49 protein-coding genes are annotated in these 56461 nt (G+C 68.1%); 12 read left to right on the top strand and 37 right to left on the bottom strand.

The genetic code is table 11. The features are described from left to right. Positions 1-281: 281 nt before the first annotated feature. From GLA29479_RS16925 to arsH, 5 genes are all read right to left on the bottom strand, one after another. Positions 282-2813, bottom strand: a complete 2532-nt coding sequence (locus GLA29479_RS16925; protein WP_057972292.1) for a serine/threonine-protein kinase — start codon at positions 2811-2813, stop codon at positions 282-284. Positions 2814-2870: 57 nt separating this feature from the next. Continuing rightward, positions 2871-3548 (bottom strand): ECF-type sigma factor, encoded by a 678-nt coding sequence (locus GLA29479_RS16920; protein WP_169795687.1) that lies wholly within the window; start codon positions 3546-3548, stop codon positions 2871-2873. Between the two features lie 133 nt (positions 3549-3681). Beyond that, positions 3682-4137: an arsenic resistance N-acetyltransferase ArsN2 gene (gene arsN2 / locus GLA29479_RS16915; RefSeq protein WP_057919455.1), complete on the bottom strand. Its 456-nt coding sequence runs from the start codon at positions 4135-4137 to the stop codon at positions 3682-3684. A 56-nt stretch (positions 4138-4193) separates the two neighbouring features. After that, positions 4194-4613, bottom strand: coding sequence for an arsenate reductase (glutaredoxin) (arsC, locus tag GLA29479_RS16910; RefSeq protein WP_057919456.1), 420 nt, complete (start codon positions 4611-4613; stop codon positions 4194-4196). Positions 4614-4616: 3 nt separating this feature from the next. Then, positions 4617-5471 (bottom strand): arsenical resistance protein ArsH, encoded by an 855-nt coding sequence (gene arsH, locus GLA29479_RS16905; RefSeq protein ID WP_082638765.1) that lies wholly within the window; start codon positions 5469-5471, stop codon positions 4617-4619. A 46-nt stretch (positions 5472-5517) separates the two neighbouring features. On the opposite strand from arsH, the gene GLA29479_RS16900 reads away from it, so the two are divergent. Together GLA29479_RS16900 and arsB are read left to right on the top strand one after the other, a co-directional pair. Beyond that, the gene (locus GLA29479_RS16900) at positions 5518-5877 is read left to right on the top strand and encodes an ArsR/SmtB family transcription factor (protein WP_057919457.1); all 360 of its coding nucleotides are present in this window, start codon (positions 5518-5520) and stop codon (positions 5875-5877) included. Between the two features lie 44 nt (positions 5878-5921). Beyond that, positions 5922-6947 (top strand): ACR3 family arsenite efflux transporter, encoded by a 1026-nt coding sequence (gene arsB, locus GLA29479_RS16895; RefSeq protein ID WP_057973242.1) that lies wholly within the window; start codon positions 5922-5924, stop codon positions 6945-6947. Between the two features lie 68 nt (positions 6948-7015). Here the strand turns inward: arsB and GLA29479_RS16890 are convergent, their stop codons facing one another. Next, positions 7016-7354 carry a hypothetical protein gene (locus GLA29479_RS16890; RefSeq protein WP_144436582.1) on the bottom strand — a complete coding sequence of 113 codons (339 nt, stop codon included), beginning with the start codon at positions 7352-7354 and terminating at the stop codon, positions 7016-7018. 290 nt (positions 7355-7644) lie between these two features. On the opposite strand from GLA29479_RS16890, the gene GLA29479_RS16885 reads away from it, so the two are divergent. After that, entirely contained in the window at positions 7645-8412 is a 768-nt protein-coding gene (locus GLA29479_RS16885; RefSeq protein WP_057972291.1) for a trans-aconitate 2-methyltransferase, read from the top strand. An 83-nt stretch (positions 8413-8495) separates the two neighbouring features. Here the strand turns inward: GLA29479_RS16885 and GLA29479_RS16880 are convergent, their stop codons facing one another. From GLA29479_RS16880 to GLA29479_RS16870, 3 genes are all read right to left on the bottom strand, one after another. Next, entirely contained in the window at positions 8496-11579 is a 3084-nt protein-coding gene (locus tag GLA29479_RS16880) for a TonB-dependent receptor (RefSeq protein WP_082638764.1), read from the bottom strand. 103 nt (positions 11580-11682) lie between these two features. Beyond that, positions 11683-12777: a FecR family protein gene (locus GLA29479_RS16875; RefSeq protein ID WP_057972290.1), complete on the bottom strand. Its 1095-nt coding sequence runs from the start codon at positions 12775-12777 to the stop codon at positions 11683-11685. Then, positions 12755-13339 (bottom strand): RNA polymerase sigma factor, encoded by a 585-nt coding sequence (locus GLA29479_RS16870; RefSeq protein WP_057919461.1) that lies wholly within the window; start codon positions 13337-13339, stop codon positions 12755-12757. The genes GLA29479_RS16875 and GLA29479_RS16870 overlap by 23 nt, the downstream gene beginning before the upstream one ends. 151 nt (positions 13340-13490) lie before the next feature. On the opposite strand from GLA29479_RS16870, the gene GLA29479_RS16865 reads away from it, so the two are divergent. Together GLA29479_RS16865 and GLA29479_RS16860 are read left to right on the top strand one after the other, a co-directional pair. Continuing rightward, positions 13491-14558 (top strand): cyanophycinase, encoded by a 1068-nt coding sequence (locus tag GLA29479_RS16865; protein WP_057972289.1) that lies wholly within the window; start codon positions 13491-13493, stop codon positions 14556-14558. Between the two features lie 46 nt (positions 14559-14604). Continuing rightward, a complete protein-coding gene (locus tag GLA29479_RS16860) occupies positions 14605-15660 on the top strand; it encodes an isoaspartyl peptidase/L-asparaginase family protein (protein WP_082638763.1) in 1056 nt (351 codons plus the stop codon). Positions 15661-15724: 64 nt separating this feature from the next. Here the strand turns inward: GLA29479_RS16860 and GLA29479_RS16855 are convergent, their stop codons facing one another. Continuing rightward, the gene (locus tag GLA29479_RS16855) at positions 15725-18361 is read right to left on the bottom strand and encodes a LysM peptidoglycan-binding domain-containing protein (protein ID WP_057972288.1); all 2637 of its coding nucleotides are present in this window, start codon (positions 18359-18361) and stop codon (positions 15725-15727) included. 208 nt (positions 18362-18569) lie between these two features. On the opposite strand from GLA29479_RS16855, the gene GLA29479_RS16850 reads away from it, so the two are divergent. Beyond that, positions 18570-19448 carry an AraC family transcriptional regulator gene (locus tag GLA29479_RS16850; protein WP_057973239.1) on the top strand — a complete coding sequence of 293 codons (879 nt, stop codon included), beginning with the start codon at positions 18570-18572 and terminating at the stop codon, positions 19446-19448. A 61-nt stretch (positions 19449-19509) separates the two neighbouring features. After that, entirely contained in the window at positions 19510-20325 is an 816-nt protein-coding gene (locus GLA29479_RS16845; RefSeq protein ID WP_057972287.1) for a methyltransferase domain-containing protein, read from the top strand. A gap of 23 nt (positions 20326-20348) precedes the next feature. Here the strand turns inward: GLA29479_RS16845 and GLA29479_RS16840 are convergent, their stop codons facing one another. From GLA29479_RS16840 to GLA29479_RS16830, 3 genes are all read right to left on the bottom strand, one after another. Continuing rightward, positions 20349-21188, bottom strand: a complete 840-nt coding sequence (locus GLA29479_RS16840) for a DNA alkylation repair protein (RefSeq protein ID WP_057972286.1) — start codon at positions 21186-21188, stop codon at positions 20349-20351. Positions 21189-21277: 89 nt separating this feature from the next. Then, entirely contained in the window at positions 21278-22255 is a 978-nt protein-coding gene (locus GLA29479_RS16835; RefSeq protein ID WP_057919465.1) for a TerC family protein, read from the bottom strand. Between the two features lie 482 nt (positions 22256-22737). After that, on the bottom strand, positions 22738-24201 hold the full coding sequence (locus GLA29479_RS16830; protein WP_082638762.1) for an alpha-L-fucosidase: 1464 nt from the start codon (positions 24199-24201) through the stop codon (positions 22738-22740). 300 nt (positions 24202-24501) lie between these two features. Here GLA29479_RS16830 and GLA29479_RS16825 point away from each other — a divergent pair, with 300 nt between their 5' ends. Beyond that, positions 24502-25977: an alpha-L-fucosidase gene (locus GLA29479_RS16825; protein WP_169795686.1), complete on the top strand. Its 1476-nt coding sequence runs from the start codon at positions 24502-24504 to the stop codon at positions 25975-25977. Positions 25978-26238: 261 nt separating this feature from the next. Further along, a complete protein-coding gene (locus tag GLA29479_RS16820; protein WP_144436581.1) occupies positions 26239-26694 on the top strand; it encodes a hypothetical protein in 456 nt (151 codons plus the stop codon). A 208-nt stretch (positions 26695-26902) separates the two neighbouring features. On the opposite strand, the gene GLA29479_RS16815 is transcribed toward GLA29479_RS16820, so the two are convergent. The 6 genes from GLA29479_RS16815 to GLA29479_RS16795 form a co-directional block, all read right to left on the bottom strand. Continuing rightward, the gene (locus tag GLA29479_RS16815; protein WP_057972284.1) at positions 26903-28633 is read right to left on the bottom strand and encodes a DNRLRE domain-containing protein; all 1731 of its coding nucleotides are present in this window, start codon (positions 28631-28633) and stop codon (positions 26903-26905) included. Positions 28634-29576: 943 nt separating this feature from the next. Next, positions 29577-29840 carry a hypothetical protein gene (locus tag GLA29479_RS24745; RefSeq protein ID WP_144436579.1) on the bottom strand — a complete coding sequence of 88 codons (264 nt, stop codon included), beginning with the start codon at positions 29838-29840 and terminating at the stop codon, positions 29577-29579. 48 nt (positions 29841-29888) lie between these two features. Next, entirely contained in the window at positions 29889-30665 is a 777-nt protein-coding gene (locus tag GLA29479_RS16810; protein WP_057972283.1) for an FKBP-type peptidyl-prolyl cis-trans isomerase, read from the bottom strand. Between the two features lie 38 nt (positions 30666-30703). Beyond that, positions 30704-32347: a multicopper oxidase family protein gene (locus GLA29479_RS16805; protein WP_057972282.1), complete on the bottom strand. Its 1644-nt coding sequence runs from the start codon at positions 32345-32347 to the stop codon at positions 30704-30706. A 250-nt stretch (positions 32348-32597) separates the two neighbouring features. Continuing rightward, positions 32598-35771: an efflux RND transporter permease subunit gene (locus GLA29479_RS16800; protein ID WP_057972281.1), complete on the bottom strand. Its 3174-nt coding sequence runs from the start codon at positions 35769-35771 to the stop codon at positions 32598-32600. Positions 35772-35897: 126 nt separating this feature from the next. Then, a complete protein-coding gene (locus tag GLA29479_RS16795; protein WP_057919474.1) occupies positions 35898-36932 on the bottom strand; it encodes a hypothetical protein in 1035 nt (344 codons plus the stop codon). A gap of 163 nt (positions 36933-37095) precedes the next feature. Between GLA29479_RS16795 and GLA29479_RS16790 the strand changes: the two genes are divergently transcribed. Then, positions 37096-37692, top strand: a complete 597-nt coding sequence (locus tag GLA29479_RS16790; protein ID WP_057919475.1) for a TetR/AcrR family transcriptional regulator — start codon at positions 37096-37098, stop codon at positions 37690-37692. A gap of 10 nt (positions 37693-37702) precedes the next feature. Here the strand turns inward: GLA29479_RS16790 and GLA29479_RS16785 are convergent, their stop codons facing one another. From GLA29479_RS16785 to GLA29479_RS16765, 5 genes are all read right to left on the bottom strand, one after another. Then, a complete protein-coding gene (locus GLA29479_RS16785; protein WP_057972280.1) occupies positions 37703-38086 on the bottom strand; it encodes a hypothetical protein in 384 nt (127 codons plus the stop codon). Positions 38087-38316: 230 nt separating this feature from the next. Beyond that, the gene (locus GLA29479_RS16780) at positions 38317-39576 is read right to left on the bottom strand and encodes an RNA polymerase sigma factor (protein WP_057920255.1); all 1260 of its coding nucleotides are present in this window, start codon (positions 39574-39576) and stop codon (positions 38317-38319) included. Positions 39577-39855: 279 nt separating this feature from the next. Continuing rightward, entirely contained in the window at positions 39856-40338 is a 483-nt protein-coding gene (locus tag GLA29479_RS16775; protein ID WP_211264995.1) for a VOC family protein, read from the bottom strand. Positions 40339-40437: 99 nt separating this feature from the next. Then, on the bottom strand, positions 40438-40857 hold the full coding sequence (locus GLA29479_RS16770) for a YciI family protein (protein WP_345775645.1): 420 nt from the start codon (positions 40855-40857) through the stop codon (positions 40438-40440). 679 nt (positions 40858-41536) lie between these two features. Then, positions 41537-41923: an ArsR/SmtB family transcription factor gene (locus GLA29479_RS16765; protein WP_057972279.1), complete on the bottom strand. Its 387-nt coding sequence runs from the start codon at positions 41921-41923 to the stop codon at positions 41537-41539. A 390-nt stretch (positions 41924-42313) separates the two neighbouring features. Here GLA29479_RS16765 and GLA29479_RS16760 point away from each other — a divergent pair, with 390 nt between their 5' ends. Beyond that, the gene (locus tag GLA29479_RS16760) at positions 42314-43423 is read left to right on the top strand and encodes a glycosyltransferase family 4 protein (RefSeq protein WP_144436578.1); all 1110 of its coding nucleotides are present in this window, start codon (positions 42314-42316) and stop codon (positions 43421-43423) included. Positions 43424-43457: 34 nt separating this feature from the next. Here GLA29479_RS16760 and GLA29479_RS16755 read toward each other — a convergent pair whose 3' ends face one another. Together GLA29479_RS16755 and GLA29479_RS16750 are read right to left on the bottom strand one after the other, a co-directional pair. Beyond that, the gene (locus GLA29479_RS16755) at positions 43458-43682 is read right to left on the bottom strand and encodes a hypothetical protein (RefSeq protein WP_031373937.1); all 225 of its coding nucleotides are present in this window, start codon (positions 43680-43682) and stop codon (positions 43458-43460) included. Between the two features lie 310 nt (positions 43683-43992). Beyond that, positions 43993-45120, bottom strand: a complete 1128-nt coding sequence (locus GLA29479_RS16750) for an acyltransferase family protein (protein WP_057919481.1) — start codon at positions 45118-45120, stop codon at positions 43993-43995. A 513-nt stretch (positions 45121-45633) separates the two neighbouring features. On the opposite strand from GLA29479_RS16750, the gene GLA29479_RS16745 reads away from it, so the two are divergent. Continuing rightward, entirely contained in the window at positions 45634-46935 is a 1302-nt protein-coding gene (locus GLA29479_RS16745; protein ID WP_057972277.1) for a hypothetical protein, read from the top strand. A gap of 1111 nt (positions 46936-48046) precedes the next feature. On the opposite strand, the gene GLA29479_RS16740 is transcribed toward GLA29479_RS16745, so the two are convergent. The 11 genes from GLA29479_RS16740 to GLA29479_RS25605 form a co-directional block, all read right to left on the bottom strand. Beyond that, a complete protein-coding gene (locus GLA29479_RS16740; protein ID WP_057919483.1) occupies positions 48047-48388 on the bottom strand; it encodes a hypothetical protein in 342 nt (113 codons plus the stop codon). A 200-nt stretch (positions 48389-48588) separates the two neighbouring features. Further along, a complete protein-coding gene (locus GLA29479_RS16735; RefSeq protein WP_057919484.1) occupies positions 48589-49068 on the bottom strand; it encodes a hypothetical protein in 480 nt (159 codons plus the stop codon). Between the two features lie 292 nt (positions 49069-49360). Beyond that, positions 49361-50200, bottom strand: coding sequence for a hypothetical protein (locus GLA29479_RS16730; protein ID WP_144436577.1), 840 nt, complete (start codon positions 50198-50200; stop codon positions 49361-49363). A gap of 112 nt (positions 50201-50312) precedes the next feature. Beyond that, positions 50313-51083, bottom strand: coding sequence for a hypothetical protein (locus GLA29479_RS16725; RefSeq protein WP_057972275.1), 771 nt, complete (start codon positions 51081-51083; stop codon positions 50313-50315). 11 nt (positions 51084-51094) lie between these two features. Further along, on the bottom strand, positions 51095-51586 hold the full coding sequence (locus GLA29479_RS16720; protein WP_031373482.1) for a hypothetical protein: 492 nt from the start codon (positions 51584-51586) through the stop codon (positions 51095-51097). Continuing rightward, entirely contained in the window at positions 51583-52935 is a 1353-nt protein-coding gene (locus GLA29479_RS16715; protein ID WP_082639035.1) for a FliI/YscN family ATPase, read from the bottom strand. Before GLA29479_RS16715 ends, GLA29479_RS16720 begins: the two co-directional genes overlap by 4 nt. A 64-nt stretch (positions 52936-52999) precedes the next feature. After that, positions 53000-53737 (bottom strand): FliH/SctL family protein, encoded by a 738-nt coding sequence (locus GLA29479_RS16710; protein WP_057919487.1) that lies wholly within the window; start codon positions 53735-53737, stop codon positions 53000-53002. Between the two features lie 34 nt (positions 53738-53771). Then, the gene (locus tag GLA29479_RS16705) at positions 53772-54419 is read right to left on the bottom strand and encodes a hypothetical protein (RefSeq protein ID WP_031373479.1); all 648 of its coding nucleotides are present in this window, start codon (positions 54417-54419) and stop codon (positions 53772-53774) included. Continuing rightward, positions 54416-55180: a type III secretion system inner membrane ring lipoprotein SctJ gene (gene sctJ / locus GLA29479_RS16700; protein ID WP_057972273.1), complete on the bottom strand. Its 765-nt coding sequence runs from the start codon at positions 55178-55180 to the stop codon at positions 54416-54418. The genes GLA29479_RS16705 and sctJ overlap by 4 nt, the downstream gene beginning before the upstream one ends. 54 nt (positions 55181-55234) lie before the next feature. Then, entirely contained in the window at positions 55235-55648 is a 414-nt protein-coding gene (locus tag GLA29479_RS16695) for a hypothetical protein (RefSeq protein WP_051885287.1), read from the bottom strand. Positions 55649-55843: 195 nt separating this feature from the next. Then, positions 55844-56206: a hypothetical protein gene (locus GLA29479_RS25605; RefSeq protein ID WP_051885286.1), complete on the bottom strand. Its 363-nt coding sequence runs from the start codon at positions 56204-56206 to the stop codon at positions 55844-55846. Between the last annotated feature and the right edge of the window lie 255 nt (positions 56207-56461).

The raw sequence follows: 56461 nt of genomic DNA, 5'->3' as shown, positions 1-56461 counted from the left end.
ATGCGTAGCCGTTGCGTCGTCGCAGTCCGTTACGACCCGATACCTGAGCGAGGGATGCCACGTCGGTGGCATACAGGGGTACGAGAGGAGGCTGCGGAACCTGACATGGCGGTTGCCGCCCCATCCATCGTCGCGTCGGAACGACGCCGTCCGGCCGCACCTGCGCCGAATGAGAATGGCGCAGTGGATAGACCCGGCAGGCCGATGCCTGCAGCGCGGTCAGCGACGCATGCGCACGAGGATGCCGAATCCATCGCTCGGCGCACCCGGGCGCCGCGCCCTTACACGCCGCAGCGCTGGCCCCAGTCTCGGCTGATGCGGGTACGCCATGGGCGCATGGCGCCGGCGGCGGCACGCGCCACTACGAAGGCCTCGCGGTTGCCGCTCGATGAATCGAGCCGGCATTGCGCATAGGCCAGTGCCAGAGCATGGAAATGCCCGCTGGCGCGCTCGTTGAGCGAACCCGAGCGCAACGCGCTGCCGTCGGCTTGGACGATCGGTCGCAGCGCCTTGACCGCACCGCGCAGCGCGGTATCTATTGCGCTTTTGTCGGCGGCGAGATGATCGGCCTGTGCAATCAGCGAGAGCGCCCCCAGCCCGGTGCGCGAATAACGCATTGGGCTGGAAGGCGGCAGCATCACATCGTCGATACGCGCGACCTCGGCCAGCAGCTTCTGCGCCGCCGCCGGCCGCCGCTCGATCACCTCGAGCAGGGCCTGCACGAACAAGGCGTGGGCGAGGAAGGAATCGGTCGCGCCGAAATGCGCACGCGATTCTTCGAGCGCGGCGGCCATCAGAGTTCGCGCTTCGCCCAACCGCGCCTGATCGATCAAGGCGACGGCGAGGACGCGGCGCAATATCAGGCCGTCCGCGTGGTCGCTGATGCCGCAGGGGCCGATCATGGCCAGCGCGCGGCGCAGACGCCGCTCGGCATCGGCCGGACGCCCCTCGTCGATATCGAGCATGGCCAGATTGCCGAGCCCGGCGTAGTGCGAGCGGCAGGCCAAGCGACGCTGCAGCGAATGCTCGGTCAGGCGCAGCACCTGCTCGTAGGCGTCGCGTATCGTCGCGGCGTCTTCGCGCTCGCCGGCCAGGTTGGCGCGCCACAGTTGCAGGCTGGTACGCAGGTCGGGATCGCGCGGCGCGATGCGCGCGGCCAGCGCAACGGCTTGATCCAGCTCGCGCTGCGCTTCTTCGGGCCGTTGCAGATGATGCAGATACCCGGCCCTGAGCAACCGGGTCTTGGCCAGGGTTTCCTGATCCGCCTGCGGATGCGCCTGCCACAACGCAATGGCTGCGCCGGCGGCGCGTTCGGCGTCCGCGTCGCGACCGAGGTAGCTGGCCGCGCGCCCGTTCGCCGCCAGCAACGAGGCACGCACCAGTGGGTCGCGCTTACGATCGGCCAGCAACTCCTCGAGACTGGCCGCCATCAAGGCCCGCGCCGACACTTCGCCGCTGGTGGTCTCGCGCGGCCGCGCCTGTTTGAACAGATCCACGAAGTACTCGGCGGTCGCTTCGGCCTGGCCGCGCTGCGCCTCGGCCTTGGTCTGCGCCGCGGTGGCCTCGTCGCGGGCGACGCGGGTGCGCTGCAGCTCATCGCCGAGCCGGGCGAAATGATAGAAAGCCATGCCGCTGGCCAGGACCAGCGCCGCCGCCGCGGTGGTCAAGGCCGGCCAGTGCCGCTGCGCCGCGCGCCGCCACCGATAGGCCCGGTCTTCGCCGCGCGCGTGCACCGGCCGTTTCTCCAGCCAGCGTTGCAGGTCGTCGGCCAGGGCCGCGGCGCTGCGATAGCGCTGCTGCGGCGCCTGCGCCGTCGCTTGAGCGACGATACAGTCGAGATCGCCGCGCAAGCGCGCCAGCAAGCGTTCCGGCGTGGTCGCCCGCTCGTGCGCGACTCGCTGCGCCGCCGAAGCATCGCGCTTGCGCAGCGCCTCGTACGCGGACGCGAGCCGCGGCGACGCCTGCCCGAGCGCCGGCAGATCGTCGGACAGCAGCACCCGCAGCAACATGCCCAGCTGATAGACATCGGTCGCGGTGGTGACCGCGCGGCCCTCGCGCTGCTCCGGCGCGGCCCAGGCCGGCGTCATCGCCAGGGCCTGGGTCTGCTCGGCGTCGGCATCGTCGAGCCATTTGGCGATGCCGAAGTCGAGCAGCTTGGCTTGCCCGGCCTCGTCGACCAGCACGTTCGCCGGCTTGAGATCGCGATGCACGATCAAGGCGCGGTGGGCGAAGTCGATCGCCGCGCAAACCTGCTGCACGAGTTCGACCCGCTGCTCGATCGTTGCCGCGCGCGCCGCGCACCAGCGGGTGATCGGTTCGCCGCGAACGAGCTCCATCGCGAACCACGGCTGGCCTGTCTCAGTGACGCCGCCGTCGTACAACTGGGCGATGCCCGTGTGCTGCAGCCGCGCCAGCGCCTGGCGTTCGCGCAGGAAGCGCTCGGTCAACGGGCTCGCTCCCAGCGGCGCAAAACCGCTCCAGATACGTTTCAGCGCGACCTCGCGCTCGTACGCGCCGTCGCAGCGCGCGGCGCGGAACACCTCGCCCATGCCGCCACGGCCGATCCGTTCGAGCAACCGGTAGGGCCCGATCCGCAATCCGGTCGCGTCGCCTTGCGGCAGTGACGTTCCTGGATCTACGCCTGCTTCCGACTCCTCGACCTGCGCCAACAGCGCTCGCACCCGCGCCTGCAGCGCCTCGTCGCCCGCACAGGCCTGCCCGAGCAAGCGCTCGCGTTCGGCGGAAGAGGCGTCGAGCACCCCACGGAACAACTGCAGGGCGCGGCGTTCTAACGATGATTCGTCGAGAGTCATGCTGAAACTCTGGCTTGGGTCGCTGAAGACAACGCGAAGCGTCGCCTCAAGCTGCCATCACTCTGACAGACGGTCGCGCAGCCAGGCGCGGGCCGCGGCCCAATCGCGATAGACCGTGCGCTCCTCGACCTCGAGCAAACGCGCGACTTCGGCCACGCTGAGCCCGGTGAAGTAGCGCAGTTCGACCACCTTGGCCATGCGTGCGTCGAGTTTGGCTAATTCGTCCAGCGCCACGTCGAGTTCCGGCAGCAAGGTGCGCTCCGGGATCGGCAGATCGAGCGCGCAGGCGAAATCGTCGCGCTTCCAGGCACCGCCGTGCTTGTCGCACGCCGCGCGCCGGGCGCGGTCGACCAGCAACTGCCGCATGATCCGCGCCGCGGTATGGAACAGATGCGCGCGACTGCCCAGGCACTGCGGCCGATCGCTGCCGAGCAGGCGCAAGAACACATCGTTGACCAGCGCCGTCGGCTGCAAAGTGTCGTGGCCGCGATGGCCATACAGCTCGCGCCGCGCGATCGCACGCAGATCGGCGTAGACCAAGGGCAGCAAAGCATCGAGCGCCTTGGCATCGCCCCCGCCCCAGCGCTGCAACAGCGCCGTTACCTCGGCGCCGGCCTCTTCCGATCCGAGCGCCGATCCGTCATCGGTCGATGCCGACTGCAACACCGCCGCTTCGGCCGAAGGCCGGCCGACCGCCGCAGTCCGCGGCGCTTCCAACAGCTCCAAACCCGCCATATCCGAGGTCCATCTCCAGTACTGCCCCATTCGATTAACGCAGTCCGCGGCCAGATGCGGACGCCGGCGCGATGGCGTACTCGGATATCGCTCTCAAACGGTCCTGCCGGCCGCACGCTACCGACGCACTGCGTCAACCAAGCCGCGCCGGCTCGAGCACCAAGCTCATGCACACCGCCGAGGCCGGGCACAGCGAGCGGAACTCCGCGCTGCGCTGGATGCCGGCCGGGGCGGCGGCCCGGTCGATGACGGTGTAGCCGCGGCGGGCGAAGAAAGTTTCGGCGGTCTGGGTCAGCAGCACCAATTGGCGCAGGCCGCGTGCGCGCGCATCGGCTTCCAGCGACGAAGCGAGGGCATCGCCGATGCCGCGGTGGCGGGCCCGTGGCTCGACCGCAAGGGAGCGCAGCAGGCCGGCCTCATCGAATACCTCGATGCCGACCACGCCGAGCATCGCCTGGTTTTCGTCGACTGCGACGCGGAACTCGATCGCGGCGCTGGCCAGATCGTCGATCGGCAGGCCGCTGTCGGCCAACAAGGTGCGCACGGCGGCGGTTTCGTCGGCGGCGAGCGGGCGTATGGCGGGCGTCATCGGGGTTTCCGGGTGGGCGGAGGTTCGTTGGTATCTTGACCGATCAGCCTGCGAGGCTACGACACCCGGCGCCCGTCGGCATCGATCACGACTTCGCCGTCTTCCTTGCTGAAAGGCCGGGTGATCGGCGGCAACAGGTCGAGCACGAGTTCGGACGGACGGCACAGGCGCACGCCGAGCGGGCTGACCACGAAGGGACGGTTGATCAGGATCGGCTCGCGCAGCATCGCTTCGATCAGGGCATCGTCCGTCAGTGCGGGGTCGTCGAGGCCGCGCTCGACATAGGGCGGTACGTTCTGGCGCATGGCCTCGCGGACGCTGAGGCCGGCGGCGGCGATCAACTCGACCAGGGCCGCGCGCGAGGGCGGGTCCTGCAGGTACTCGATCACGGTCGGCTCGATCCCGGCGTGGCGGATCAGGGCCAGGGTATTGCGCGAGGTGCCGCAGGCAGGGTTGTGGTAGATCGTGACGTCCATGGCTCAGCTCTGGTTGGAGGCGCAGGCAGGGCCGCAGCACGCCGACGGCATGCGCGCAGCAGCGCTGGGGCGGGTTGCGGTGTTCGTATCGGCTTCGGCCTCATTCGCCGCATCGTTCGCAGCGTCATCGGCAGCTGCGGTCGCGGGCAGTGCCACCGCGCCGGATGCGACCGCCAGCGCCTGCGCGGCGAGGTCGCCCTTGCGCTCGCTGTAGCGGCTGCTGAGGTAGTCGCTGCGGTCGCGCACCAGCAGGGTGAATTTGAACAGTTCCTCCATCACGTCGACGATGCGATCGTAATACGGCGAGGGTTTCATGCGCCCGTGCTCGTCGAACTCCTGCCAGGCCTTCGGCACCGACGACTGGTTCGGGATGGTGATCATGCGCATCCAGCGGCCGAGCACGCGCAGCGCGTTGACCACGTTGAACGATTGCGAGCCGCCGCAGACCTGCATGACCGCGAGGGTGCGGCCCTGGGTCGGGCGCACGCTGCCCTCCTCCAGCGGCAGCCAGTCGATCTGGTTCTTGAACACCGCGGTCGGGCTGCCGTGGCGCTCCGGACTGACCCAGACCTGGCCCTCGGACCATTGCGACCACTCGCGTAACTGCCGCACTTTGGGATGGTCCGCGCTCACGCTGTCGAGGATCGGCAGATCGTGCGGGTCGAACACCCGGGTCTCGGCGCCGAAGTGGCGCAGGATGCGCTCGGCTTCGAGCGCGGCCTTGCGGCTGAACGACTGCGGGCGCAGCGAGCCGTACAGGATCAGGATCCGCGGCGGGTGGGTCGTGCCGCTTAGGGCGAGCTTGTCGAGGTCGGGCAGGTCCAGGGCGGCGCTGACGAGGTTGGGTAATTGGGTCATGGCGGGTCGGCTTGAGGTCGGGTTTCGTTTCTACTATTCTGGAATTATGGAAATCAATCAAGCCACCACCGCCCTGGCCGCCCTGGGCCAGTCCACCCGTCTGTCGATCTTCCGCCTGCTGGTCGAGGCCGGTCCGGCGGGACGCATGGCCGGCGAGATCGCCGAGGCCCTGGCGCTGCCGGGCGCGACCCTGTCCTTCCACCTCAAGGAACTCAGCGCCGCCGGCCTGGTGCAGGGCGAGTCACAGGGCCGCTACATCTGCTACCGCGCCGACTTCGGCGCCATGAACGGCCTGATCGAGTTCCTGACCCGCAACTGCTGCGGCGGCCAGCCGCAACAGTGCGCACCGGCCGCGTGCGACCCGCAGGCCGGCAGCTGCGCAAGCCCGAAGCAGGCGCAGGCATGAGCGCGGCCGCGCAAGCCGCCGCGCCGGCGCCGCTGGCCAAGCGCATGGGCGCGTTCGAGCGCCACCTGACTTGGTGGGTGCTGGCCTGCATCGTCGCCGGCACCGCGCTCGGCTACGCCCTGCCGGGGCTGTTCGCGAGCCTCGGCGAAGCCGAGGTCGCCCAGGTCAACCTGCCGGCGGCAGCGCTGATCTGGCTGATGATCGTTCCGATGTTGCTGAAGATCGACTTCGCCGCGATGGCGCAGGTACGCCGGCAGTGGCGCGGCATCGGCGTGACCTTGTTCGTAAACTGGGCGGTCAAACCGTTCTCGATGGCGATGCTGGCCTGGATCTTCATCCGCCATGCCTTCGCCGACCGCCTGCCGGTCGAACAACTCGACTCCTACGTCGCCGGCCTGATCCTACTCGCCGCCGCACCGTGCACGGCGATGGTGTTCGTGTGGAGCCACCTGTGCGACGGCGATCCGGAGTTCACCCTGAGCCAGGTCGCGCTCAACGACCTGATCATGGTGGTCGCGTTCGCGCCGATCGTCGGCCTGCTGCTGGGGCTGTCGTCGATCGTGGTGCCGTGGTCGACTCTGCTGTTGTCGGTCGGTCTGTACATCGTCGCGCCGGTGGCGATGGCGATGCTGCTGCGCAAGGCGGTGCTGCGCCGCGGCGGCGAGGCCGCCTTGCAGAAACTGCTGCATCGCCTCGGCCCGCTGTCGTTGGCCGCCCTGTTGCTGATGCTGGTGCTGTTGTTCGGTTTCCAGGGCCGGCAGATCGTGGCCCAGCCGGCGATCATCGCGATGCTCGCGGTGCCGATCCTGATCCAGGTCTATTTCACTTCGGGCCTGTCGTATCTGCTCAATCGCAAATTGGGCGTAGCGCACAGCGTCGCCGGCCCGTCGGCGCTGATCGGCGCGAGCAACTTCTTCGAGCTGGCGGTGGCCGCCGCGGTCGGCCTGTTCGGCGTGCACTCCGGCGCCGCGCTGGCCACGGTGGTCGGGGTGCTGGTGGAAGTGCCGGTGATGCTGTCGGTGGTGCGGATCGTCAATGCCAGCAAGGGCTGGTACCAAGCACGCGCCTGAGCGCGAAAAGCCGGCGAGTAAGGAATCGGCGCGCCCGGGCCCATGGCCGCGGGCGCGCATCGCCGGGTTCAGGCGGCGCGACGCCGGGCGAGCTCGGACTCGAACGCGGCGCGGGCCGCGCCGGAAATCATCCGCGCACGCGTCCACGCCGCTTCCGCCGCACAGGCGGCCTGCGACCAGGACAGCGTCGATCCGGAACAGATCTGCTGATAACGCGCTTCCAGCTCGGGCACCACGTCGTCGAAGACCAGGCCCGGATTCTCGATCTGCGCGGTGATGCCGAGATAGATCGCCGGTGCGTAATCCTCGAACCGGGTGCCATCGCGATAGAACGCCGCATGACGATAGTTCAACGCCCAGTAACTCAAGGGCAAAGTCGTAGCGTCGGCGGAAGATTTCGTACTCATGGTGCAAGGCTCCGGTCAGGTCGAAGCCCCCTGTGCGCGGCACCATAATCGATGCGGCGACGAAGTTTATGACCGTTCGTTCATAGACTTGCCGAAGGCCTTAGTCGCTCACGCTCCAGTTGTGATCGCCTACACGATTCAACATCGCGTTAACGCCGGTGATGGAATGCTGAGCGTGAACTACGACGCCGAGCTCCGCAGCGCGCCTGCCCGATCGCAGCGCCGCGCATGCACGAAGACGGACCACCGAAGACTGACATCCGACCGACCATCGGTTCGCGGAGCTCGCCATGTGGGACCCCGATAAGTACCTCGACTTCGCCGATCTGCGCGGTCGGCCGTTCTTCGACCTGATCGAACGCGTGCACGCCGAGCGTCCGCGCCGCGTGGTCGACCTGGGCTGCGGCCCCGGCAATCTGACCCGTGCGCTCGCCGCGCGCTGGCCCGCGGCCAAGCTCGAAGCCAGCGACAACTCAGCCGAGATGGTGCAAGCGGCGCGGGCCGCCGGCGTCGCCGCCGAATTGCGCGACGTGCGCGACTGGGTGCCGCGGCCCGACACCGACGTGGTGGTCTCGAACGCGGTGCTGCAATGGGTGCCCGAGCATCGTGAGTTGCTGCGTCGTTGGGCGCGCCAGCTGCCGGGCGGCGCGTGGATCGCGATCCAGGTGCCGGGCAACTTCGATGCGCCCTCGCACGTGCTGGTGCGCGAGCTGGCGGCCAGCGCCTCGTGGGCGCCGCTGCTGGGCCCGGTCGAACTGCGCGAAGGAAGCGCGGTCGATGCGCCGCGCGCCTACGCCGAATTGCTGGCGACGCAGGGCTGCGAGGTCGATCCCTGGGAAACCACCTACGTGCAGCGTCTGTCCGGCCCGGATGCAGTGCTGGAATGGATCAGCGGCACGGCCTTGCGCCCGATCAAGGCCGCGCTCGATGGCGCCGGTTGGCAACGCTTCTGCGCCGAGCTCGCGCCGCAGCTCGACCGCGCCTATCCGCCGCGCAGCGACGGCACCACCTGGTTCGAGTTCCGCCGCATCTTCGTCGTCGCGCGCACGGCGCGCTGACGCGCGGGCAGGCGCCTGACGATGGAAACCGGGCAATCTAAAATCGCCCCGCGGCCATCCTTGCCGCGGGACGCGGGGTTGGCCTATAGAGCTCGGCCGCCAAATTTGTGGGTGTATTGCAGAAAGACCTGGCGGCCGACGGCATCGAACCAGGACACGTCGTAATACGGGTAGCTGCTGTAGGTCGCATCCTTCGGCGGCAACTTGTCGAACAGATTGGTCACCGCCAGCGACAGCTGGGCGTGGTCGCTGAAGCGGTAGCGCAGCGAAGCGTTGTAGCGATAGGTCGCGCCGATCCAGGCGCCGGCGTCGCCGCCGGGCTCATAGATCTCGTTATAGGAATCCCCGCTCGGCAATCGGCCCAGGCGTTCGCCGTGCAGCGTCGCCGACCAGCGCTCCTTTTCCCAACTCACGCTGGCGCTGGCCTTGGTGCGCGGGATGTCGAAACCGCTGTTGACCGCGAACTGGTCTTCGACGCGGTCGCCGGCGTACTGCTGGCTTTCGTGCTCGCGCACCCAGGTGTAGCTGGCGCCGAGGCGAAAGCTGCCCAGGCCGGTGTCGAGGCGGTAATGGGCGCTGAAATCGACGCCGCTGGTGCGTTCGCTGGCGATGTTGATCGGGTTGACGTAGACGCCGTAGAGCTTGCCTTCGCCGGAGCGCCGGATCCGCGCCAAGGCATCGGCGCAGGTCGGCGAGCCGGCATCGACCGCGCTGCCGTCGGCGCGCGTGCCCAGGCGGCAGCCGGCTTCGTCGCGCAGCACGTCGTCGATGCGCAGGTCCTGAACCTGGTCGCGCAGATCGATGTCGAAGTAGTCGGCGGAGAAGTCCAGGTTCGAGCGCGGCGACCAGACCACGCCCGCGGTCCACGAGGTGCTGGTTTCCGGTTCCAGCTTGCGGTTGCCGCTGCGGGTGACGACCAGGCCTTCGTCGCCGTACGAGCAATCGTTGAGATCGCTGTCGGGCTCTTCGCTGCGGCAACGGTAATAGTCGATCCCGCTCGATTCCTGGTTGCCTTCGCCGGCGAACACGTAATGCAGGTCCGGCGCGCGGAACGCGGTGCCGTAGGAACCGCGCAACAACAAGGAATCGACCGGCCGCCATTCCAGACCGGCGCTGTAGGTGAACTTATCGATGTCGTGGCCGCCGTAGCGGTATTGGTCGTAGCGGCCGGCGACGCTGAGGTTCAAGCGCTCGTGCAAAGGCAAGCGCAATTCGCCGGCCGCGGCCCAGCGGTCGCGACTGCCGTGGCCGTCGGAATCGCGCCAGCTGTAGTAGTGATAGCCGGTGGCGAGCGGGTCGGGGCGCAGGTCGTAGCTCTGGTTGCCGAGTTCGAGCGTGCCGGCGAAACCGACCTCGCCGGCCGGCAGGGCGAACAAGTCTGTATTGGTCAGGGTCAGCGACAGCGCGTCGGTGCGCGACTTCGGCCGGTAGGTCGAACGCGCGCCGATGGCGTCGTACTCCTGCCGGCTCAAGGGTCGGTACAGGCGCTCGGGGTCGGCGTCGAAGATCGCGAAACCGTCGTCGTCGACGCCGAGTTGCGGACCGAGGAACAGATCATTGGCCCGGGACGCGACGATCTGCGGCCAACTGATCGTCGATTGATACTGCGAGTGGCTCAGTGCGGCTTCCCAGTCCCAGGCCTCGCCGAAGCGGCCCTTGAACCCGGTGGCGAGGCTGAAAGTGCGCTGCCGGTTGCGGATCATGCCGCGGTCGAGGCCGCCCATTTCCTCGGGCGAAAACTGACGCTGCCAATACTCGACCTGGTCGGTGGCCCGGTTGTAGAAGTAACCGGCCTCGTTGCCGTCCGGGGCCTGGTAGCTCCATTCGGTGACGTCGCGGTACATCGACAGTTCGTGATAGCCCAGCTGCACATCGGCGAACCATTCGCTGTCGTCGCCGAAGGCGTAACTCAACGAGGCGTAGGCATTGAGGCCTTTGCGTTCGTTGATCATGGTGCCGTAGCCGATCGACTCGTCGCTGCCGCAGTAATAGCCGTCCTCGCCGTCCGGCCCCCAGCCGGGACGCGCGGCGCGATACGTGGTACCGCCGTTGAGCGAAGCCAGCGGGCCGCAGGCGGCGCCGGGGTCGAGGTATTCGTCGTACCAGTTGGTGCGCAGGAAGGCGCGGCGCGCGGCGCGCGTGCTTGCGGTCGGCGCGTCCCGGGTCGAGTCCTGGATCGAGCGCTCGTAGGCCCACAGCGGGTTCTGCACCTGCAGCTCGAAGCCGTAGACCGCATTGAAGCGATCGTTGCCATAGCCGCTGGAGACGCCGAGGTTGAACGACTCGCCGCCGCCGCGCGTGGTGTCGCCGAGGCGAAAGTCGACCGTGGTGCCGTCGGCGCGCTTTTTAAGGATGAAATTGACCACGCCGGAGATCGCGTCCGAGCCGTAGATCGCCGAGGCGCTGCCGGTCAGGATCTCGATCCGGTCGACCATGCCGAGCGGAATATTGGAGATGTCGGTGAAGTTGCTGCGGCCCTTGAACGGCATCGGGAAGTCGGCGATGCGCCGGCCGTTGACCAGCACCAGGGTGTGGTTCGGGCCGAGCCCGCGCAGGTCGACCTGCTGCGCGCCCGGCGAGAAGTCGGCGGCGCTGGCCGACTGCTGGCTCTGGGTCTCGCCGCCGTTCTGGGTCATCGCCCGCAGTACGTCGGGCACGGTGGTGAAGCCGTTGGCCTTGATCTCCTGCGCGGTCATCACCGTGATCGGCGCCGGGCCTTCGATCTGGCTGCGCGGAATGCGCGAACCGGTGACCTGCACGCCTTCCAGCTCGGTCATCGTCGCCGGCGACGCCTCGACGATGTCGGCGCCGCTCCCCATCGGCGCCAACGACTTCGCCTTGCGCGGCTTGGGCGGCGTCGGGTCCTTGACGATCACCATCGCCCCCGACGCATCACGCCGCGCCACGTAGCCGCTACCGAGCAGCAGGCGGTCGAGCGCGGCTTCGGCCGACATCTCGCCCCGCACCCCGCGTGTACGCAGCCCCTTCAAGCGGTCGGCGCGGTAAACGAACTGCACTCCCGACTGCCTCGCCAACACATCCAGCGCCGACACCAGCTCCCCAGCCGGGATGTCGATCGCCTCATGCTTCGCCGCGACTTGCGCCTGGGCGGACAACACGGCCGAACAGGCCAGACTCAACAACCACACACGCGCACTTCGCGACATCGGGTTCCCCTCCCCATCGGCGCCTTGCAGCGCCCATCGGGATATCAGGACGAACGAAGCCGGCAAATCCCGCACGCGCTGCGGTATGCCGGCGCGGAGCCGGCTAGCGGCTGTGCAGGACGATGCGGTCCGGGTGGTGCTCGACACGGACCGGCGTGACCTGTTCGAGCAGGCGCACGAACACTTCGGTGTTGGACCAGCGGAAGTTACCGCCGACCCGCAGCTCGCCCGCGGCGGCATCGCCGATGACGATCTTGCGGGCGTTATAGCGGTTGAACTCGGCCGCGGCCGCGCTCAACGGCGTATCGCGGAACACCAGGTAACCGCGGCGCCAATCGACCTGGCGCTCGGCGTCCTCGACCGAACCGATGCGCACCAGCACGCCGCTGCGGCTGGCGAAGGCGGTGCTGCCGGCGGGCAATACGCTGGTGGGCTGGCGACGGCCGCCGACCGGCTCGGATTCGAGCCGCACCGTGCCTTCGGTGACGACCACGCGCAGGTCGGCGCCCTCGCGGCGCACCGAGAAGCGGGTGCCGACCGCGATCACCCGGCGGCCGCCGGCCACCACCGCGAACGGCCGCCGCGCATCCTTGGCCACATCAAAGAAGGCCTCGCCCTGCTGCAGCTCGACATGGCGCTCGCTGCGCGACAAGGCCACCTCGATGCGGCTGTCGCTGCTCAGCGTCGCCTGCGAGCCGTCGGCCAGGGCGACGTCGCTGAGATCGCCCATTGCGGTGCGGTACGACGCCTGTTCGACCACGGCATGACGCTGCCAGCCCCAGAACGAGGCGACCCCCACCAGCGCGAGCACGGCGACGGCGGCATAACGCAGCCCGCGTCCGCCACGCCCTGCCGACCGGCGCGGCGCGAACACCAGCGCGGCGGCATCGTGACCGGTCGCGGCCTGTGTCGACGACGGCTCCGCCGTCGCCTCGGCGCGCGGCGCCTGCAGATCGAAGCTCGAATGCCTCCATTGCCCGCGCGCCGGCACGCCGTCCGAGGCGGAACCGGCGCCGAGCGCCTTGAGCCGGTCGCTCTGCGCCCAGGCCGCGTCCAGGCGCAGGAACGCGACCCGGTGCGCGGTCGAGGCCTCGAGCCAGGCGTCCAGCTCGGCCTGTTCCAGCGCCGACCAATCGCCACGCTCGCGTCGCGCTAACCACTGCGCCGCGTCGCGCTCAATCTGTCTGCTGCTTGCCATGTTCCGTTTCCTTGTCGGCCTGCGGCTTGCGCGGCAAGTCCGTGCGCGAGGGTTCGCCGCCGTAGAAATACTCGGCGATCAGGCGCACCCCCTTGGCCATTTGTTTCTCCACGGTCTTCTCGCTGATGCCCAGGCGTTCGGCCACTTCCTTCTGCGACAACTCGTCGACTCGGCGCAGCCACACCACCTCGCGGCAACGATCGGGCAGACGGTCGAAGGCTTCGGCGAGACGTTTGAGGATCTGCCGTGCGCCGAGCCGGCGCTCCGGACAGACCTCGTCTATCAAGACGTTCAAAGCCTCGAAATCACCCACCGGCTCGATCGACACCACCTTGCCGCGGCGCAGGCGGTCGGTCATCAGGTGGCGCGCGGTCGCGAACAGGAACGACTTGGGCTGGGTCGGCAAGGCCTTGCCGGCGGCTTCGTAGACGCGGACGTAGACCTCCTGGCGCAGATCGTGAAGGTCGTCGCGATGCGGCCAATAACGCCGCAGCACATGCACCAGCGCCTCTTCGTGCACGAGGATCTCGCGGGCGAACCAGGCGTCGAGGGCGGCGTTCATGCGCCGACCTTAGCCGATTCCGTCGTCCATTCCGTAGCGGCCGCGGCAGCCGATCGGCGGATTGCGCGCGCCGGCGCGGATTTGCCAACGGACATGGGGGAAAGCGGGCGCTGGTTCGTCTTGGCCCTTCATTCCCAGCCGGAGTGGAACGATGCGCCTGTGGTCCCGCTGGTCCATGTCGGGTCGAACGCTGTGCCGAGGCGTGCTCGGCGCTGTCCTGGCCGTTTTTTGCTGCACCAGCGCCTTCGCCGCGGACACCAGCGACTCGCGCCGCGACGGCTATCGCTACTACGCGATCGGCGACCTCGCCGCGCCGCGGCCGGCGCCGACCCGCGCCGGGGCGATGCTGGTCGGCGGCGGCGATTGGCCCTACCCGGCGTTCCGCTGGATGATCGAACGCGCCGGCCACGGCCGCATCGTGATCCTGCGCGCCTCCGGCAGTACCGAGGCGCAGGACGAGTTCTTCAACGACATCGGCGGCATTACCGCGGCGCAGACCCTGGTGTTCGAGGATCGCCGCGCCGCCAGCGACCCGCAGGTGCTCGACATCGTGCGCCAGGCCGACGGCATCTTCCTCGCCGGCGGCGATCAGTCCAACTACGTGCGTTATTGGCAAGGCACGCCGCTCAATCGCGCGCTGGATGCGCACGTGCGCGCCGGCAAACCGATCGGCGGCACCAGCGCGGGGCTGGCGATCCTCGGTGCGCACGCCTACGGCGCCATGGACGGCGGCAGCCTGAGCTCGAAGGACGCCTTGAACGACCCGAGTGGGCCGCAGCTGACCCTGGTCGACGACTTCCTGCATCTGCCCTATCTCGAACGCGTGCTCACCGACAGCCATTTCGGCAAGCGCGACCGGCTCGGCCGCCTGATCGCGATGCTGGCGCGGCTGGCGCAGGAACAAGGCCGCGGCGATCTGGTCGGCATCGGCGTCGACGAGTACACCGCGCTGTGCATCGACGGCGACGGCATCGGCCGTGTCTTCAGCGGTAACGGCGGCCACGCCTGGCTGGTGGGTCCGCAGGCGGCGGCCACGGTCTATGCCGCGGGCAAGCCGCTGAGCCTGCGGGCGGTGCCGGTGCGCGGCGTCGGCAGCGACAGCCTGTTGCATCTGGCCGATTTCCGCATCGAGCGCCCGGCCTTCTCCGCGCTTTATGATGTCGAGGCGGGGCACCTGATCCGACGCGATGCGAACCCAGCGCCGGCCGCAGCGCCCTGATCGCGCCCGCCCTCGCCCCCTCGCCGCACGCCGTACGGAGCCGAACATGCAAACTGCCCTGCGTCATCATTGTTTCGCCTGGCTGCTGCTCGGCTCGGCGACGCTCGCCCACGCCGCCGAGGCACCGGCGAACAAAACCAAAGCGGCCAAACCGGTGCTGGTGATCCACGGCGGCGCCGGCGTCGAACGCGCCGGCATGACCCCGGCCGACGAAGCCGCGGCGCGCGCCGCGCTCGAACAGGCCTTGCGCGCCGGCCATGCGCAGCTGAAGGCCGGCAAGCCGGCGCTGGACGCGGTCACCGCCGCGATCACCGTGCTCGAGGACGCGCCGATGTTCAACGCCGGGCGCGGCGCGGTGTTCAATCACGACGGCCAAAACGAACTCGACTCGGCCGTGATGGACGGCGCCAGCCTGCGCGCCGGCGCGATCGCCGGCGTGCACCGGGTCAAGAACCCGATCCTGCTGGCGCGCACGGTCATGGAGAAATCCAAGCACGTGATGATGGTCGGCGACGGCGCCGAAGCCTTCGCCCGCGAACAGGGCGTGACCTTGGTCGATCCGTCCTATTTCCGCACCGAGAAGCGCTGGCAGCAGTTGCAGAAGGCGCTCAAGGAAGAGGCCTCGGGCAAGGCCCACGCCGATGTCGAAACCGCCAAGCACTTCGGCACAGTGGGCGCGGTCGCGCTCGATGCCGACGGCCACCTCGCCGCGGGCACCTCGACCGGCGGCATGACCAACAAACGCTATGGCCGCGTCGGCGACTCGCCGATCATCGGCGCCGGCACCTATGCGAATGCGCGCTGCGCGGTGTCCGGCACCGGCTGGGGCGAGTACTACATCCGCGCGGTCGCCGCCTACGACATCTGCGCGCGCGTGCAGTACGCCGGGCAGAGCATCGGCGAGGCCGCCAAGGCGGTGATCAACGAGGCGATCCCGAAGGCCGGCGGCGACGGCGGCGCGATCGCGCTCGGCGCCGACGGCCGTTTCGCCCTGCCCTTCAACACCGAAGGCATGTACCGCGGCTGGATCGGCGCCGACGGCGTGCCGCACGTGGCGATCTACCAGGACGAGGCCCTGGCGGAACCCGCACAGACGCCCTGATCGCAGCGGTACGGCTCGACCGATCGCGACGGCCGCAGCGGCCGTCGCGATCCGCTCATCGGCGTCAGCGCGCGGCGATGCGCAAGCGGTTGACCATGACCTGCAGCTGATCCGGCGGCATGTCGTTGATCGCCTTGATGGTCTCTTCCGGCGTCATCGGTTTGCCGGTGCCCAGGCCGTCGCGCTTGCCGTACTCCATCATCAGCGGCACCACCGGGATCGACTGGTAGTGCTCGTCCTCGCCGAGATCGCCCATGATCCGCGCCGCATCGGCGTCGAAACCGGCGTTCTGCAGGAACTCCTGCGAACCCTTGATCTTGGCGTCCTTGTCGCGGCCGTCGGCCAGAGCCGACTGGCCGAACACCGACACGCCGATCATCACCGCGCCGACGATGGCGCCGACCGGACCGCTCGACAAGGTCATGACCACCGTGCCGGTCGCACCCAATCCGTACAACGCCGCTTCGGCCTCCTTGTAGGGGCGGTCGGACAGCAGGGCGTCGGCCATCTTGGCGATGTCGCCGGTCGCCGACAGCAGGCCCAGCGCTCGGTTCCAGTTCTCGAAGCGCACGCCGGCGCGGGCGTGGCTGTCGACCAACGCCGAATCGGCGTCGATCGGGATGCTGCCCGGACGGTGCATCAGATCGCGTACGTCCTTGGCCAAGCCCGCCGCATCGGCGAAGGCGCCGACCGCATTGGCCCAGCCCGGGTCGCTGATCAGGTCGCTGCTCGACTTGGCGAAGGCCAGGCCGGCCGCGGCCACGCCGAGCGAACGGAAGGTCACGCCGGCGGGCTGGTTGGCGTTGAAGCCGTCGATACCGCTCAACGCCTGGTTGAACTGCTTGAGCTGGGCCTCCATCGCCGCGGTGTCGCCGGCCGGTACCGAGGTCAGGCCTTCGAGCGCGCGGATCGCTTCGCGGTATTGCTCGGAGTCCTTGCCGAGCAGGCTGGCGTAACGCGTGCTCAGCGATTCGAGCTGGGTCTTGGCGTTGGCGATGCTGGTCGGGTCGGACGAATCGAGGTCGGAGAAGACCTTCAGCGCCGCCTGCTGGATGCCGTCGTTGGCCAGGCGCTTGAGGTATTCGGCGCCCTCCTTCGAGACCTTGGTCACGTCGAACAGCTTGGTCGCCGCATCGGCTTCGGCGCCGATCAGGAAGTCGCGATCGCGCGCGGCAGCCAGACCGAAGGCCTGCAGCACCGAGTCGTTGTTGGCCACCGCCTGCATTTCCTTGCCGAGGTCCGGATACGTCGCCTTGAGGTCCTCGGGCAATGCGTTCAAGCCGCCCAGGGTGTCCTTGAGCACGTTCGCGTTCGCGGTCAGGCGGTCTTCGAGGCCGTGGAATTTCTCCAGCCAGCCCGGATCGGTCTTGCCCTTGCCGGCCAGGTATTTGTCGACCGCCTGCGAGATCGCCTCCGGCGGCAGGCCTTCGGAGTACTTCAACAGGCGACCGAGCTCGCCCATCATCGACTGGTATTCCTTCAGGTCGGCGTCGATCTTGCCCTGCAGCAACTCGGCGCCGTGACTGATGCCGCGCAGGAACACGCCGGCCTGTTCGTTCAAGCCCTGACTCTTGAGCTGCTGGGCCATCTCCAGGGCGAGCGCCGGGCTGGCGCCGTCGCGGATCGAGTTGGAGATGTTTTCCGAGAACGGCACCCACTGCCCGCGCAGCGCCTCGGGCTTGGCCAGGTACATGCTGGCGATGTCGGCGCGCATGCGTTTGCCGGCTTCGGTATCGCCGAGCGCGCCGACCACGCGCGCCATGTCGGCGTAGGAGCTGCCGCCGAACTTCTCGCCGGCGTACATCGGCTTGACCTCGACGATGCGCATCACCGTGTCGAGGTTCTGCGTCACCACCGCATTGGCGAGCTCGGGCGGCAGGCCGTCGACCAGTTCGGCCAAGCGCTTGGCCGCCTCGTTGGCCGGCACGCGCTGTTCGCGCGGGTCGTCGCTGCTGAAATTCGCGTACGGCGCCGCTACGTAGGGCTCGACCTTGTCGTTGAGCAAGCGGCCCAGCTCGGGGCTGGTCGACAAGCGCGCCTGCGCTTCCGGCGACATCGAGGCCCACTGCGACTTCAGGATCGACATCACCGACTTGGCGTCGCCACCGCCGGAGACCATCAGCGCGAATTCGACTTCGTGGTCGATGCTGATGTCCTTGACCGTGGCCTTGATGCTCGCCTGCGCCGCCGGATCGTCGGCGTGACGCGCGGCGATGCTGTCGCCGTAGGAGGCGATCGCCTTGGTGTCGTAGATCGCGCCGGTCGGGCGCGCGTCGAACTCGACCTGGAAACGCGCCTTCATCTCGGCTTGGATCGCAGCCTTCAACTCGGCCTGGGTCTGCGGCGTGGACTGCTGGCTGTCAGCCTTGAGCGCGGCGTCGACGCGCTGCGCTTCCGGCGATAGCGCCGGTTTGTCGGCCTGGGCCGGCGCGGCGGCATGGAGCACCGGATCGGCCTCGCCGTCGTGCGCGGGCGGCAACTGCAACGGCGTGTCCGGGTACAGCGCCTCCCAATTCAACACCTGCGGGTTGGCGTCCTTGAGGCTTTGTTCGTAGACCTCCTGCGGCACCGTGCCGCGGTGCTGCGCGGCGATTTCGGGCAAGGTCTCGTGGCGCTGGACCACGTGCACCGGCGCGGCCGGCTGGGTCGCGAGCTGCTGCACGGCGCGCGAAACGGAATCGAGGAAATTGATGAAGCTCATGGCGTGGTCCGCTCAGGTTCGGGCGAAAGTCGTTTGGCGGGGACCGTAGCACCGGCGGGGCGGCGGCGAACGCTAGGGCGGTCCCTAGGCCGTGTCATGGCGGCGCTGCCCCCCAAGCCGGCGTCGGCATGGAATGGCGGCTTTACCGCTGGCATCGGCGCGGCGCGGAGCCGGCAGCGCGGTGCGATGGGATGCGATGATTTGGGCCATGCCCGCCGCCCCCGACCATCGCTGCCGCGTCACCGCCTCGCCCTGGGCCGGCTTGTACGGCACCCAGATCGACAGCGCGCGCGAGTTCGGCCGCCATTGGCATGCGACCTACGGCCTCGGCCTGCTCGAACGCGGCGCGCAGAGCTCGGCGAGCGGACGCGGCCAAGTCGATGCCCGCGCCGGCGACCTGATCACGACCAACCCCGGCGAGGTGCACGACGGCCGCCCGCTCGGCGGCGCGCGGCGCTGGCGCATGCTCTACCTCGACCCCCAGCTGATGCATTCGATGAGCGTGCCCTGCGTTGCGCCGTCGCTGGCGTCGGCGGGTTCGCTGGAACTGGTCCGCCCGGTCATCCGCGACGCCCGATTGCAGGGCTTGCTGATGCGCTTGTTCGCCGGTCTCGACCGCTGGAACCAGGGCCAGGCCCACGACGACGACGGCCTGGCCTGCGAAGAAGCCCTGGTGCGGGTCTGCGCACAACTGCTCGAACGTCACAGCACCCAGGCGCCGGCGCTGGCGGTGTCGGCCGACCTCGCCCAGGTGCGCGAACGGCTCGCCGACGACCCGCAGCAGGCGCCGAGCCTGGACGAACTGGCGGCCCCGTTCGGGCTGACCAAGTACCAACTCCTGCGCCGCTTCCAGCGCGCCTATGGCCTGCCGCCGCATGCCTGGCTGGTCCAACAACGGGTCGAACGCGCCCGCGACCTGATCCGGCGCGGCCGCAGCCTGACCGATGCCGCGGCCGACAGCGGCTTCGCCGATCAAAGCCATATGACGCGTGCGTTCGCGCGCCAGTTCGGTTTCACCCCGGGCGCCTGGCAGCGGGCGGCATCGGCTCGCCGGCCGCGCAACGACGGCGCCGCACCGCCGCAATAAGCTTCAAGACGCGCGGTCGAGGCCGCACGAGACTGCCGTCTCCATCCTCGATACCGCCGCCATGACTTCCAACTACGTCCACGGTTATCACCCGCGCGAACACGCACGCCTGCAGGATCAGGCCGGCACCCTCGCCGACCTGCTGCACGCCGATACCGTTTATCCACCCGGCAGCCGCGTGCTCGAAGTCGGCTGCGGCGTCGGCGCCCAGACCCTGACCCTGGCCCGGCGCAGCCCGAGAACGCGGTTCACCTCGATCGACCGTTCCGCCGAGTCGGTCGACGAAGCGCGCCGACGCGCCGACGCGGCTGGCCTCGACAACGTCGAGTTTCTGCAGGCCGATCTGTTCGAGCTGCCGTTCGCGGACGGCAGTTTCGATCACGTATTCGTCTGCTTCGTCCTCGAACACCTGGCGCGCCCGCTCGCGGCCCTGGCCTTGCTAGACCGCGTGCTCAAGCCCGGCGGCACGATTACCGTGATCGAAGGCGACCACGGCACGATCTGTTTCCACCCCGACAGCGCCGCCGCGCGCGCGACGATCGATTGCCAGGTCGAACTGCAACGCCGTGCCGGCGGCAACGCCCTGATCGGCCGCAGCCTGTATCCGCTGCTGGTCGCGGTCGGCTTCGACCGGGTCGCGGTGTCGCCGCGCATGGTCTATGCCGATGCGGGCCGTCCCGCCCTCGTCGATGGGTTCACCGACAAGACTTTCTGCGCGATGGTCGAAGGCGTGCGCGATGCCGCGATCGCGGCCGGGCTGAGCACGCCGGCCGCGTTCGACGCCGGCCTCGCCGACCTGCGCCGCACCACCCGCGCCGACGGCACCTTCTGCTACAGCTTCTTCAAGGGCGTGGCGGAGAAATGGCGGCGCAGTTGAGCCGTCGCGGCCTGGCGCCGCGTCTACTTGTTGTCGCGCGGCGCCTTCGTCGCGGCCTTCCGTACCGGCGCACGGGCGGCCTTGGCCGCGACGCGGGCGATCACCGCCGCGCTGTTGAGTTCGCGCAACGCGTCCTTGCCGACCCAGCGCGGCGCGGCGTCTTCGGAAGCGGCCAAGCGTTTCGCCACCGCAAGCGCGGCGGCGTGCAGCACGGCATTGCGTTTGCCGATCGAGCGCAAGGCCCAATTGACGGCTTTCTTGACGAAGTTGCGTTCGTCGCCGGCACCGGCTTCGATCAGTTCCAGGCCGTGCAGGAAGGCGGCATCGGGCGCGGCCTTGTCGTGCACGGTCTTGCTGGCCAGCAGCGCGAACGCCGCGCGTTTGAGGAATTCGTCGCGACGCCCGGCCCATTGGTCGATCTTGCGCCAGGCATGCGGGCTGCGATCGAACAAGGCGAAACAGACGGTGTCGCACACCGCCCAGTTGTCGAACTGGCGGCCCCAGCGGTCCATCTGCGCGGCGCTGACTTCGGCCGGGTCGTCGAGGTAGGACGCGAGCAGGCGCGCTTCGTACCAGCCGCTGCCCCACAAGGCCTCGGCGAGTTCGCGGTCGCGGCCGAGGCGCTTGGCGATGGCCTGGATCGACGCCATCGGCACGCCGAAGGCGCGCTCGGTGGGGATCGCATAGCGCGCCAAACCATCGCGATGGCTGATGCTGGAGGCGGCGCGCAGTTGCGCCAACGCATCGGCCAGGCGTTCGGCGAGCGGCGGTGGCGGCGCTGTCGCAGCCGAAGCCGCCCGCTTGCTCGCGGACGGCGTGCGGGTCGCCTTGGCGACAACCTCGGTGGCGGCAGTGCGGGCCATGTCTTACCCCTCACGAAGACGGCGACGCCAATGTAGCCATCGGCGCCGCCGTCCGCCATGACCCGATGCTTGCGATCGGGCCCGCCGCATCAGACCTCGGTCGAGTCGCTCGAGTCGGTCTTGGCCGGCGCCGGCCGCAGCAGGCTCAGGGCGATCGCGGCGCCGATGATCGCGGCGACACCAAGCAGCGAGACCAGGATCGGCACCTTGTACACGTCGATCAGCAGCATCTTGGTGCCGATGAATACCAGCACCAGGGCCAAACCGTAGGGCAACAGGTGGAAGCGGTCGGCCATGCCCTGCAGCAGGAAGAACATCGCGCGCAGGCCGAGCACGGCGAACACGTTCGAGGTCAGCACGATGAAGGGGTCTTCGGTGATCGCGAAGATCGCCGGGATCGAGTCGACGGCGAAAATCACGTCGGTGACGCCGATCAACACGATCACCACGAACAGCGGCGTATACCAACGCTGGCCGTCGCGCTGGATCGAGATCGCCGCGCCGTGGTAGCCGTCGGTGAGGCGCAAATGGCTGCGCATCCACTTCAGCAAAGGGTTGCTGTCGAGGTCGGGCGCCTTACCGGCGGCGAGCAACATCTTGATCCCGGTCACCACCAGGAACACGCCGAACACGTACAAGATCCAGTGGAACTTCGCCAACAACAGCGCGCCGGCGAAGATCAGGATCGCGCGCAACGCGATCGCGCCGAGCACGCCGATCACCAGCACCCGCTGGCGCTGCTCCTCGGGCATGGCGAAATAGGAGAACAGCATCAGGAACACGAAGATGTTGTCGACCGCGAGCGATTTCTCGACCAGATAGCCGGTCAGAAACTCCAGGCCGATGCGGTTGCCGATCTCGGCGCCGGACTGCTGGGTCACCCACCACCACAGGCCGGCGTTGAACGCCAGCGCCAGGCCGATCCAGCCGACGCTCCACCAGGCGGCCTCCTTGAAGGTCACCTTGTGCGGCCCGCCGTGGCGCATCAGCACCAGATCGACGAGCAAGGCGACGACGACGAAGGCGACGAACGCGCCCCAGAGCATCGGACTTCCGATGGTTTGCATGTGGTTCTCCCGGAGATGAAAAGCTGACGGCGGACTGCGCGACCGCAGCCGCGAGGCGTCATTCATCCGGAAGGAATCGGGGAGGATGGGCGCTTCGCCGCTGGCGGCGAAGGTCTTGCCCGCGTACGGCCGGATCGATCGATCCAAGGTCCGGACGCCTGTCGCACCGGGGCGGTAAGCCCGTAATGACGATACGACAGCGGGAGCTACTCCCCTTCTGGGGCGCACCTTAGCACGGGTGCGGCTGAATTTCAGTTCAGTTTTCGGGACGGCATCCTTCCTGCGCCCGCTTTCAGGGTAGGAGCGGCGCGAGCCGCGACCAGCCGAAGCAGCCGAATGCCACGCAAGCACCCGAAGCCGCATAGACGCGGATGGCTTCGGCTATCCAGGCCTCGGCCATCACGCTTGCGTACATCGCTTCGGTTGGTCGCGGCTCGCGCCGCTCCTACCCTTGAAGCGAGGCCCCGCGTTCACACCGGCATTCAAGCCGGGCTGCGATACACGGCCACGCTCGCCAGGCGCGGCGTGTCGTAAGCGTGTTCGATGCTCACCCGCAGGCGGCGGGTGCGCACCGGGTCGAACCGCTCCAGGCGCTTGTAGCCGATCGTCGTGCCCCAGGCGAACGGCCGCCACGCGCCGTCGCGCCAGTGTTCGACGCGGTGGTTGGCGATGTGCTGGCCGTGAGCGATCGCTTCCTGCAGGCACAGCAGATCGAATTCGATCTCGCGTTCGAGTTCGAATTCGATCCAGCCGCTGCGCGCATCGCCGGCTGGCGCCCAATACGAATCCGCCTCGCCGTCGAGCGCGCGTGCGGGCGCATGGCCGTCGGCGCTGGCGCTCGCGCGCAACCGCGCCCCGGCGAGCAGATTGCCGCCGGCGAACAAGGCTTGTCGGCGCTGTCCGAACGCGGCCAGGTTGGCGACGTCGGTGGCGTGGAAACGGCCTTCGCGGGTCGGCGGCACGTTGAGCAGCAGCTTGCTGTTGCGACCCACCGAACTGAAGTACAGGTCGATCAGCTGCTGCGCGTTACGCACCTTCGCGTCTTCGGCCGCATGCCAAAACCAACCCGGGCGGATCGAAACATCGGTTTCGCCCGGGCGCCACACCGAACCGTAAGGATCGCCCTGCTGCAGGGCTTCACCGACCCAGGGGCGGTCGAAACCGGCATAGGGCACGCGCGCCGGGTCGACCGAGGCCCAGCACGTGCTGCCAGCGACGCCGCGTTCGTTGCCGATCCAACGCACGTCGGGGCCGGCATCGGAAAACACGATCGCATCGGGCTGCAACTCGCGCACGGTGCGGTGGATGCGCGGCCAGTCGTAGGCCTGGCGCTTGCCGTTCGGGCCTTCGCCGTTGGCGCCGTCGAACCAGACCTCGACCACCGGGCCGTAGCCGCTCAGCAACTCAGTCAGCTGCGCGATATAAAAATCGTCGTAGGCCCGGCCGCTGCCATAGCGCGGCTCGTGGCGGTCCCACGGCGACAGATAGAACCCCACGCCGAGGCCTTCGGCGCGGCAGGCATCGACGAACTCGCGCACCAGGTCGCCGCGGCCGTCGCGCCACGGGCTGCTGCGCACGCTGTGCGCGGTGGTCGCGGTCGGCCACAGGCAGAAACCGTCGTGATGCTTGGCGGTCAGGATCAGGCTGCGAAAACCGCCGGCCTTGGCCGCACGCGCCCACTGCCCGGCATCAAGCTGCGTCGGCGCGAACACCTGCGGGTCTTCGTCGCCCTCGCCCCATTCGCGGTCGGTGAAGGTGTTGACGGTGAAATGCACGAACAGCGCCAACTCTTCGCGTTGCCAGGCCAATTGCTGCGGCGTCGGCCGCGGCCGCACCCCGGCCGCGGGCTTCGCATCGTGCGCTTCGAGTTCGGCCAGGGCGGCCGGCGCGGCGCTCAAGGTCACGGCGCCGGCACTACCGGCGATCAGGAAACGACGTCGATCCATGGAACTCCTCGCGTTGCGGCCGCGACCGATGCGGTCCGCGGCGGTGTTCGATGACCCGAGTCTAGTCGCAGTCGCGCGTCGCTCACAGGCATCGGCCGATGAATCCGCGTGCGTATTCGAATCCACGCGCATGCTTATGCGATGCCTGGACAGGCATTGGAATTTTTTGGAGATTCGCGTCTGCGTCAAAAGCTCTATCGCTTTCGCGATGGCGACGGCGGATCGACGACGCATAACGGTTGACCGCATCGCCATCGGTCTGCTTCGATGCCTGCGGTTCGTTACCGTCGGAGCAAGAGCATGTCGTTTACGCGTCGCCGTCGTTCGATTCACCGCATGCTCCATCGGGCGGCGCTCTCGGCTGCCTTGCTCGGCGCCTTGTCGGCGACCTGCGGCATCGCCGCGGCGGCGAGGCCGGCTGCCGACGCTCCCGCACCCGCGGTGGCGGCGCCGAGCGAAAGCCAGGCCGCGTTCGACGCGCGCATGCGCTGGTGGCGCGAGGCACGCTTCGGCATGTTCGTGCACTGGGGCCTGTACTCGGGCGCAGCCGGGCGCTGGAACGGCGAGCCGATCAAGGGCTCGGCCGAATGGATCCAGCGCAATGCGCATGTGCCGACCGACGAGTACGCACGGCAGATGCTGCCGCTGTTCAAGCCGAAGCCCGGCTTCGCCCGCGAATGGGCGAGACTGGCCAAGGACGCCGGCGCGAAGTATCTGGTGTTCACCAGCAAACACCACGAAGGCTTCGCCCTGCACGACAGCGCGGTCACGCGTTTCGATGCGAAAGACGCGGTCGACCGCGACCTGGTCCGCGAGATCGTCGACGCCGCGCGCGCCGAAGGCCTCAAGGTGGGCTTGTATCACTCGGTGATCGACTGGCATCACCCGGCCTATCCGTATCGCGATTTCGCCCGCCTCGAACACCCGCTGCCGCACCCCTTGGAAAAGACCACCGACCGCGACGACCCGGGTTACGCACAGCGCGCGAACCTCAAGGCCTATCAGGATTTCCTGCAGGCGCAGGTGCGCGAGCTGGTCGAGCAGTACGGCCCGATCGACGTGCTGTGGTGGGACTATTCCAATCCCGGCGCGGAAGGCGAGACCTGGCGCGCCGCTGAGTTGATGACGATGGTGCGCGCCGCGCAACCCGGCATCGTCATGAACAACCGCTTGTACCGCTCGCTCGGCTACGACGATCCGCAAGGCAGTCTGCGTTGGTTCGATCGCGCGCACGGCGACTTCACCACCCCCGAACAGGCGATCCCGGCGCAGGGCATGGCCGGCGTCGACTGGGAAGCCTGCATGACCATGAACGGCACCTGGGGCTATAGCGCGCTCGACGACCAGTGGAAATCGACGCGCGAGTTGGTGCGCAACCTCGTCGACACCGCCAGCAAGGGCGGCAACTTCCTGCTCAACATCGGGCCGGAGGCCGACGGCAGCGTGCCCACGGCCAGCGCGACCCGACTCGAACAGATCGGCGCCTGGCTGCGCCGCAACGGCGAATCGGTCTACGCCACCCAGGCCAGCCCGCTCGATGCGGTCGCCTGGGGTCGCATCACCGCGAAACCGGACCGCATGTACCTGCACGTGTTCGAACGGCCGGCCGACGGACGCTTGCGCCTGGATATCGACGGCGCGCGCCGGGCGCGCCTGCTCGATGGCGGCTCGGCGCTGACGACGCGTCGCGAGGGCCGGCAGTTGATCGTCGAGCTGCCCAAGCAGCTGCCCGACGCGATCGACACCGTGATCGAGCTGCTCCCGACGGAATCCTGAGGCCGCCGATTGCGACGGAGTTGTGCCGTTTTGTGCGCGTGGCACGGCGTACGTGACGCTGTGGGCCAGCGCGGGTGCCGCTGTTGGCGCGCATCTGTCGCGGTGGGTCAGATTGTTGATGCCTGCACATCCGCAATCACAGATTCAACGAGACGCGCATCAATAAATCATCTTGATATTCAGATCTTTACGCGTTTTTCCCATCACACGGCGTTGACGTAACCCTCTCGTAAATAGCAAGGACGTCAGGGGGCGTCATCAATGAAAAATATCGAAGTTTTCAGCATTGCCACTGCGCGCATCTGTGCAGCGGCGCTAGAACAGCATCCCGTCGTAGCCCGCTTCAACGCCGAGGAATCGGCGCGACATATCCCAGGCCTGGACCCGGCCAATCGCGAAGACATGGCGGCCGCGATACTGGCTTGCGGCGCCACGTTCGAATGGTTGCTCGACGAAGGCTATCTGCGCAGCAGCGCCTGCGTGAAAGAGTCCTTGAACGGTGTGGCCTTCGTCCACATGGCCCTGCGCTATCGCCTGACCGAGAAAGGTTTCGCGGTGCTCGGCGCGCAGGCGCACTCCACCGACGAGAGCAAGACCATCGGCGAACGTCTGATCGCCGCGGTCAAACTCGGCGGCGCGGATCGGATCAAGGAATCGGTCAAGCTCATGATCGGCGCCGGCGTCGGCTCTCGTACGTTGTTGCCGGCAATGAGCTGATCCGCAGCATCCATCGATAGGTATTCGATCTGCCGCAACGCGAATCGCCGGCGCAGTCGCCGGTAACGGCGGCGCCCGCAGGCTCGCTGCGGGCGCCGCGGGCCGGATGGCAGCGAAGACACTGCGATGTCCATCGAAGCGGCCGACGATACCTTCGTCGGCCGCGGATGCGCTGCGCCGGCAGAGCGGCTGCTTCAGCGCAGCGGGCTCAGGGCGTGGTGTAGCTCAGCAACAATTGCGGAGCGTTCGAACCTTCGCGCGATGACCAGTCGACACCGTCGGTGACGCCGGAGGCCGGCACCAGGATCACGCCGTGGTTGGCGACCGTGCCCGCGGCCCAGTTCTTCACCAACTGCAGACCCGTGGCATTGAGGCTGACGTACTGCGCGCCGGTCGCGCTCGGGGTGACCGAGCCGAGCTTGCTGCCGAGCGTGGCGCCGCTGTAGGTGGCGTTGCTTTCGCTCCAGCTCGTCGTCACCTGGTACAAGTCGTAGACGCCGGTCGAACGGTCGCTGACCTGCAGCTTCACCTGCGCCGCAGTGAGGTTCAGGCCCGCCGCGCTACTGACATTCCAGCCCATCAGGCCGCGCAATTGCTGGCCGCCGTCGCTGCCGTCGGCGAACAGCACCGAGCTGTTGTCGCGGCTGCCGCCGGATTTGACGGTGACGTCGCGCACCGCATTGAGGGTCAGCGACTGCGACGGGCTGCCGCCCTTGTTGCAGGTGCCGGTGAAATGATCGGTATAGCTGCTGCCCGCGCGCGGCACGAAATCGCCGGTGTAGCCGGTCGCGGTCAGGGTCAGCTTGAGCACGCCATGGGTGTTGTCGTTGCTGGCTTCCAGCGAGGCATGGCTGCCGTCGACGTCGTAGAAGGCGCGACCGCCGGTGCCGATGAGAATCTGGCGGATGCCGTCGCTGGCCGCGCCCTGGCTGGGGTTCATTTTGCCGTAGCGCTGGTAGTTGTGATCGTGGCCGACCAGCACGAGGTCGGCCTTGGCCGCATACAGCGCATCCCAGAACGGCTTGACCTGGCTGTAGCCGCTATAGCTGCCGCGGCTCACCAGCGGGTGATGGAAATACGCCGCGGTGCAGGGCTTGGTGTTGGCGGCGAGATCGTTCTTGAGCCAGGTGATCTGGGTCGAGGAGACGGTGCCGCCGGTCATGGTGTTCAAGGCGATGAAATGCCAGTCGCCGACGTCCCAGCTGTAATAGCCCTTGCTGCGATTGCCGGCCGGGCCGTCGGCGTTGCCGACGCCGTTGAAGTAATCGAAGTAGCCGCTGGCACCGCTGGTGTAGTACTCGTGGTTGCCCGGCGACGGGCTGGTCAGCGCCTTGAAGCGGCCCCAGGTCGGCGCGTAGCGGTTGTTGAACTCGCTCAGGGTGCCGCTGTCGTAAGCGTTGTCGCCGGCAGTGAAGACCGCGGTCGGGTTGATCGAGACGATCAAGTCGGAGGTGCCCTTGCAGGCCGTACCGCTGGTATCGCAGATGTCGCCGGCGCCGGCCACGACCACGCTCGCCAGTTCCAGCGCCGTCGTGCTGTATTCATAGCGGTCGAGTTGGAAGGCGCTGTCGGGCTGGCTGAAATAGGGCTTGATGTCGACGCAGTCGCCGCGCAGGGCGCGGGTGTGGAAGCTGCGATCGTTCCAGTGCCGGCCTTCGAATACCAGGCGGTCGCCGCCGTTGCTGGTCAGCACCAGCGAGTCGTAGCCGCTCAGGTTGAGCTGCTTGAACCCCAGGCGCATCCACTTGGCGCCGCTTTCGCAAACGCGGTCGAGCGCAGCGGCCTTGGCCAGCGGCGTGGCCTTGGGCGCCGGCACCGGCTTGCTGAGGGTGTCGTCCTCGGACAACTGCAGCGTGCGCTGGCTGGCCGATGCGGGCGCGAAAACGGCGGCGATCAACAACGAGGCGATCGCGCCCTGGGCGGGCAGGCCCTTGAGCATGGGGTTCACTGGCTGTCTCCGTAACGGTGATGGCGGGCGGGTGCGGGTCCGGGCGGACCACGAACGCTGCGGAGTGTGGCCGCTAAACGACTACACGATTGCGACGGATTCCGCGCCGGTTGCGATGGCGCATGCGGCTGCCGTCACAAATCATTGCTTGGCCGACGGGCGGTCGCCGAAATCGGTGAAAACAATGTGCTTTCTGTCGATATTCGATCCGTGCCGCTGGCACGGGGCCTCGACCGCAGCGAGCTCTGCAACTACTCGGTAGGAGCGCGCGAATCCTTCCTCTGTAGGAGCGACGTGAGTCGCGACCACGGGACGCATAGAAGAAACAACGCCGAAGTCATCCATCGAAGCGGCGCACCTTCGCGGGGGTAGGAGCGGCGCAAGCCGCGACCAAGGGAGGCGCAGAAGAAACAACGCCGAAGCCATCCGTCGAAGCGGCGTGCCGTCGCAAGGAAAAAGCAGCACACGACAGGTATTTCCTCCGCTCACGAGTCGCGATGTCGGTCGTGCCGTTGCCGTTGCCGTTGCCGTTGCCGTTGCCGTTGCCGTTGCCGTTGCCGTTGCCGTTGCCGTTGCCGAGATGTTGATCTGCTTTGCCGTTTTACCGGTCAAGTGGAGACCCGTAGGGCGGCGCACAGGACGTGCGCCGTTTTTCGATAAGACAGGGACGTCTTATCGAAAAATCCCGGCGACAGCATCGCACTCGTGGCCTGTGCCCTTGCAAGGAGAGCCCTTTTCTTTGGTTACCTTTCTTTTGGGCTTAGCAAAAGAAAGTAACCCGGCCGCGTCAGCGGACGGAAGCTCTGCTCTTGCTTGAGGCTTCTCAAAGATCTAGATCAAACGCCAAGAGCTTCCGCCACTAAAGCGGCGGGTTACTTTCTTTTGTCATAAGCAACAAAAGAAAGGTAACCAAAGAAAAATGCTTTTCTTTGAATCACAGGCCCGCACGAGCGGTGCATACGCAGGGCTTTTTCATACGGGACATCCCTGTCCCGATGAAAAGCGGCGCGCATCCCTGCGCGCCGCCCTCCGGGCCTTCCATTGCCTTCGCTAGTGCGGGACGGCGCACAGCAATAGCAACAGCAACAGCCTTTGCCTTTGTCTTTGCCTTTGCCTTTGCCTTTGCCTTTGCCGTGACGAGCTTGGCGCAGCGACGAGCTCGCGAGAACACCTGGAGAGGCAAACGGAATTTCAGCATGCGACAGCCGCGCGTCACGATCAGAGAACGAGTCCAGCCACTCTCGCCTCACTCGCCCTGCGTCGGCGCCCCTTGCCCTGCGATCTCCAACAATTCGATCTCGAACGCCAAGGTCGCATTGGGTTCGATCTGCCCAGGCAGCCCCTGCTCGCCGTAAGCGAGCTTGGCCGGAATCCAGAAGCGGTAATGGCTGCCCGGCGTCATCAGCTGCACGGCTTCGGTCCAGCCCGGCATGACCTGGGCAAGGACGAATTCGGCCGGATGATCAGTGTCGTAGGTACTCTCGAACTTGCTGCCGTCGAGCAAGCGGCCGACGTAGTTGACGCGTACGGTGTCGCTGGCCTTCGGGTGCGCGCCCTTGCCGGCCCGCAGCATCTGGTACTGCAGGCCCGAGGCGGTGCTGGCCACGCCATCGACTTTCGCGTTCTTCTTCAGGAAGGCCTCGCCGGCTTCGAGGTTGCGCGCCGCGAGCTGCTTCAGCTCGCCGTCGCGCTTGTTGCGCAGATGCTCGCTGAAGCCTTCGCGGATCTTCTTGCTCTGCGCCTCGTCGAACAACAACGGTGCGCCGGTCTGGGCGTCGCGGATCGCGCGCAGCACGATGCGCTGATCGAGTTCGCCGCGGATCGGTTCGATGCTGCGGGCGAAATCGCGGCCGACGATGTAACTGATACGGGCCTTTTCGCTCTCGAGCTCGGCCGCGGTCAACGCCGTGCCGGCACCCTCGCTGGCGGCATCGCCCTTGCTCGGGCCGCTCGCGGGCGGCGTGCACGCGGCCAGCCCCAGGACAGCGGCGAGCAGGGTCGGACGCAGGAAATCGTGGCGCATGGGAACTCCGTAATGCAGGGCATCGATCGGGATGGTAATCAGTCGGTCACCGCGAAGGTCAGCATCATGCCCATGTCCTCGTGTTCGAGGTTGTGGCAATGAAGCATGTAGCGATGCGTGCCAGTAAGCGGCTGGGCGAAGTCGATGGCCAGGCGCACGATCTCGCCGGGCCAGACCACGACGGTGTCGTTCCAGCCCAAGTCCTGCGCGGTCAGTCCGCCGGGCGCGACCTGGCGCCCGCGGATATCCGGCGGGCTGATGCTGCGCGAGAGCACGCGGAACTGGAAACCGTGCAGATGGATCGGATGCGGCATGCTGGTCATGCTGTTGCGGATTTCCCAGACCTCGCGGCTGCCGCGGCGCACCGAGAACGCCGGCTCGTGGCCGCTGTCGTGGAAATTCCAGTCGTTGATGAACCAGCGCCCGGCCTCATCCATGCGCAAGCGCAGAGCGCGCACCGGCCAGTCGGCGGTATCGGGCAACGGGTCGATCTTCGACAAGGCACTCAAGTCGGGCAGTCGCGCCGGCGGCCTGCGCTCGATCGCGCAATCGATCAGACGCAGTTCCATCAGATCCAACGCGGCACCCATCGGCGTGGCGCCGGGATGATCGGCCATCGGATCGGGCAGGAAGGCGCCGGATTCGTCCTCGTTCTCCATGGCCACGTAATCGAGGCTGCGCAGCATCACCCGCTGGCCGGGCGTGAGCGCGCCGAAGTCGACCAGCACGTCGATGCGCTGCGCCGGCGCGAGAAACACGTCGTCGACCGGCCAAGCCTGACCGAGCAGGCCGCCGTCGGTGCCGATCAACTGCATCGGCAACACCTGGTCGCCCTGCACGAAGGCCACCCGCAGCATGCGCGCATTGGCGACATTGGCCAGACGGAAGCGATACCAGGCCGGAATCACGTCGAGGTAGGGCTCGGGCGTCCAGTTGATCAGCACACGGTTGCCGATCCAATCGTCGGCGCCGTCCTTGTAGAAGATCGCGTTGTCGGCGCCGACCTGTTTGTCGGCGATCATCAACGGCAGATCGCGCTCGCCCCAACGCATGCCCAAACGCTGCCGCAACGTGCGCTCTTCTTCGTCCTCGACCAACAACAAGCCGGCCAACCCACGCTGCAATTGCGCCCCGGTGCGGCCGTGCGGATGAGCGTGATACCAGTACAGGCCGGCGCGGTTATCGACGCGGTAGCGATAGCTGCGGCGGGCGCCGGGCGCGACCGGATGCAGGCCGCTGCCGTCGTTGGCCTCGTCGATGCTGAGCCCGTGCCAATGAATCGTGGTCGCCTCGGCGAGGCGATTATCGAGTTCCACTTCGACCGTATCGCCGCGGCGCGCGTGCAGCAGCGGATTGCCGACCTCGCGCGCACCGACCCGGCCGGTATAGGCCCACAGCGAAGTCGCCGGGCCTGGGAACAAGCCCATGTTGAGAGTCTGCGCCAACAAGCGCAGCGGCTGCTTCAGATCGACTTCGGCGAGCAGGCCGTCGGCGCCGGGCAAACGCAGCGGCTGCACAAAGCGCGCCTGCGGCGCCAACTCCGACAGTTTCGGTGCCGGCCCCGAACCCAGGCTGTGCCCGTGGCCGCCGCTCCAGCGCCACAGCGCCAACGGCCCGGCGACCGTCGCCGCACCGCCCACGGTGAGCCCGACCAGGAAGCGGCGGCGTTGCGGGTCGGTCATCGGTACGGCATCCCGGAAGCGTCTGGCGACCCGCCATCATCCATAGCCCATGTTGCAGATGTTGCAGCCGCGCGTCGCTTCTGTGACGACGATCAATTCGGTGACCATTCCGGCCGAGGCCGGGGATCAAGCCGCGCCCCGCAAACGCCGCGATCCGCCATGCCCAGCCCCATGGCCGTGAGGTCGCGAAACCCAAGCACCGCGGTCGCGGCTCGCGCCGCTCCTACCCTGGAGCAGGCGCGTTGCAGCCTCATCGGCTGGCCGCCACATGCGCCGCAACCGCAGGGCCAGGCGCCGCTGCGCCCCGTGCAACCCATTTGCGCAACGCCACATAGAACACCGGGGTCAGGAACAGGCCGAACAAGGTCACTCCCAGCATGCCGGCGAACACGGTGATGCCGGTGGCGGCGCGCACTTCGCTGCCGGCACCCTGGCCGATCAGAAGCGGCACGGTGCCGGCGATGAAGGCGATCGAGGTCATGACGATCGGGCGCAGACGCAGGCGGCAGGCTTCCAGCGCCGCCTCGACGATGCCGCGGCCCTGCAGTTCCAACTCGCGGGCGAATTCGACGATCAGGATCGCGTTCTTGCACGCCAGCCCCATCAGCACGACCAGGCCGACCTGCACGAACACGTTGTTGTCGCCGCCGCTCAGCCATACGCCGAACAGCGCCGACAGCAGGGTCATCGGCACGATCAGGATCACCGCCAGCGGCAGAGTCCAACTTTCGTACAAGGCCGCGAGCGCGAGGAAGGCCAGCAACACCGCCAGCGGGAACACGATCAACGCGGCGTTGCCCTGGGTCGCCTGCTGATAGCTCAGATCGGTCCACTCGATGGCCATGCCGTTCGGCAAGTGCTTGTCGGCAAGTTCGCGCAGGGACTGCATCGCTTCGCTCGACGACAGCAGGCGCGGATCGGATTCGCCGACCAGATCGGCGGCTGGGTAACCGTTGTAGCGGATCACCGGGTCGGGGCCGTAGGTTTCGCCCAGGCTGACCATCGAGCCCAGCGGCACCATGGCGCCGTCGACGTTGCGCACGCGCAGGTTGGCGATGTCCTCGATGCTGTCGCGGTGCGCGCCGTCTGCCTGGGCGATGACCTGGTAGGTGCGGCCGAAGCGATTGAAGTCGTTGACGTAGGCCGAGCCCAGATAGGTCTGCAAGGTTTCGAACAACTCGTCGAGCGGCACGCCCTGGGCCTTGGCCTTGGCGCGGTCGACGCGCGCGTCGAGCTGCGGCACGTTGGCCTGGTAGGTGCTGATCGGATAGCCCATGCCCGGGGTTTGCGCGACTGCGCCGCTCAAGCCGTTGAGCGCGTTCTGCAACTCGCCGTAGCCCTGGCCGCTGCGATCCTGGATGTACAAGGCATAGCCCGAACCGGCACCGAGGCCGAGGATCGGCGGCGGCATGAACGAGAACGCCGCGCCTTCCTGCAAGGCCGCGAACTTCTCGTTGAGCTCGGCGTTGATCGCCTCGGCGCTGCGTTCGCGCTCGCCGAAACCATCGAGTTCGAAGAACAGGGTGCCGGTGTTGGGAGTGTTGGTGAACTGCAACGGGTTCAGGCCCGGATAGCCTTCCGAGGCCGACACGCCCTCGGTCGACATCGCGATCGCGCTCATCTTGCGGATCACCGCATCGGTGCGTGCGAGCGAAGCGCCTTCCGGCAGCTTCACCCCGCCGATCAGGTACAGCTTGTCCTGGGTCGGGATGAACCCGCCCGGCACCGCCTTGAACATCAGGCCGCTACCGACCAGCAGCAGCGCATAAATCGCGAACACCGCGCCGCGCTTGCCCAACGCGCGCGAGACCGCGCCCTGGTATTTCTGCGAGCTCGATGCGAAGAAGCGGTTGAACGGGCGGAACAGCCAGCCGAACAGTCGCTCGATCAAGCGCGTCGGCACATCCTTCACCGCGCCATGCGGCTTGAGCAGTTTCGCGGCGAGAGCCGGCGACAGGGTCAGCGAGTTGATCGCCGAGATCACCGTCGAGATGGCGATGGTCACCGCGAACTGCTTGTAGAACTGGCCGGTCACGCCCGACAGGAACGCCATCGGCACGAACACCGCGCACAACACCACGGCGATCGCGACGATCGGGCCGGACACTTCCTTCATCGCCTGATGCGCCGCGGCGAGTGGGGTCAGGCCTTCTTCGATGTTGCGTTCGACGTTTTCCACCACCACGATCGCGTCGTCGACGACGATGCCGATCGCCAGCACCAGGCCGAACAAACTCAAGGTATTGATCGAGAAGCCGAGCAGGTACAGCGCGGCGAAGGTGCCGACCACCGACACCGGCACGGCCAGCAGCGGGATGATCGAGGCGCGCCAGGTCTGCAGGAACAGGATCACCACCAGCACCACCAGGGCGACGGCTTCCAGCAGCGTGGTGACCACCGCCTTGATCGAATCGCGCACGAACACGGTCGGGTCGTAGACGATGCGGTATTCCAGCCCCGGCGGAAACGTTTCCGCAAGTTCGCTCATGCGCGCGCGCACCGCGTTCGACAGGCCGATCGAATTGGCGCCGGGCGCCTCGAACAGGCCGATCGCGACCGCGTCCTGGTTGTCCAACTGGGCACGCAGACTGTAATCGCCGGCATCGAGTTCGATGCGGGCCACGTCGGACAGCCGCACCAGTTCGCCGCCCTCGCCGCTCTTGATGACGATGCCGCCGAACTCGGCTTCGCTGTGCAAGCGGCCCTGGGCGTTGATCGGAATCAGGAACTCGCTGCGGTTCGGCATGGGCTCGGCGCCGAGCTGGCCGGCCGAGACCTGCACGTTCTGTTCGCGGATCGCCCGCACCACGTCGCCCGCGCTCAGGCCGCGCGCGGCGATGCGGTTAGGGTCGAGCCAGATCCGCATCGCGTAATCGCCGCTGCCGAACATCTGGATCTGGCCGACGCCGGGCAGCCGCGCGAGGTCGTCCTTGAGCTTCAAGGTCGCGTAGTTGCGCAGGTACAACGAGTCGTACTTGCCGTCCGGCGAGATCAGGTGCACCAGCATGGTCAGGGTCGGCGACTGCTTTTGGGTGGTCACGCCCTGGCGCCGCACGTCCTCGGGCAGACGCGCCAGGGCCTGACTGACCCGGTTCTGCACCTGCACCTGGGCCTGGTCGGCGTCGGTGCCGGGCTTGAAGGTCACGGTGACGACCAGCACGCCGTCGGAACCGGCGACCGACTTCATGTACATCATCCGCTCGACGCCGTTGATCGCTTCCTCCAGCGGCGTGGCCACGGTTTCGGCGATGACCTTGGCGTTGGCGCCGGGGTAGACCGCGCGCACCACCACCGTCGGTGGCACCACATCGGGGTATTCGCTGACCGGCAACAGCGGGATCGCGATCAGGCCGGCGGCGAAGATCAGGATCGACAGCACCGCCGCGAAGATCGGACGGTCGATGAAGAAACGCGAGAAATCCATGACGGAGTCCTGGGTGCGGCGCGAGGCCGCAAGCGGTCGCAACCGACGTCGCCAGGACGTCGGCCGGGGATGGGGTGGTTTGCGCTGGACCGTCGCTGCATGACCGGCAGCGACGGCGAGGTGGCGTCAGGCGGCGGCGCGGATCTCGACGGCCAGCCGTTGTGCGACCTGCACGCCGAAGGCCTGCAGCTGCGCCAGTTGGTAGGCCGGGTCGATCAGCAGGTCCGGCGTGTACAGGCCCGGCGTGACCGCTTCGCCACCGGCGAGGCCGAGCAGGCGTTCGACGCCGAGCGCGATGCCGAGCGCGGTCATCGGCGCCTGCCCTTGCGGGTGCACCAGTTCGTGGCGAGTGCGGGCCTGGGTGCCGTCGTGACGTTCGCCTTCGAGCTCGATCACGATCTCGGTCGAGAAGGCTTCGCCGCGGCGGCGGCTGGCGCTTTCGCCCAGGGCCATGTCGAGGCGGATCGAGTGCGCGTCGGTCGCCGCGGCCAAGCTGACCACGTCCATCGGCGAGTACGCGGCGGCTTCCACCACGGTGCCGTCGACGCTGGCGAAGGTGGCGGCCGCCTCCTCGCCGCGCACCCAGCGCCAGCGCCCTTGATCGAGGATCTGCGCGGCCGCGGCGGTGGTCAGGCGTTCGTAATCGGCGGCCGCGGCCGGGCCGCCCATGTCCTGGTCGTCGAGCAGGGCGGAGATCACGATGCGGTCGAGCCGGCGGAAGTCGCGGGCGAAATGCAGCGCCGGCAAGGTCGCGGTGCCGGCCAGCCAATGGCTGGCGAGCAGGATCGGCGAACGCCCGGGATGGCGCAGGTGGCGCGCGACTTCCGGGGCGATCTCGAACGAGCCGCTGGAGGTGCTGACGTAGGGCAGGCCGTGGCGCTGGGCGTACTTGAGCGTGTTGAGGCTGTCGTCTTTGACGAACACGACCACCGCGCCATAGCGGGCCTCGTCGCCCAACCCGAGGTCGGCGCGCGCCAGGTCGACCCGCACCGCTTCGGCCCGGCCGACCTCGGCCGCGACCTTCGCCGCCTTGGCCAGGTCGCGGCCGGCGATGGCGATCGGCAGGTCGGGCTGCAGGCGGCGCAAAGCGTGCGCGCCCTGGGCGCCGACGACGCCGGAACCGCCGATGATGAGGACGGGTTTGTGGGTAATTGCGTTCATGGTCCAAGCTCCTTGATGAGGCAGCGTGCGCGGCGCCCGGCGGGCGGAGGCACAAGCTACGATTGGTAAGTTACCAATAGTAAGATACACTCCTGCCCATGCTGTCAAGCGCTTTTTCTCAGCCCTTCTTCCGCCTTGCCCCCGCCGCCTCCGAGACCGCTCCATGACCGACACCCCCGCCAAACGCCTGCCCAAGGCCGAACGTCGCGAGCAGTTGCTCGAAACGGCGATGGGCATCGTCCGCGAGCAAGGCACCGATGCCCTGACCCTGGGCTACCTCGCCGAGCGCGCAGGGGTCAGCAAGCCGATCGCCTACGAACATTTCGGCACGCGCTCGGGCTTGCTGATCGCCCTGTACAAGCAGATCGACGACCGCCAGAACGCGGTGGTGCGGCGCGATTTCGAACGCACCCCGCACCGCCTGCACGATGTCGCGCGGCTGCTCGGCGAGAGCTACATGAGTTGCTTCCGCACCGCCGGGCCGGAATGCCACGCGATCAACGCCGCGCTGGCCGGCGACGAGCAAATGGAAAAGTTCCAGCAGGAACTGGTCGAAGGCTATGTGAACTTCTACCGCGATCTGCTCGCGCCGTTCGCGACGTCGTTGCCGGCCGATGAGTTGCTGCGCCGCTGCGTCGCCATCATCGGCGCGGGCGATGCCTTGTCGCGCGAGATGACGCGCGGGCGCATCGAGGAGGCCGACGCCGCGGCGACGTTGGCCCGCTTGATTGTCGGTGCGATGGCCGACGCCGGCGTTTGAGCGGCGCGAGTCAGTCGCCGCCGCCCCCGCCTCCACCACCACCGCCGCAGTCGCCACCGCCGTCGTTGCCGCAATGGCCGCCCCAGCCGTGGTCGCCGGCCTCTTGAGCGGCCGTGCTGCCGAAGAACACCGCCTGCGGAAATCCGGAATCGTTCGCCGCACCGCGGCTCGACCCGTAACGCATCGCCCCGGCGCGGCGCGTCCTGCTGGCAATGACCTGGCCGCTCGCGTGTATCGCCAGGCACAGCGTCGCGCCGAGCACCGGCAGCAGCCAGACCAGTCCCAGTTGCCGGCGCAGCGTCTGCGTGTGCGGCTCCTCGTTGCGCACCACCACGACGGTGGCCCAGACATTCAGTGCGACGACAATGGCTATGCCGATAGCAAGGTTGCTCATCGTGTTTCCCTCCACGCGGCCCGAGTTGCGCGCATCCTGGTCGAGGCCGTCGGCGGGCGTGTAAAAAAGCGGTAAATTTCCGCGGTTTTCGCACGTTCGGATGTTGTGAATTCCATGCCTGGGACAACGCTTGCGGCGTTACCGCCTACCCCTCGCGACACCCACGACGAATGCCGCCATGGCACCGCCGTGCGAGCCCGGGTTCGCCCACGCGCCGGTCGCGCCGGCCTTCAGACGCTCTCGGCGGCGCGCGCGAGCAGCAGTTCGCGTTCGCGCACGTTGCGTGTCATCGCCGCGGCGCGTTCGAATTCGGCGCGCGCTTCTTCGCGCCGGCCAAGCTTGAACAGCAGGTCGCCGCGCACCGTCGGCAGCAAGTGGTAGTGCTTGAGCGAGGGCTCGTCGATCAGCGCGTCGACCAGTTGCAGGCCGGCGGCCGGGCCGAACGCCATCGACAAGGCCACCGCACGGTTGAGTTCGATCACCGGCGACGGCGTCAGCACCGCGAGTTGCTGGTACAACGCGGCGATGCGCGGCCACGGCGTGTCTTGCGCGGTCGGCGCACTGGCGTGGCAGGCGGCGATTCCGGCTTGCAAGGCATACGGCCGCTGCGCGCCGCCGAGGCGGATGGCGCGCTCCAACGCGCTCAGCCCGCGCTGGATCTGGATCCGGTCCCAGCGCGCGCGGTCCTGGTCGAGCAGCAGAATCGGGGTGCCGTCGGGCGCGGTGCGCGCGCCGGCACGCGAGGCCTGGATTTCCATCAGCGCGACCAGGCCGTGCACTTCCGATTCGTTCGGCATCAGGCCGGCCAGGATGCGGCCGAGGCGCAACGCGTCCTCGCACAGGCCCGGACGCATCCAGTCGTCGCCGGCGGTGGCCGAATAGCCTTCGTTGAAGATCAGGTAGATGACTTCGAGCACCGAGGCCAGACGTTGCGCCAGCTCTTCGCCGCGCGGCACCTCGAACGGCACCTGCGCCTCGGCCAGGGTGCGCTTGGCGCGGACGATGCGTTGGGCGATGGTCGGTTCGGCGGCGAGAAAGGCGCGCGCGATTTCGTCGGTGGTGAGGCCGCCGAGCAGGCGCAGGGTCAGGGCCAGGCGCGCTTCGGTCGACAGCACCGGATGGCATGAGATGAATACGAGCCGCAGCAGGTCGTCGCCGATGTCGTCGTCGAGCTTGTCGAAGAACGCGTCCTCGACTTCCTCCTGGCTGGCCTCGATTTCGCGCCCGATTTCCTCGTGCTTGCGGTCGAGCAGCTTCTTGCGGCGCAGCCGGTCGATCGCGCGATTCTTCGCGGTCTGCATGAGCCAGGCGCCCGGATTGTCGGGCACCCCGGTCTCGGGCCAGCGCTCGAGCGCGACCACCAGCGCGTCTTGGGCGAGTTCTTCGGCCAGACCGACATCGCGCACCATGCGCGTCAGTCCGGCGATGAGTTTGGCCGATTCGATGCGCCAGACGGCGTCGATGGCACGGTGGGTATCGATGGCCGTCACGGCCAAGGATCAGACCACCTCGCGCACGCCGATGCAAGGGCATTAAGGACGAGGCCCGCGCGCCCGCTTCAGGGTAGGAGCGGCGCGCTGCCGGACCGCGATCGCATCGCCGTTCTGGGTAGGAGCGGCGCCGGCCGCGACCGCGATTCAGCGACCTCCGGCGAAGATCACGAGGCCCGATGGCGTCGTCTCGGGTCGCGATGAGCGGCATCGCGGCCTTCGCCGGCGAACGCGATGGCGCGGTCGCGGCTCGCGCCGCTCCTACCCTTCGAGACGGGGTCAGGCCGCCTTTTCGCAGTTGATCATCCACGGCACGCCGAAGCGGTCGCTGACGATGCCGTAGGACAGCGCCCAGAAAGTTTCCTGGAGGGGCATTTCGATCTTGCCGCCGTCGGCGAACGCGTCGTAGATGCGCTTGGCCTCGGCCGGGTCGTTCAAGGACACGACGACGTGCGCGCCGGTCACGCCCTTGTAGGGGTACATGACGGTAGCGTCGGTGCCCATCAGCGCGAAGCCGTCGAGTTCGTAACGCGCGTGCATGATCTTGTCGTGGTCCTGCTCGGTCAGACCTTCGCAGCCGGGGTGGTCGCGGAACGGCATCATGTCGGTGATCTTGCCGCCGAGGGTCTTGCGATAAAACTCGAAGGCTTGGCGGCAGTCGCCGTCGAAAGACAGATAGGTGGTCAGTTGCATGGCGTAGTCGTCCTGGTTGGGGTGGTGGCGTTTAAACCGGGTGAGACGGGCGCTGTGGCAGGTGGGCATGGCCGTCGCGTGGCTGGCGGCCGTCGCGGCCGGTCTTGTAACAACGACGAGTCCGCACGAGGGAAATCGACACGCCACCGCACTGCGTTCGCGCGGCGATCAGTTGGACCAGGTCGCGACCTGGTCGCGCATGCGCTCTTCGGCAGCGCGCAGCTCCGGACTCAGGGCTTCGCCGAAGTCGGTCAGGTCGTAGACCTGGCGGATCTCGATCTGCGCCTGCATGCCCTGCGGGTGAGGCACCCGCTTGACCCATTCGACCGCTTCGGCGAGCGAACGCGCCTGGATCAGCCAGAACCCGGCGACCAGTTCCTCGGGCGAGGCGAAGGGGCCTTCGACGATCCGGCGCGTGGCGCCGTCGAACTGCACCCGCACGCCCTTGGCGCTCGGGTGCAGGCCTTCGGCGGCGAGCAGCACCCCGGCCCGGACCAGTTCCTCGTTATAGGCGCCCATCGCACTCAGCAGGGCCGGATCGGGCAACACTCCGGCCTCGCTGTCGCGGTCGGCTTTGACTATCAGCATGAATTTCATCGTCGGTTCCTCGCGGGCGAGCGGCCCGGTGGCGGCTCTCATGAGGACGACGAACGGCCCGCGGCGAAATCGACAAGTACGCGATCGACCAGCAGGCCAATACCGTGGCGACGCAGGCCGACGGCAAAAGCCACGGTCCGCCAGTCCAGGGGGCTGACGGACCGCGAAACGACGCGCCGGCACGGGATCGGCGCGCAAAGCCCGGTTAGCGGATCGCCGGCACGGGAGGCACCCCGGGCGGTACGGACTGCGGACGATCGCTACCCCGCAACGGTGGCAGGGCGCGGTCGCCGGCGCTTGATCGATCGCATCGCTGCGATGCGCCGAAGTCGTGCGCTCGTCGCTCCGCGCGGGCAAGCGATGACGGCGATCGCATCGTTTCGCCGCGCCCGCAACGGGTGCTATCGGATCGGGTCGTGCCCGCCCTCTCTGTCTTCGCCGTCTTCGCCAGAGGGTGGCGGCAGCGATGCGGCGGACGCGACGCCGTCGGGTGGCGTGCGCACGGTGCTGCGGATGGCGCTCGCCAAGGGGCTCGGCAGACCGCAACACGGCCTGCCCGATACCGGCAAGGCAGCGGGGGCGCCGTCGCGCTTGCGCCCTGACGCGCCGGTGTCAGCCATGGCGGCGCAGGCCCCGCGCGCGGCGTGCGCAGCGCAAGCCACTCCTGTCGCTAGTCGGGATCGTGCTCATCGCGCTTGTCCCCGCGTTGCGGTGGGTCGTCGCGTTCTGCCTGCGCCGCCTGCAACTGCACGAGGTAGTCGTCGAGGCGGTCGAGGCGTTGCTCCCAGATCTGCCGGTAGCGATCGAGCCAACCGGAGACTTCCTGCAGCCGCTCGGTCTCGAGCCGGCACGGCCGCCATTGCGCCTCGCGGCCGCGCGCGATCAGGCCGGCGCGCTCGAGCACCTTGATGTGCTTGGAGATCGCCGGAAGGCTCATGGCGAAGGGCTCGGCCAACTCGGTCACGCCGGCCTCGCCGTGGGCGAGCCGGGCCAGGATCGCGCGCCGGGTCGGATCGGCGAGGGCGGCGAAGGTCGCATTGAGCGAATCGACGGACATGTCTATGAACCGAAAGGTTAAATAACTGATCCGTTGATAAAGCCGGAGGCCAAGGCTGTCAAGCCGCATGGCCGCTGTACCGCGAAAGCGCGTTTAGCTGAACGGGGAGGCGCTGTTTTCGTTCATCGTTTTCATGAACGATTCAATTGACCGGGCCAATCATGCCCACTTGCATCACATAATAAATGTGATGTTTATCGCATTAATTTGGCACTAAGTGGGAAGGGTCGATCCGGCTGCAATCCCGTTAGTGGTCTGGCCCAGGGCCTTGCGGGATCCGATGAAACACTCGTTCTCCAACGCGATCGTTGCCTGCGCGCGCGCGACGGCCGATGCCGTCGCCAGGATCTTGCCGTGGCCCACGCCGGCCCCGGCACGGAGGCGGGCAGCATGCGCATAGGCCTGGATTACCGCGCCGCCACCGCCGCCCCGACGACCTCCGCCGGCCGCCAGGTGCTGGCCCTGGAGCGCGCCTTGCGCGGCCGCAGCGGCATCGACACCGTGCTGTTCACCGCCGCACCGGCCGATCATCCGCATCGCGCCATCGCGGTCAGCGACGATGCGCCCTTGCCGCTCGACCACGACCCCGGCCTGCGCGACCGCTGGCATTACGAAGCCGGCTTCCTGCCGGCCGCGCTGCGCCGCGAGAAGATCGATATCTACATCGCCACCGCCGACGGCGGCTTGCCGGTGTGGCGCAAGCCGGCCGACGTGCGCCAGGTGTTGCTGCTGCACGACCTGTTCCGGCTGACCCTGCGTCGTCCGCGCACCTCGCCGTGGCGCGCCTTGGCCACACGGCTGATCGACCAGACCCGGATCGGCCATGCGATCGCCAACGCCGACGCGATCTGGACGCCGTCGCGCTACACCACCGCCGAATGCGGACGCTTGTATCCGGCGCATGCGCACAAGCTCTACGTGCTGCCCGATGCGGTCGCACCGCTGCCGCCGCCGGCCGACCGCAGCAAACTGCCGCTCGCCTTGCCGCCGCGTTACTGGCTGTTGGTCGGCACCTACGAACCGCGCAAGAACGCCGACTTGTTCCTGCGCGCCTGGCTCGACGCGCGCCGCCAGCATTACGACACGCCGGACCTGGCCGTGGTCGGCTCGCCCGCCGACGTCGGGCCGGAATTGCGGCGGATCAACGGCGTGCATTGGTTCGACGAGATCGACGACGAAGGCCTGGCGCGCCTGTATGTCGATGCCGAGCGCCTGTGGCAGCCCTCGTATGCGGAAGGCTTCGGCCTGCCGGTACTGGAAGCGCTCGCCGCCGGCACGCCGGTCGCGGTGGCCGAAGGCAGCGCCCTGGAAGAAGTCGCCCCCGGCGACATGCCGCGCTTCGATCCGCACGACCGGCCGATGCTGACCCAGTTGATGATCCGACTCGGCCGGGAGTCGGTCGACGGCAACGCCGAACAACGCCGCGCCTTCGCCCAGCGCTTCGCGCCGAACGCCTATGCCGCGCGCGTCGCGGCCTTGCTCGATGAATTGATCGGATGAGCGCAGGCGCCGTCGCGGTCGCGACGCACCGGCCTCATTCGTAGGGCGCGTGCTGCAGGCCCTGCGACGCCAGCATGCGATTGATGTTGGAGACCACGTGGCCGCGCTCGGGGCGCGGCGTCACCGTCAACAGACGTTCGACGAGACTGTCGACGCGCGGCCAGAACACGGCATCGTCGCGCCACTGTCGCCGCCACATCGGCAAGGCGGCACGCAGCTGGCACAGATCGCCATCGAGTTCGGCACGAGTTCGATGCATCGTTCACACCCCTCTGGCAACGACGGGCAAAGCCCGCTTCGAGCACATCGGCCACGGACGGACCGGGCCACTGGACTGTAGGCGCCCACGCCGGGGGGTGCATGGACGGACCGGCCCGGATTCGCCGCCTGCGATCTGCATCGCCGGCCGACGATTCCGGAACCCACCTTATCCCGAACGCGGTCCGGAGCGCTTTCCCCACCTTAGGCCATAGTCCGGATGCTCGAAACATGACAGAAGTCACACCTCAAGCATCGCCCGCCGATGAACAGGAGTGGGGAGGCGCCATCCGGCGAACCCGCCCCTCGCCTCAGCTCTGGGCCGCCGGCAGCACGGCACCCGATCCGACCTCGCCTTGGGCCTCGCGCCGTTGCACGATGCGATCGCGCAGACGCAGGAACGGTCGCTCCACCGCGTAATACAGAAGCGCACCGCCAAGCAGCGCCGCAGCGGCATAAGCGGCGAAGGCGAGCAGCCCCTGGCCGTCGAGTCGATCGCCGTAGTGGCGCGAGACCAGGCCGAACATCTGCTTGTGGGTCAGATAGAGACTGAACGAAGCCGCCGCCAACCAGGCCGCGCCCGGCACGCGCAAGCGCCCGGTCCAACGGTGTTCCGAAGCCGCGGCGGCGACCAGCAGCGCCAGCCCGAACGAAACCACCGGGAAACCGAACACCGAGGCCTGCAAACCCAGGCGATTCTGCGACAGCCAGATCGCCGCCGCGACGGCGGCCAGGCCGAGTGCGAGCAACAGGCCGGAACGCTGCATCATCGCCGCCCACCACGACGGACGATAAGCACGGATCGCCGCCAGCATGACGCCGGCGAGCAAACCGTCCAGGCGCATCCAGGTCGGGTAGTAGACGCGCTCGACCCAGGCGGTGCTGCCGTCGGGCAGGCTCAGCTGCCAGACCCAGGCGCGCAAGACCATGCCGCCAGCCACCAACAGCACGCCGAGCGCGAGGGTTTTCCACAACGCCGGTCGTCGCGTCAGCCCCCATGCCAGCAACGGAAAGACCAGATAGAAGTGCTCTTCCACACACAACGACCAGGCATGCGAGAACGCCTTGTTGTGTTGGTAGTCGATCAGCAGGTTCACGGTGAACGTCAGGAACTGCCAGGCCGGTTGCATGCCGGGGCGCTCGCGGAACTCGGGCACCAGCAGGTACAGCGCGATCACCACCCAGAACGCCGGCAACACGCGCATGGCGCGACGCAGATAGAAATCGCCCCAGCGCAGCGGTTCGCCGCGGCTGAGCGGCTTGAGCACCTGCCAGCCGATCAGATAGCCGCTGAGGGCGAAGAACAAGTCCACCCCCATCCAGCCGAATTCCGACATCGGGCCGTAAGGCGAGCCGAGTCCGGCACCGGCGGCATGGAAAAACATCACCCATACGATAGCGATCGCGCGCAGCAAATCGAGGCCGGGCAGTCGGCTCATTGAAGTTCCTGGTTGGGGTTTACGGCAGAGGGATGGTGCTGCGATCGCATCGCGGCGTTGCGCCGCGACGTAGAGATTGCGCGACTAGTCTCGCCGAGAGCTTCGACGGCAACAAGAGGATGTGCACGCGAAAGACGCCTGCGTTGCCACGTTTGTGCGGCGATCGCAGGCCGACGCGGAATGCAGGCGGTGTCGGCGATGCGCGACGATGCATCCCCGGCGCAAAGACAGCGTGTCGCGCTCGCATGGTCGGTGGACACGGTCGTCGGACGCGAGGTCGGTCGAATGCCGAACGAGCTTCATCGATGCCCCATCGACATACGCCACTCAGCGCGCGCGGCAGTGCGGCCATCGCGCGGCGCCCGGCTCGGCGCCCACGACGCGCGCGCGGCAGCGCCAGCGCAGGTCCGGCCTTACCTAGGGTCGGCCCGAGGATGCTCCCGGCCGCGCCGCGGATTAATTTCCCAGGGCGCGCTATCGATCCGGTGCGAGGTTTCTGCTGGGAGAACGCCCATGTCGGGTTTTCCGAATTTACCCGGACTTCTGGGTGGCGGCCGCCCGTCCTTTCCCGGCCTGGGCGGCGGTCATGGTCATGGCCACGATCCGCTCGGCCTGGGCCTGCCCGGTCTCGGCGGCGACGATCACCATGGTCCCGGCTCGCCGCCGGGGCTGAACGGCGACGGCCCGCCGGGCCTGGAGAAACCGCACGGCGGCGGCGATACCAACACCGGCGGCAATGGTGTCGATAACAATCACGGCGGCGACACCAGTCCGGTCACGCCCCCGTCCGGCACCACGCCCAGCTCGACCGAGCACGACCGCCCGCACAACACCCCGAACGTGGTCAGTTCCGGTTCGGCGATGGACGATCAGATCGCCGCCTATCCGAGCCGTTTGTTGCCCGGCCAGTCGATGCAGTCGAGCGGCAACACCCAGACCGCGTTCAACCAGATCACCCAATACCCGCCGCCGACCTTGTCCGAACGCGCGCTCGGCAACAGCAGCGGGTTGCAGCCGGCGTTGAACCGGCCGGTGTCGGCCGATGCGGTGCCCGGCAGCGCGATGACCATGCAGCCTTCCGGCGTGCAGACCGCATTGCTCGGCAACCCGAGCGTGGCCGCGGCGAACAGCGCCGGCCTGCCGGCGCAGGTCGCCTATGCGGCTGCACCGGCGCTCGCGGTACCCGTAGCGACGCCGAACGCGGTGCTGGCCGCGCCGATGACGAGCGCGTTGTACAGCGAATCCCTGCTCGCGCAGCAGAACCTGCTCAATCAGTTGTCGATGATGCAGCGCCTGAGCACGCCGCCGAACGTGGTCCCGGCCAACGTCGCCGCGCCGGCGAGCGAGGCCCTGGTGGCGCCGACCGTGGTGCCGCTGATGGTCAACGCCGCGCCGAACGACCCGCGCAACCTGCCGCTGGCCAACGATCGCCTCAACCTGATGCGCAACGACGGCCCGCTGAACAATGCCGTGTATGCCGACAGCCCCTACCGGCGCCCGCTGCGCCGCGGCGCCAAGGTCGACAGCGCCTCGCTGACCTATTGGCTGTGGGCGCTCGGCCGCGGCGGCACCCATCGCACCAGCCACGAGAACGAACCCAGCCGCGAAGTGCTGCGCGCGCTGCAGTGGCTGTTCTGGGTGCTGACCGTGGTCGCCTACGCCTGCCTGGCGATGGCGGTGATCATCCTGCTGCCGGGCGGCGAGTTCGTCAGCGAACGGGCCACCCCGGGCGTCAGCGGCCTCGCCCTGTTCCTCGGGGTGACGGTCGCGGCCGGCGCCTGGTGGCTGGGGCGGCGGTTGAACCAGCGCGGCTGAGGCGGCGCGGTCCAGGGGCCGGATTGCGATGGCGGTGTTGCTGACGTAAACACGCCGATGCCACGCGGGTGTCGGTGGACGCGCAAAGGCCGCAACGCCGATGTCATCCATCGAGGCAGCATGCTTTCGCGAAGGGCAGGAGCGGCGCAAGCCGCGACCGCGACCGCTCAATCTCGCGCTGAGACGGGCCGCAACCCGTCAGGGTAGGAGCGGCGCGAGCCGCGACCGCGCTGCGATGGTCTTGCGGCGTAACGCTCAAGCAAGACATAGATCCAGATCAAGATCAAACGCCAAAAGCTTCCGCCACTAAGCGGCGGGTTACTTTCTTTTGTCATAAGCAACAAAAGAAAGGTAACCAAAGAAAAATGCTTTTCTTTGAATCACAGGCCCGCACGATCGGTGCCTCCGCGGGGATTTTTCATACGGGACATCCCTGTCCCGATGAAAAACGGCCCGCATCCCTGCGGGCCGCCCTCTGGGTCTTCGATGGCCTTCGCTAGTGCGAGAGGGCGCACAGCAACAGCCAAATGCGACGACACCATCCCGTGCAGGAGCGACGTGAGTCGCGACCGTTTCCCAGATCGCTGCGTCGTTATCGTCATGGCGGGGTCGCGGCTCGCGCCGCTCCTACCCAAGAGCCGCCGCAATGTGCACCGTTTCGGTGGCCGTTGCCGTTGCCGTTGCCGTTGCCGTTGCCGTTGCCGTTGCCGTTGCCGTTGCCGTTGCCGTTGCCGTTGCCGTGATGAGCTTGGCGCAGTACCTATCTCGCGATGCGATCGTAGACCCGGAGGGTGCGCACAGGACGTGCGCCGTTTTTCGATAGGACAAGGATCTCCTATCGAAAAATCCCGGCGCGGGCACCGCACTCGTGGCCTGTGCCCTTGCAAGGAGAGCCCTCTCTTTGGTTACCTTTGACCGAAGGGAATCCAGGCGGACTTTTGGGCTTAGCAAAAGAAAGTAACCCGGCCGCGTCAGCGGACGGAAGCTCTGCTCTTGCTCTGGCTTTCTTCGAGCAAGCGCAGCGCTACCGACCGCGACGCCTTGCGAGCGCACAAACGAAAACGCCAGGCCGCGAGGCCTGGCGTTCGTACGACCGGGGTCGTTGTGTCGCTTAGTTGCGCTTGGCCATCGCGCCCTGCGCTTCGCCCATGGTCTTCAACGCGGTGCTGACGGCGTTGATGAACATCGAGTACATCTGGCTCTGCACGGTCAGCTCGGTGGAGTCGGCCGCGGTCGGCTTGTCGCCGATCGCTTCGGCCTTGTCCATCAGAGCGTTGCCGGCCTTCTCGATGAGCGTGCCCATTGCGGTGGCGAACGCCACCAGCCAGCCGCCGCCGCCGGCACCGGAACGGCCGCCGCGCTTGCTGTTACCCGACTCGTCGACGCCTGCGCTGTCGACCATGTTCTGCTGCGACAACTGGGCGTACTGGCTGTTGATGATGTTGTCCGACATGACGCTCTCCCTGGTTTTTGGGTAGATCAGCCGCCCCGGTCAGATCGTCTGCGGTAGCGGGATTGGTAAGCTTGTAGGTGAATTATCGGGATCGTCGCAAGGCTGTATAGCTGGGGCGTTCCCTAGGGCGAAACCGTTGCGGCGGGGCGTTTTCGCAAGATTTGTGAACGCCCTCACCCCGCGTCGCCGGCCGCGCCGATTCAGCGGTAGGTCTTGACCGGTTTCTTGATGCCCAGCGACGAGGGCAAACCGCTCGGCGGCGGTGCCGGCGTGGAGCCGCCGCCGCTCGCCGTGTCCTCGCCTTCGAGGTCGGGCTGGGTTTCCAGCCACTGCCGCGCCTTCTCTTCGCCGTCGCGCTGGCTGCGCTGGCTGAACTCGAGCGCGCGCTGCACCTTCGGGTCCTTGAGCGGTTCCTCGAAGGCCTTGGTCAGACCCTCGCGCTCGCCCGGCTGGATGATGCGGTTTTCCTGCAACAGGTCCAGGGTCTGGCTGAGGTTGGCCATCAACGCCTGCGGATCGGCGGCGTCGCTGGGCTTGGCATCGTCGAGCGCGCGGGCGAAGTGGTGCAGCAGCGCGTCGCGATCGGCCGCGTCGATGCCGGACTGTTCGTTCAACAGGGCCTCGAAGTCGGCGAACATCTGCTCGCGCTGTTCCTGGGTCGGGGTGAAGGGCTGGGACATCGGACTCTCCTGTCGCAACGATGGCGGTGATGGCTATAACGAATCAGTAGACACTGCGCGCGCGACGCTCAGGAAGCGGCAACGCGTGGATCTTTGACGGGCATCTCCCGGCGGTCGCGGTCGCGACGGACGGCGGGCGGCCGAAGGCGATCGAGCCGGGGGAGATCGAGTATCGGCGATGCCCGCGAACGCGAAAGCCTGGGAGCATCCCCAGGGTGCGGCATGCGGTGCGGCGCGGCATACCGCGCGCGGCAGTCAGTGCGGAAACCGGTCATGAGCGGATCGCTGCGGCTCAGCGCCGCGGCGCGAACCCCCGCTCGGTCAGGGCCACGCGGCGGAAATCGATGCCGATGCCGCGGCCGATGGCGTTGACGCCGTCGCGCAGGCTGGCGCGCTCGGCCGGGCTGCCGGCGTTCTGCCAGGCCGCCGCGGCCAGGGTCGCGACCAGACCGTAGAGTTCGGCCGCCTCCTGCATGTCGGCGCGATCCATCGTGGTCATTTTCTCGCCGCGCGCGAGGCTGTCGCCGAGGCGTTGGCGCAGGGCCGCGAAGGCGGCGCCATGATCGCTGCGCGCACCGTCGTTGACCAGGGTCCAGCCGTAGATCATGAAGGCGTTGACGACGTCGCCGAGATTGCGCGTCGAATAGCCGTGTCCGGCGAGGCGGCGCTGGAACTGCGCCTGCAGGCGCCCGGACTGCAGGGCGAGCAGGACCTGCTCGCGATCGCCGCCGAGCTGGCGCGCCAACAACTCGCGAAAACGCGGATTGCGCACGAACTCGGCGTCGATGCCGCGCAAGGTCGCGTGGTCGAGGGTCGGCCGGCGCCCGGTCAGGCTGTCGGCAAAGGCCGCGTTGAGCGTCTTCGATACGGCCGGCGTCGGCGCGAACGTCAGGCTGTCGAAGCCGAGGGGCGCGCGCTTGCCGGCGCGTTGGTTCGGCGCCGGCTTGTCGCCCGGCTTATGGGTCGGCGTGGCGGCCTCGTCGCCGCGATGACGCATGATCTGCGAATGGGTGTAGGCGCCGACGCCGTCGATCAACGGCGCCGTGTCCTGCGCGCGCGCAGCGCCCGGCGACGCGGCGAGCAGCAACGCGAGCGCGGCGGCGCCGACGGTGACGGTCGTAGTCGTGGCCATGCAACTGTCCATGAGCGAGATCTCCCTGCCCGCTGCGCACCCGGCGTGGCTCGCGCCCGCTCGAACACGGGCGGGCCGGACGCGAGCGGGCCAGGCACGAACGGGCATCGGCTCAGTCGTGGAAATGCGGATCGATGCTGAGCTGGCCGAGGTTGCGCGAAGCGAAGCGGCGCATCAGCTCGGGGCTGGCGTCGCGGATCGCATCGAAGCTGGAACGCGAGCGCACGTCGGCGCGCAGTTGCCAGCCTTCGGCGGTCTTGGTCAGCAGCAGATCGGTGCCGGGCAAGGTGCTGTCGGCGAGCCGCAGCAAGACCTGGCCTTCTTCGCCCCCGGCGGCGCCCTCGCCGACCGCGAGCTGGCGCACGTGGCGTTCGATCAAATCCGCGAACGCGGCGGCGTTCGAATTCGGCTGGCTCGGTTGGGTCTGGGTGGCGGCGTCGCGCATCGCCAGTTGCGCCTGCCACATCGCCGAGGCCTCGGCCGGCGGCAGACTCGCCATTTCCTGCCGGCCCTGCTCCTGGCCGCTGCCGGCGTTGCGTTCTTCGAGACGGCCGTGCTGGCGCGAGTGCTCGGCGACGGTGCGGGCATGGGCCTCGCCGGCGTGCGCGGCGCGGCGCGCGTCGGCCTTGGCGTTGCCGGGGCCGCCTTCCTGGGCCTGCTTCTTCAGCATCGCCGCGGCTTCTTCCTCGCGCGCCAGGCCTTCCTGGCCGGGCAACTGGCCGAGCTTGCCTTCGCGTTGCTGCATCAGGCTACGGAAACGATCGACGGTGCCCTCGGCCGGCGGCTCGCGGCGGGCTTCGCGGGGCTTGTCGGTCTGGCGCGTGGATTCGCTGCGCTGGGCCGAATCGGAATCGGACGTCGAGGAGCTGCGGGTGATGCTCATGGCGACCTCGTTCAGAAGGGGCCGTTCGTGTTCTGGCGCGTGGCCAGCATCAGATCGGCGTTCATGGCTTCCTCGCGGCGCGCGGTCAGGGTGTTCTGTTCCTTGCGCCACAGGTCCTTGCGTTTTTCCAGCGCGTCCAGCCGTGCCTTGGCGCGGAAGAACGCCTTGCGGGCCTCGTCGAGCGAGGCTTCGGCTTCGCGCAGCTTGCCTTGCGCGTCGAGCAGCCGTTGTTGCGCGGCGACCGCGAGTTCGCCGAGATGATCGATGTGGGCCTCGCGCTGGGTCATCGCCATGGGCCACGGCATGCCGGGCGGCGGCGGGTCCATCAGGCGCAGGCGCTGACCGGCGCGTTCGTCGTTGAGCGCGGTGATCTCGCCCTGGATCTGGGTGCAGGCGTCGCGGCGCTCCTGCACTTGGCGCTGGCGTTCCAGCACCAGCATGCGCGCGGTCTCGACCCGGTGCGAGCGCAGTTGCAGCAGGGTATGCAGCGGATAGCGCTTCATCCGAACACCTTGCGCAAGGCATCCACCGATTGACGATAGTCGGCCAGGTCGTGGGACGACTGCTTGAGCAACTTGCGGATCGGCTCGATCTTCTCGATGGCGATGTCGGCCTCGGCATCGCTGCCGCGTTTGTACTCGCCGAGCTGCAGCAGCAATTCGATGTCCTGGTGCTTGGCCAGGTATTTGCGCAACTGGCCGGCGGCGCGCTGATGGGCTTCGTCGGCGACCCGCGGCATGGTGCGGCTGAGGCTGGTCAGCACATCGATGGCCGGGTAGTGATAGGCGGCGGCGAGCTTGCGCGACAGCACGATGTGGCCGTCGAGAATCGAGCGCACTTCCTCGGCGATCGGGTCGTCGCCGTCCTCGCCTTCCATGAGCACGGTGTAGAAGGCGGTGATGCTGCCGCGGTCGTTGTTGCCGGCGCGCTCGAACAAGCGCGGCAAGGCGCTGAACACCGAGGGCGGGAAGCCGCGCCGCGCCGGCGGCTCGCCGATCGCCAGGCCGACGTCGCGCAGCGCGCGCGCGAAGCGGGTGACCGAGTCGACCAGCAGCATCACCCGCTTGCCGCGGTCGCGGAAATACTCGGAGATGGCGGTCGCGACCCAGGCCGCGCGGCTGCGTTCGAGCGCGGGGCGGTCGGAGGTCGCGACCACGATGATCGATTTCTTGAGCCCGGCTTCGCCGAGGTTGTCGTGGACGAATTCGTTGACTTCGCGGCCGCGTTCGCCGACCAGGGCGATCACGTTGACGTCGGCGTCGCCGCCGCGCGCGAGCATGCCGAGCAAGGTGCTCTTGCCGCCGCCGGCGACGGCGAAGATGCCCAGGCGCTGGCCGACGCCGGCGGTCATGACCGTGTCGATGGCGCGCACGCCGGTCGCGAACGGCCGCTCGATGAGCTGGCGCGACAGCGGGTTCGGCGAAGCGGCGTAGATCGGGATCTGCACGGTCGGGCCGAACCCGCCGAGGCCGTCGATGGGCTCGCCGTTGGCGTCGAGGATGCGCCCGAGCAGGCCGTCGCCGGCGCGCACCGAGGCTTGCCGGCCGGTGGCGATGACCTCGGTGTCGTGGGCGACGCCGTCGAGCGCACCGAGCGGGGTCAGCAAGGTGTATTGGCGCGACACGCCGACCACTTCGGCGGCGAGGTGGAAGTTGCGGTCGCGCGGGCTGCGCAGTTCGCACAGCTCGCCGATCATCGCCTTGAGCCCGGTGGCGCGGATCATGGTGCCGTAGGCTTCGGCGACCTTGCCCACGCGCACCACCGGCTGCACCCGCGACAGGGCCGCGATCAGCGGATCCTGCTGGGCGGGCGCCGGCACGGCTTGCAGGATGGTGCGCGGCAGGCTGCTCATCGCGCGCGCTCCGCGCGCCCGCGGGCGCAAGGCAGGGCGTCGACCGCGATGGCCGCGCGGGGTGTCATTCGGTGTGCTCCGCGCCGTACTCGGCGCCGGACAGGGCGATGCGGATCGCCTCGATCTGCTGGGCCACGCCGGCGCGCACTTCGCCGGCTTCGGAAACGACCACGCAGCTGAGCTTGTCCAGGCTTTCGTCGTCGACCAGCTCGATCACGCCGACCACCGGATGCGCCTGGCGCACCAGGCCGAGGCCTTTGGCGACGTCTTCGCGCACGCTCGGGTGGACGCGGATCAACAGGAATTGTTCGGCCTGCGCGGCCTCGACCGCGTGCATGACCAGCGGCGGCACCACGCTGCGCGCGTCGAACTCCGGCGAGATGCGCGCGACGATGGCGCAAGCCAGTTCGGTAACGCGGCTGCCGGCGTCGGCGAGCACGCGCGCGCGGCGTTCGTTGAGGTCGGCCAGTTGCTGCGCCATCTGTTGCTGGGCGCGGGCGAGGCCTTCGGCGAAGCCGGCGGCGTAACCGGCCTCTCGGGCCTGCTTGATCTCGTCGCCGGCCTCGGCGTACAGCGCGTTGACGCGCGCCAACGTCTGGTCGAGTTCGGCGATCGCGTTCCATTGCTTGGCCGGCACCACCGTGCCGGCGACCGCGCGCTCGAATTGCTTGCGCTCGAACACCGAGATCGTCGCGCTGGGACGGTTCGGCTCGATCCTGCGCGCGCCGCCGTCCGTCATGCCCGTGGCCGCGGCGGATGCGGCGGACGACGGGGAAGCGGACTGGAGCGGATCTGCGTGCATGGGAATTCCGTGGTTGGATGCGCGGCGCGACGGCTCAGGCCGCCAGCGGGCGCGCGCCGTGATGGGCGTAGAGGCGTTCGACCGCTTCCGGCGGCAGATGCGTGCCGAGCGAGGCCGAGGCTTCGTGGGTGGTGCGCGGCAGCAGCAGGCGCGACCAGTCGGCCAGGCCGGGGTCGCGGCGTTCGGCCCACACCCGCAGTTCGGTGCGGCCGCGGCCGTCGAGCAGGTCGAACAGCAATTGGTCGGCTTCCGACGCGCGCAGCGCGGCGTCGAGTTCGGCGCTCAGCTGCGCGCCGAGCTGGGCCTGGACCTTGCCGTCCCAGACCAGGCTGTCGAGCGCGAGCAGGTAACTGTTGTCGAGCGCTTGCTTGAGCCGGCGCACCGGTTCGCGCCGCACTTCGGAACGGATCGCCGGCGCATAGGCCAGCGCGCCGAGGTCGCGCACCAGCCGCGCCATGCGCACGCGCGGCCAGCGCCGCGCGGCGGCGCCGAAGCCCTCGCCGGGCTGCGGTGCGAGCAGGGCCGGCGCATCGGCGGCGAGCCAACGCGCGAGCAGACGGCGTCCCAGCGGACTCTGGCGCGCCGACACGAGCAGTTCGGGATCGATCGTATCGGTCCCGGCACCGTGCCAGCTCGGATCGACCTCGGTGAGGATCGTCCGCAGCGCCATCGACGCGCTCATCCGTTCCAGACCCCGCTGCGGGTGTTGGAGGCCGGCGCGGTGGCCGCAGCCGGTACGAAGCGCGAACGCAGGCGGCCGAAGAAGAACGCCGCGATCGCCAACAGCACCAATACGCCGGCGCCGATGATGACCACGGTCAGGTCGATCGAACCCAACACCGCCGCGAACGGCCCACCGGCCTGGTGCGCCTTCGGTGGCGCGGTGACGGTGAAGAACTTGACCGTGACCTTGTTGACGTCGTCCAGGCCTTCGACGCTGTCCTTGACGAAGACCTTGATGTCGGTTTCGCGGTCGCGCAGGCTCTGGCCCGGACGCTCGAACACCAGCACCGAGGCCGAGGAGTCCTGCACGTTGCCGCCGAGCGGATCGCGGTCGGGCAAGGCGATGTGCACGCGCGCCTCGACCACGCCGTCGATGCGCGACAGGGTGCGCGAGAGCTCCTGCGACAGGCCGTACAGATAACGCGCCTTTTCTTCCAGCGCCGAAGACGCGAAGCCTTCCTTCTTGAACACCTCGCCGAGCGAGCGGTACTGCGCGCGCGGCAAGCCGCGCGAGCTCAGTACCTGCATCGCGTACGGGATGTCGCCGCGGTTGACCATCACTTCCCAACCGGTCTTGCTCGGCGACGGGTCCTTTTCCGCCGGAATACCGGCATCCAACAGAGCCGCCATCAGTTCATTGGCCTGTTGCTCGTCGAGCTGGCTGTACAGCGTGGTGCGTGTGCAGCCGACGATCAGCAGGCAAGCCAGCAGGGCCGCCATGACTCGTACCGCGTTGAAGCCTGACGCCCTACCCATGCATCCCCCGATTTGGAATTACGACTGCTGACGGAACAACTGCTGGACGCCGTCCGAAGTACGGTTGGCGACGTTCGAGGTCAATTGCGAGGTGAACATGAACTCGTGACAGCGCATGGTCATCTGGATCATCTCGCCCGGCGTCAGGTCGGCGGAATTGGCCGACATGGTCTTGGACGCCGCGTCGATCTTGTCGGCGCCGCCGTTGAGATTGTCGAGCGCGGCCAGCACCGCACGCGTGCCCTGCGAGGGTTCGCTGGACGCGGTGGCGCCGGCCTGGGCAGTGCCGCTGCCCTGGGACGTCGGCGCGGCGCCGCGGTCGAACGCCGCCGCGAACTCGCGGACGTCGTAGGCCGAGGCCTGCGGCGATTGCGCCGGCGATGCGGCTGCCGGCTGCGCGGCTTCGGCCGCGACTGAGATGGCTTCGATCATTGCCCTTTCTCCCGAAAGGTGAAGTCCGTTTTAAGAAACTACTTTAAGAAACCACTGGCGAGGCTACATAGAGAAACCGCCCGGCAATGCCGGAGGCCGCTCGCGCCCGCTCGTCCCGGACCGGGCCGTCCGGACCTTGCGGCCCGGACGACACGACGGCTCGGAACGGCGGCGGACGTCGCGCCGCCGTCGCGATTACTTCCTGGCCAGCGCGTTCAGCGCTTCGCCGACGCTGTTCTGCGAGGTCGCGGCGCTGTTGGAGACGAACTGCATGCGCAGGCTCTCGGCGGTCAGCGCGACCATGTTCGAGGGCTGGTCGCCGCCGCCGCCGATCGAACCGGACAGCTCGGTGATGCGCGAGGCCTGGGCGTCGAGGGTCTGGCCCCAGGCGCGCGACAGGGCTTCGTACCAGCTGCCGCCGCTGCCGCCGCCACCGCTGGCTGCGGTCGCGCCGCCGCCGCCGTTGCGGGCGGTGCCGTTGTTGTTGTTGTTGGCCGCAGCGATGAAGGTGGTCACCAGGCCACCGGCGTCGGCGCCGGGATTGATCGTATTGCTCATTGACGTCTCTCCTGCAGGAAGCGGCTCAGGCCGCTGATTAGCGTGGAACTACGGATGGCACTGAAAACTGAATGCGGGAACTGCGATCGGCCGGACTCAGGGTGCATGTAGCCGATCTTGGATTTAACCGATGATCCGAATGTGAAACCAGCTAGTGCTAACCCGGGGGTGGCCGTCCTTACTGGCGGTTGCCGGCCGGGCGCGCGGGCGCCTCGGCCACGGCTGAACGGGGCGGCGCCGGCTTGCCGGCCGAGG

It is taken from the genome of Lysobacter antibioticus, assembly GCF_001442535.1.
Lineage (GTDB): Bacteria > Pseudomonadota > Gammaproteobacteria > Xanthomonadales > Xanthomonadaceae > Lysobacter > Lysobacter antibioticus.
Note: the sequence above shows the minus strand (reverse complement) of the source record. Positions and strands in the feature narration are given on the sequence as shown.

What these genes read in the sequence shown, in the direction of transcription:
- GLA29479_RS16805 (WP_057972282.1), bottom strand. Translation starts at nt 32,347, where the DNA reads ATGACCGACCCGCAACGCCGCCGCTTCCTGGTCGGGCTCACCGTGGGC.
- GLA29479_RS16725 (WP_057972275.1), bottom strand. Translation starts at nt 51,083, where the DNA reads ATGAGCATCACCCGCAGCTCCTCGACGTCCGATTCCGATTCGGCCCAG.
- GLA29479_RS16735 (WP_057919484.1), bottom strand. Translation starts at nt 49,068, where the DNA reads ATGTCCCAGCCCTTCACCCCGACCCAGGAACAGCGCGAGCAGATGTTC.
- GLA29479_RS16920 (WP_169795687.1), bottom strand. Translation starts at nt 3,548, where the DNA reads ATGGCGGGTTTGGAGCTGTTGGAAGCGCCGCGGACTGCGGCGGTCGGC.
- GLA29479_RS16925 (WP_057972292.1), bottom strand. Translation starts at nt 2,813, where the DNA reads ATGACTCTCGACGAATCATCGTTAGAACGCCGCGCCCTGCAGTTGTTC.
- GLA29479_RS16790 (WP_057919475.1), top strand. Translation starts at nt 37,096, where the DNA reads ATGACCGACACCCCCGCCAAACGCCTGCCCAAGGCCGAACGTCGCGAG.
- arsC (WP_057919456.1), bottom strand. Translation starts at nt 4,613, where the DNA reads ATGGACGTCACGATCTACCACAACCCTGCCTGCGGCACCTCGCGCAAT.
- arsN2 (WP_057919455.1), bottom strand. Translation starts at nt 4,137, where the DNA reads ATGACGCCCGCCATACGCCCGCTCGCCGCCGACGAAACCGCCGCCGTG.
- GLA29479_RS16890 (WP_144436582.1), bottom strand. Translation starts at nt 7,354, where the DNA reads ATGAGTACGAAATCTTCCGCCGACGCTACGACTTTGCCCTTGAGTTAC.
- GLA29479_RS16815 (WP_057972284.1), bottom strand. Translation starts at nt 28,633, where the DNA reads ATGCTCAAGGGCCTGCCCGCCCAGGGCGCGATCGCCTCGTTGTTGATC.
- GLA29479_RS16770 (WP_345775645.1), bottom strand. Translation starts at nt 40,857, where the DNA reads ATGCTGATAGTCAAAGCCGACCGCGACAGCGAGGCCGGAGTGTTGCCC.
- GLA29479_RS16765 (WP_057972279.1), bottom strand. Translation starts at nt 41,923, where the DNA reads ATGTCCGTCGATTCGCTCAATGCGACCTTCGCCGCCCTCGCCGATCCG.
- GLA29479_RS16885 (WP_057972291.1), top strand. Translation starts at nt 7,645, where the DNA reads ATGTGGGACCCCGATAAGTACCTCGACTTCGCCGATCTGCGCGGTCGG.
- GLA29479_RS16730 (WP_144436577.1), bottom strand. Translation starts at nt 50,200, where the DNA reads ATGGCCACGACTACGACCGTCACCGTCGGCGCCGCCGCGCTCGCGTTG.
- GLA29479_RS16875 (WP_057972290.1), bottom strand. Translation starts at nt 12,777, where the DNA reads ATGGCAAGCAGCAGACAGATTGAGCGCGACGCGGCGCAGTGGTTAGCG.
- GLA29479_RS16845 (WP_057972287.1), top strand. Translation starts at nt 19,510, where the DNA reads ATGACTTCCAACTACGTCCACGGTTATCACCCGCGCGAACACGCACGC.
- GLA29479_RS16755 (WP_031373937.1), bottom strand. Translation starts at nt 43,682, where the DNA reads ATGCATCGAACTCGTGCCGAACTCGATGGCGATCTGTGCCAGCTGCGT.
- GLA29479_RS16840 (WP_057972286.1), bottom strand. Translation starts at nt 21,188, where the DNA reads ATGGCCCGCACTGCCGCCACCGAGGTTGTCGCCAAGGCGACCCGCACG.
- GLA29479_RS24745 (WP_144436579.1), bottom strand. Translation starts at nt 29,840, where the DNA reads ATGCTGAAATTCCGTTTGCCTCTCCAGGTGTTCTCGCGAGCTCGTCGC.
- GLA29479_RS16900 (WP_057919457.1), top strand. Translation starts at nt 5,518, where the DNA reads ATGGAAATCAATCAAGCCACCACCGCCCTGGCCGCCCTGGGCCAGTCC.
- GLA29479_RS16865 (WP_057972289.1), top strand. Translation starts at nt 13,491, where the DNA reads ATGCGCCTGTGGTCCCGCTGGTCCATGTCGGGTCGAACGCTGTGCCGA.
- sctJ (WP_057972273.1), bottom strand. Translation starts at nt 55,180, where the DNA reads ATGGCGGCCCTGCTGGCTTGCCTGCTGATCGTCGGCTGCACACGCACC.
- GLA29479_RS16710 (WP_057919487.1), bottom strand. Translation starts at nt 53,737, where the DNA reads ATGCACGCAGATCCGCTCCAGTCCGCTTCCCCGTCGTCCGCCGCATCC.
- GLA29479_RS16830 (WP_082638762.1), bottom strand. Translation starts at nt 24,201, where the DNA reads ATGGATCGACGTCGTTTCCTGATCGCCGGTAGTGCCGGCGCCGTGACC.
- GLA29479_RS16850 (WP_057973239.1), top strand. Translation starts at nt 18,570, where the DNA reads ATGCCCGCCGCCCCCGACCATCGCTGCCGCGTCACCGCCTCGCCCTGG.
- GLA29479_RS16835 (WP_057919465.1), bottom strand. Translation starts at nt 22,255, where the DNA reads ATGCAAACCATCGGAAGTCCGATGCTCTGGGGCGCGTTCGTCGCCTTC.
- GLA29479_RS16760 (WP_144436578.1), top strand. Translation starts at nt 42,314, where the DNA reads ATGCGCATAGGCCTGGATTACCGCGCCGCCACCGCCGCCCCGACGACC.
- GLA29479_RS16785 (WP_057972280.1), bottom strand. Translation starts at nt 38,086, where the DNA reads ATGAGCAACCTTGCTATCGGCATAGCCATTGTCGTCGCACTGAATGTC.
- GLA29479_RS16740 (WP_057919483.1), bottom strand. Translation starts at nt 48,388, where the DNA reads ATGTCGGACAACATCATCAACAGCCAGTACGCCCAGTTGTCGCAGCAG.
- GLA29479_RS16855 (WP_057972288.1), bottom strand. Translation starts at nt 18,361, where the DNA reads ATGAGCTTCATCAATTTCCTCGATTCCGTTTCGCGCGCCGTGCAGCAG.
- GLA29479_RS16705 (WP_031373479.1), bottom strand. Translation starts at nt 54,419, where the DNA reads ATGAGCGCGTCGATGGCGCTGCGGACGATCCTCACCGAGGTCGATCCG.
- GLA29479_RS16715 (WP_082639035.1), bottom strand. Translation starts at nt 52,935, where the DNA reads ATGAGCAGCCTGCCGCGCACCATCCTGCAAGCCGTGCCGGCGCCCGCC.
- arsB (WP_057973242.1), top strand. Translation starts at nt 5,922, where the DNA reads ATGGGCGCGTTCGAGCGCCACCTGACTTGGTGGGTGCTGGCCTGCATC.
- arsH (WP_082638765.1), bottom strand. Translation starts at nt 5,471, where the DNA reads ATGACCCAATTACCCAACCTCGTCAGCGCCGCCCTGGACCTGCCCGAC.
- GLA29479_RS16800 (WP_057972281.1), bottom strand. Translation starts at nt 35,771, where the DNA reads ATGGATTTCTCGCGTTTCTTCATCGACCGTCCGATCTTCGCGGCGGTG.
- GLA29479_RS16810 (WP_057972283.1), bottom strand. Translation starts at nt 30,665, where the DNA reads ATGCGCCACGATTTCCTGCGTCCGACCCTGCTCGCCGCTGTCCTGGGG.
- GLA29479_RS16795 (WP_057919474.1), bottom strand. Translation starts at nt 36,932, where the DNA reads ATGAACGCAATTACCCACAAACCCGTCCTCATCATCGGCGGTTCCGGC.
- GLA29479_RS16880 (WP_082638764.1), bottom strand. Translation starts at nt 11,579, where the DNA reads ATGTCGCGAAGTGCGCGTGTGTGGTTGTTGAGTCTGGCCTGTTCGGCC.
- GLA29479_RS16820 (WP_144436581.1), top strand. Translation starts at nt 26,239, where the DNA reads ATGAAAAATATCGAAGTTTTCAGCATTGCCACTGCGCGCATCTGTGCA.
- GLA29479_RS16695 (WP_051885287.1), bottom strand. Translation starts at nt 55,648, where the DNA reads ATGATCGAAGCCATCTCAGTCGCGGCCGAAGCCGCGCAGCCGGCAGCC.
- GLA29479_RS16750 (WP_057919481.1), bottom strand. Translation starts at nt 45,120, where the DNA reads ATGAGCCGACTGCCCGGCCTCGATTTGCTGCGCGCGATCGCTATCGTA.
- GLA29479_RS16720 (WP_031373482.1), bottom strand. Translation starts at nt 51,586, where the DNA reads ATGAAGCGCTATCCGCTGCATACCCTGCTGCAACTGCGCTCGCACCGG.
- GLA29479_RS16775 (WP_211264995.1), bottom strand. Translation starts at nt 40,338, where the DNA reads ATGCCCACCTGCCACAGCGCCCGTCTCACCCGGTTTAAACGCCACCAC.
- GLA29479_RS16745 (WP_057972277.1), top strand. Translation starts at nt 45,634, where the DNA reads ATGTCGGGTTTTCCGAATTTACCCGGACTTCTGGGTGGCGGCCGCCCG.
- GLA29479_RS16860 (WP_082638763.1), top strand. Translation starts at nt 14,605, where the DNA reads ATGCAAACTGCCCTGCGTCATCATTGTTTCGCCTGGCTGCTGCTCGGC.
- GLA29479_RS25605 (WP_051885286.1), bottom strand. Translation starts at nt 56,206, where the DNA reads ATGAGCAATACGATCAATCCCGGCGCCGACGCCGGTGGCCTGGTGACC.
- GLA29479_RS16870 (WP_057919461.1), bottom strand. Translation starts at nt 13,339, where the DNA reads ATGAACGCCGCCCTCGACGCCTGGTTCGCCCGCGAGATCCTCGTGCAC.
- GLA29479_RS16825 (WP_169795686.1), top strand. Translation starts at nt 24,502, where the DNA reads ATGTCGTTTACGCGTCGCCGTCGTTCGATTCACCGCATGCTCCATCGG.